Origin of the sequence: Limnospira indica PCC 8005 (assembly GCF_000973065.1) — a bacterium.
Classification (GTDB): domain Bacteria; phylum Cyanobacteriota; class Cyanobacteriia; order Cyanobacteriales; family Microcoleaceae; genus Limnospira; species Limnospira fusiformis.
The window spans coordinates 169181-226851 of sequence record NZ_FO818640.1; the positions used below are offsets into that span (position 1 = coordinate 169181).

51 protein-coding genes and 2 pseudogenes are annotated in these 57671 nt (G+C 41.9%); 27 read left to right on the forward strand and 26 right to left on the reverse strand.

Annotated features, from left to right (window positions below):
• Positions 1-170: 170 nt before the first annotated feature.
• The 14 genes and pseudogenes from XZ46_RS00740 to XZ46_RS36165 all read right to left on the reverse strand — a co-directional run bounded on the left by XZ46_RS00740 (position 171) and on the right by XZ46_RS36165 (position 9689).
• The gene (locus tag XZ46_RS00740; protein WP_006622135.1) at positions 171-500 is read right to left on the reverse strand and encodes a hypothetical protein; all 330 of its coding nucleotides are present in this window, start codon (positions 498-500) and stop codon (positions 171-173) included.
• Positions 493-765 carry a hypothetical protein gene (locus XZ46_RS00745; RefSeq protein WP_006622134.1) on the reverse strand — a complete coding sequence of 91 codons (273 nt, stop codon included), beginning with the start codon at positions 763-765 and terminating at the stop codon, positions 493-495. Before XZ46_RS00745 ends, XZ46_RS00740 begins: the two co-directional genes overlap by 8 nt.
• 62 nt (positions 766-827) lie before the next feature.
• Positions 828-1037, reverse strand: coding sequence for a hypothetical protein (locus XZ46_RS00750; protein WP_008050914.1), 210 nt, complete (start codon positions 1035-1037; stop codon positions 828-830).
• A 34-nt stretch (positions 1038-1071) separates the two neighbouring features.
• Entirely contained in the window at positions 1072-2271 is a 1200-nt protein-coding gene (locus tag XZ46_RS00755) for a P-loop NTPase family protein (protein WP_048894875.1), read from the reverse strand.
• A gap of 77 nt (positions 2272-2348) precedes the next feature.
• The gene (locus XZ46_RS00760) at positions 2349-3086 is read right to left on the reverse strand and encodes a hypothetical protein (protein WP_048894876.1); all 738 of its coding nucleotides are present in this window, start codon (positions 3084-3086) and stop codon (positions 2349-2351) included.
• 2 nt (positions 3087-3088) lie between these two features.
• Entirely contained in the window at positions 3089-3466 is a 378-nt protein-coding gene (locus XZ46_RS00765; protein ID WP_006622127.1) for a hypothetical protein, read from the reverse strand.
• Complete coding sequence (locus tag XZ46_RS00770) at positions 3463-3876, reverse strand: DUF1064 domain-containing protein (RefSeq protein ID WP_039932457.1); 414 nt, start codon at positions 3874-3876, stop codon at positions 3463-3465. Before XZ46_RS00770 ends, XZ46_RS00765 begins: the two co-directional genes overlap by 4 nt.
• A complete protein-coding gene (locus XZ46_RS00775; RefSeq protein ID WP_006668638.1) occupies positions 3866-4210 on the reverse strand; it encodes a hypothetical protein in 345 nt (114 codons plus the stop codon). Before XZ46_RS00775 ends, XZ46_RS00770 begins: the two co-directional genes overlap by 11 nt.
• Before the next feature lie 94 nt (positions 4211-4304).
• The gene (locus tag XZ46_RS00780; protein ID WP_006622124.1) at positions 4305-4790 is read right to left on the reverse strand and encodes a hypothetical protein; all 486 of its coding nucleotides are present in this window, start codon (positions 4788-4790) and stop codon (positions 4305-4307) included.
• 589 nt (positions 4791-5379) lie between these two features.
• Positions 5380-5727, reverse strand: coding sequence for a hypothetical protein (locus XZ46_RS36160; protein ID WP_006668232.1), 348 nt, complete (start codon positions 5725-5727; stop codon positions 5380-5382).
• A 77-nt stretch (positions 5728-5804) separates the two neighbouring features.
• Positions 5805-6050: a hypothetical protein gene (locus tag XZ46_RS00790; RefSeq protein WP_006622122.1), complete on the reverse strand. Its 246-nt coding sequence runs from the start codon at positions 6048-6050 to the stop codon at positions 5805-5807.
• A 261-nt stretch (positions 6051-6311) separates the two neighbouring features.
• Complete coding sequence (locus XZ46_RS00795) at positions 6312-6662, reverse strand: hypothetical protein (RefSeq protein ID WP_228116336.1); 351 nt, start codon at positions 6660-6662, stop codon at positions 6312-6314.
• 96 nt (positions 6663-6758) lie between these two features.
• The gene (locus XZ46_RS35770; RefSeq protein ID WP_228116443.1) at positions 6759-7934 is read right to left on the reverse strand and encodes a hypothetical protein; all 1176 of its coding nucleotides are present in this window, start codon (positions 7932-7934) and stop codon (positions 6759-6761) included.
• 41 nt (positions 7935-7975) lie between these two features.
• Positions 7976-9689: pseudogene (locus XZ46_RS36165) on the reverse strand (hypothetical protein).
• Positions 9690-9763: 74 nt separating this feature from the next.
• Here XZ46_RS36165 and XZ46_RS00825 point away from each other — a divergent pair.
• The 6 genes from XZ46_RS00825 (at position 9764) to XZ46_RS36175 (ending at position 15076) form a co-directional block, all read left to right on the forward strand.
• A complete protein-coding gene (locus XZ46_RS00825) occupies positions 9764-10558 on the forward strand; it encodes a hypothetical protein (protein WP_048894878.1) in 795 nt (264 codons plus the stop codon).
• A gap of 36 nt (positions 10559-10594) precedes the next feature.
• Positions 10595-10945, forward strand: coding sequence for a hypothetical protein (locus XZ46_RS00830; protein ID WP_006668643.1), 351 nt, complete (start codon positions 10595-10597; stop codon positions 10943-10945).
• A 40-nt stretch (positions 10946-10985) separates the two neighbouring features.
• Positions 10986-13592 (forward strand): tail fiber domain-containing protein, encoded by a 2607-nt coding sequence (locus tag XZ46_RS00835; protein ID WP_228116444.1) that lies wholly within the window; start codon positions 10986-10988, stop codon positions 13590-13592.
• Between the two features lie 89 nt (positions 13593-13681).
• A complete protein-coding gene (locus XZ46_RS36170; RefSeq protein WP_228116445.1) occupies positions 13682-13846 on the forward strand; it encodes a hypothetical protein in 165 nt (54 codons plus the stop codon).
• Positions 13846-14199, forward strand: a complete 354-nt coding sequence (locus XZ46_RS00840; protein ID WP_048894879.1) for a hypothetical protein — start codon at positions 13846-13848, stop codon at positions 14197-14199. The genes XZ46_RS36170 and XZ46_RS00840 overlap by 1 nt, the downstream gene beginning before the upstream one ends.
• Positions 14200-14869: 670 nt before the next feature.
• Positions 14870-15076 carry a hypothetical protein gene (locus XZ46_RS36175; RefSeq protein ID WP_008051849.1) on the forward strand — a complete coding sequence of 69 codons (207 nt, stop codon included), beginning with the start codon at positions 14870-14872 and terminating at the stop codon, positions 15074-15076.
• Positions 15077-15355: 279 nt separating this feature from the next.
• Here the strand turns inward: XZ46_RS36175 and XZ46_RS00850 are convergent, their stop codons facing one another.
• On the reverse strand, positions 15356-16021 hold the full coding sequence (locus tag XZ46_RS00850) for an acyl-CoA dehydrogenase family protein (protein WP_006622105.1): 666 nt from the start codon (positions 16019-16021) through the stop codon (positions 15356-15358).
• A gap of 72 nt (positions 16022-16093) precedes the next feature.
• Between XZ46_RS00850 and XZ46_RS27835 the strand changes: the two are divergent.
• The 3 genes and pseudogenes from XZ46_RS27835 to XZ46_RS00860 form a co-directional block, all read left to right on the forward strand.
• Positions 16094-16642 (forward strand): annotated as a pseudogene (locus XZ46_RS27835) (IS607 family transposase); the annotation flags it as partial.
• A gap of 7 nt (positions 16643-16649) precedes the next feature.
• Positions 16650-17774, forward strand: coding sequence for an RNA-guided endonuclease InsQ/TnpB family protein (locus XZ46_RS00855; RefSeq protein ID WP_150105310.1), 1125 nt, complete (start codon positions 16650-16652; stop codon positions 17772-17774).
• Positions 17775-17869: 95 nt separating this feature from the next.
• Positions 17870-18451 (forward strand): DUF3611 family protein, encoded by a 582-nt coding sequence (locus XZ46_RS00860; protein WP_006622103.1) that lies wholly within the window; start codon positions 17870-17872, stop codon positions 18449-18451.
• A gap of 81 nt (positions 18452-18532) precedes the next feature.
• Here the strand turns inward: XZ46_RS00860 and XZ46_RS00865 are convergent, their stop codons facing one another.
• Positions 18533-19072 (reverse strand): hypothetical protein, encoded by a 540-nt coding sequence (locus tag XZ46_RS00865; protein ID WP_008051858.1) that lies wholly within the window; start codon positions 19070-19072, stop codon positions 18533-18535.
• A 509-nt stretch (positions 19073-19581) separates the two neighbouring features.
• Here XZ46_RS00865 and XZ46_RS00870 point away from each other — a divergent pair.
• Together XZ46_RS00870 and XZ46_RS00875 are read left to right on the forward strand one after the other, a co-directional pair.
• Positions 19582-20922: an adenylosuccinate synthase gene (locus XZ46_RS00870; RefSeq protein ID WP_008051860.1), complete on the forward strand. Its 1341-nt coding sequence runs from the start codon at positions 19582-19584 to the stop codon at positions 20920-20922.
• 95 nt (positions 20923-21017) lie between these two features.
• Positions 21018-21623 (forward strand): 50S ribosomal protein L25/general stress protein Ctc, encoded by a 606-nt coding sequence (locus tag XZ46_RS00875; protein WP_006622100.1) that lies wholly within the window; start codon positions 21018-21020, stop codon positions 21621-21623.
• Between the two features lie 124 nt (positions 21624-21747).
• On the opposite strand, the gene XZ46_RS00880 is transcribed toward XZ46_RS00875, so the two are convergent.
• Positions 21748-22764 carry an adenosine kinase gene (locus tag XZ46_RS00880; protein ID WP_008051861.1) on the reverse strand — a complete coding sequence of 339 codons (1017 nt, stop codon included), beginning with the start codon at positions 22762-22764 and terminating at the stop codon, positions 21748-21750.
• Positions 22765-23214: 450 nt separating this feature from the next.
• Here XZ46_RS00880 and XZ46_RS00885 point away from each other — a divergent pair, with 450 nt between their 5' ends.
• Positions 23215-23658 carry a T3SS (YopN, CesT) and YbjN peptide-binding chaperone 1 gene (locus XZ46_RS00885; RefSeq protein WP_006622096.1) on the forward strand — a complete coding sequence of 148 codons (444 nt, stop codon included), beginning with the start codon at positions 23215-23217 and terminating at the stop codon, positions 23656-23658.
• 218 nt (positions 23659-23876) lie between these two features.
• On the opposite strand, the gene XZ46_RS00890 is transcribed toward XZ46_RS00885, so the two are convergent.
• Positions 23877-24683, reverse strand: a complete 807-nt coding sequence (locus XZ46_RS00890) for a COP23 domain-containing protein (protein ID WP_006622094.1) — start codon at positions 24681-24683, stop codon at positions 23877-23879.
• A 140-nt stretch (positions 24684-24823) separates the two neighbouring features.
• Here XZ46_RS00890 and crtR point away from each other — a divergent pair, with 140 nt between their 5' ends.
• The 4 genes from crtR to lepA all read left to right on the forward strand — a co-directional run bounded on the left by crtR (position 24824) and on the right by lepA (position 28830).
• Positions 24824-25729 (forward strand): beta-carotene hydroxylase, encoded by a 906-nt coding sequence (crtR, locus tag XZ46_RS00895; RefSeq protein ID WP_006618003.1) that lies wholly within the window; start codon positions 24824-24826, stop codon positions 25727-25729.
• Between the two features lie 10 nt (positions 25730-25739).
• Positions 25740-26333: a signal peptidase I gene (lepB, locus tag XZ46_RS00900; protein ID WP_008051867.1), complete on the forward strand. Its 594-nt coding sequence runs from the start codon at positions 25740-25742 to the stop codon at positions 26331-26333.
• Positions 26334-26498: 165 nt separating this feature from the next.
• Positions 26499-26822, forward strand: coding sequence for a DUF1825 family protein (locus XZ46_RS00905; RefSeq protein WP_006618001.1), 324 nt, complete (start codon positions 26499-26501; stop codon positions 26820-26822).
• Positions 26823-27015: 193 nt separating this feature from the next.
• Positions 27016-28830 (forward strand): translation elongation factor 4, encoded by a 1815-nt coding sequence (gene lepA, locus XZ46_RS00910; RefSeq protein WP_006622093.1) that lies wholly within the window; start codon positions 27016-27018, stop codon positions 28828-28830.
• A gap of 46 nt (positions 28831-28876) precedes the next feature.
• On the opposite strand, the gene XZ46_RS00915 is transcribed toward lepA, so the two are convergent.
• Both XZ46_RS00915 and XZ46_RS00920 read right to left on the reverse strand, forming a co-directional pair.
• A complete protein-coding gene (locus XZ46_RS00915; protein ID WP_006616477.1) occupies positions 28877-30352 on the reverse strand; it encodes an MBOAT family O-acyltransferase in 1476 nt (491 codons plus the stop codon).
• A 102-nt stretch (positions 30353-30454) separates the two neighbouring features.
• Positions 30455-32185, reverse strand: coding sequence for a glycoside hydrolase family 10-like protein (locus XZ46_RS00920; RefSeq protein ID WP_006622092.1), 1731 nt, complete (start codon positions 32183-32185; stop codon positions 30455-30457).
• A gap of 241 nt (positions 32186-32426) precedes the next feature.
• On the opposite strand from XZ46_RS00920, the gene XZ46_RS00925 reads away from it, so the two are divergent.
• The 5 genes from XZ46_RS00925 to XZ46_RS00945 all read left to right on the forward strand — a co-directional run bounded on the left by XZ46_RS00925 (position 32427) and on the right by XZ46_RS00945 (position 44426).
• Positions 32427-32939, forward strand: a complete 513-nt coding sequence (locus tag XZ46_RS00925) for a hypothetical protein (RefSeq protein ID WP_006622091.1) — start codon at positions 32427-32429, stop codon at positions 32937-32939.
• 287 nt (positions 32940-33226) lie between these two features.
• Positions 33227-37462, forward strand: a complete 4236-nt coding sequence (locus XZ46_RS00930; RefSeq protein ID WP_006668654.1) for a PAS domain S-box protein — start codon at positions 33227-33229, stop codon at positions 37460-37462.
• A 179-nt stretch (positions 37463-37641) separates the two neighbouring features.
• Positions 37642-43017, forward strand: coding sequence for an ATP-binding sensor histidine kinase (locus XZ46_RS00935; protein ID WP_008051881.1), 5376 nt, complete (start codon positions 37642-37644; stop codon positions 43015-43017).
• Positions 43018-43127: 110 nt separating this feature from the next.
• Positions 43128-43778, forward strand: coding sequence for a DUF305 domain-containing protein (locus XZ46_RS00940; protein WP_008051882.1), 651 nt, complete (start codon positions 43128-43130; stop codon positions 43776-43778).
• A 132-nt stretch (positions 43779-43910) separates the two neighbouring features.
• Positions 43911-44426 carry a hypothetical protein gene (locus tag XZ46_RS00945; protein WP_006622086.1) on the forward strand — a complete coding sequence of 172 codons (516 nt, stop codon included), beginning with the start codon at positions 43911-43913 and terminating at the stop codon, positions 44424-44426.
• Positions 44427-44608: 182 nt separating this feature from the next.
• On the opposite strand, the gene XZ46_RS00950 is transcribed toward XZ46_RS00945, so the two are convergent.
• The gene (locus tag XZ46_RS00950; RefSeq protein WP_006622085.1) at positions 44609-46033 is read right to left on the reverse strand and encodes a helix-turn-helix domain-containing protein; all 1425 of its coding nucleotides are present in this window, start codon (positions 46031-46033) and stop codon (positions 44609-44611) included.
• A gap of 189 nt (positions 46034-46222) precedes the next feature.
• Between XZ46_RS00950 and XZ46_RS00955 the strand changes: the two genes are divergently transcribed.
• The 3 genes from XZ46_RS00955 (at position 46223) to XZ46_RS00965 (ending at position 47956) form a co-directional block, all read left to right on the forward strand.
• Entirely contained in the window at positions 46223-47122 is a 900-nt protein-coding gene (locus XZ46_RS00955; protein WP_008051884.1) for an ATP-binding protein, read from the forward strand.
• Positions 47123-47125: 3 nt separating this feature from the next.
• Complete coding sequence (locus XZ46_RS00960; RefSeq protein ID WP_008051886.1) at positions 47126-47464, forward strand: hypothetical protein; 339 nt, start codon at positions 47126-47128, stop codon at positions 47462-47464.
• Between the two features lie 90 nt (positions 47465-47554).
• Entirely contained in the window at positions 47555-47956 is a 402-nt protein-coding gene (locus XZ46_RS00965) for a hypothetical protein (protein WP_008051888.1), read from the forward strand.
• A 129-nt stretch (positions 47957-48085) separates the two neighbouring features.
• On the opposite strand, the gene XZ46_RS00970 is transcribed toward XZ46_RS00965, so the two are convergent.
• The 3 genes from XZ46_RS00970 to XZ46_RS00980 form a co-directional block, all read right to left on the reverse strand.
• A complete protein-coding gene (locus XZ46_RS00970) occupies positions 48086-48988 on the reverse strand; it encodes a DMT family transporter (protein WP_008051890.1) in 903 nt (300 codons plus the stop codon).
• Complete coding sequence (locus XZ46_RS00975) at positions 48985-50331, reverse strand: TldD/PmbA family protein (protein ID WP_006668660.1); 1347 nt, start codon at positions 50329-50331, stop codon at positions 48985-48987. Before XZ46_RS00975 ends, XZ46_RS00970 begins: the two co-directional genes overlap by 4 nt.
• A 123-nt stretch (positions 50332-50454) precedes the next feature.
• Positions 50455-51927, reverse strand: a complete 1473-nt coding sequence (locus XZ46_RS00980; protein WP_008051892.1) for a TldD/PmbA family protein — start codon at positions 51925-51927, stop codon at positions 50455-50457.
• A 272-nt stretch (positions 51928-52199) separates the two neighbouring features.
• Between XZ46_RS00980 and clpS the strand changes: the two genes are divergently transcribed.
• Together clpS and XZ46_RS00990 are read left to right on the forward strand one after the other, a co-directional pair.
• Positions 52200-52481 (forward strand): ATP-dependent Clp protease adapter ClpS, encoded by a 282-nt coding sequence (clpS, locus tag XZ46_RS00985; protein ID WP_008054756.1) that lies wholly within the window; start codon positions 52200-52202, stop codon positions 52479-52481.
• A gap of 47 nt (positions 52482-52528) precedes the next feature.
• Positions 52529-53392 (forward strand): CPBP family intramembrane glutamic endopeptidase, encoded by an 864-nt coding sequence (locus XZ46_RS00990; RefSeq protein ID WP_006622077.1) that lies wholly within the window; start codon positions 52529-52531, stop codon positions 53390-53392.
• On the opposite strand, the gene XZ46_RS00995 is transcribed toward XZ46_RS00990, so the two are convergent.
• Together XZ46_RS00995 and XZ46_RS01000 are read right to left on the reverse strand one after the other, a co-directional pair.
• Positions 53364-53597: a 2Fe-2S iron-sulfur cluster-binding protein gene (locus XZ46_RS00995; protein WP_006622076.1), complete on the reverse strand. Its 234-nt coding sequence runs from the start codon at positions 53595-53597 to the stop codon at positions 53364-53366. The two genes, XZ46_RS00990 and XZ46_RS00995, sit on opposite strands and share 29 nt — an antisense overlap.
• A gap of 52 nt (positions 53598-53649) precedes the next feature.
• Positions 53650-54066 carry a secondary thiamine-phosphate synthase enzyme YjbQ gene (locus XZ46_RS01000; RefSeq protein ID WP_006622075.1) on the reverse strand — a complete coding sequence of 139 codons (417 nt, stop codon included), beginning with the start codon at positions 54064-54066 and terminating at the stop codon, positions 53650-53652.
• A 453-nt stretch (positions 54067-54519) separates the two neighbouring features.
• On the opposite strand from XZ46_RS01000, the gene XZ46_RS01005 reads away from it, so the two are divergent.
• Positions 54520-57420 carry a response regulator gene (locus XZ46_RS01005; RefSeq protein WP_228116446.1) on the forward strand — a complete coding sequence of 967 codons (2901 nt, stop codon included), beginning with the start codon at positions 54520-54522 and terminating at the stop codon, positions 57418-57420.
• Positions 57421-57671 lie beyond the last annotated feature (251 nt).

Below are 57671 nucleotides of genomic sequence, written 5' to 3' on the forward strand. Positions count from 1 at the left end.
ATCATTTACACTCCTGTACTGCAGGAGTGTAACGGGGTAGGCTCAATGATTTTTTAACATTCTACACTCCTGTAATACAGGAGTGTATTCAAAAAATACATAGACACCCCCTACAGTCAGAAACCATAGGGGGTCATTAAGTTATTGGGGTAGCTGTTAGGCGTTAGGGCTTACGCCAACTTGGGGTTGCACCGATAAAACATAGCTATAGCAGCCTGTTGAATCTTCTCATTGGTAGTCTGGTCAGATTTTCCGATATAGATATGGTGGTTGATTTTACCGTCCCAACCTTTCAGATTCCAGTATGCAAAGCCATTGATTGACGTTTTTTTGCAAGCTGTAAACCTTTTGCCGTTTAACTCAACCGAAAATGACTTGTTTTTTCTCAGGTAGTTAAACCACTCAGGCGTATCTAGTTCTACACAAGTTCCACCATAACCCAGCAGAAAATTGCTGAAATTTCCAGTATGTAGGCTGATTACTGGCAATAACTTAGGCATTGAAGTCACCCCCCATAAAGATATCGCTACTGTAACCATTGCCACTAAAGTCGGGCATAAATGATGCTGGCTGAATAACTGTCTCTTGAGACGATACCCACTTTTCTTGTACCGCCATAAAATCAACAGCGGCGTTATGGGCGATTTCGGCTAATTTCACCCTGGTATCTTGGTTAGCGTAGGGGATATCTCGTGACATCATTTGGGCGTAAATATCACGTGCTAATTCCGCGATAACCATCAACCTTGCTTGTTCTTCGTTCATGATATGGTTTTATCCTCTTAGTGTGTTGTTTGCCGTAGTTTACCGTCATTGCGGACGAATATTTATTGAACTTTATCCATTAAGTGTTTCGTGTAATTCAGCTCCTTAATCAGCAATTGTCTTTTGAGTTCAGTGATGGTTAATTCTGTTTCACAGTCGTCTAGTATTGACTTTAATGTTGCCAAACCCTCTTCTTTGTTGCTGTTGTAAACTAGACTATCTACCATAGTCTTAAACTTTACAAACATTTGATTATTGATATCTGTCATCATTTTTGTTCTCCTAGGTCAATGAACTAATTGGAAGTCAAATGATTTGCTTCCACAGGTTTTTACCGTTAACATTAATCATGTTATAACCTCTGTTTTTCATTAAATTGGTTAATTCATTTACAGTAACCCGTGAATCTAAATAACCATCATTTTTAGCGGTTTCTATGGCTATTTTTAGCATTTTAGGGTCAATATCTGTCACCGCTTCAATTAACTCAGGACAACCTGCCTTTATCGCTTGCTCATTTTGTTTAGTTTTATTCTCAATACTTTGAGTGATAAAGCTATCTAAAAATTGTTCTGTACCGCTAGATACTGTAAATATTTTATCTTCTGCTAACTCCCAGTAATGGTTAAATACTTTGATTGAATTATCCATTGATGATTTATATATCATTGAATGTGTAGCGATTACATCAATGGATAATCTGTAGTTAGCTATATCTTGTTTCCTTTTTTGTAGTCCTCTTTTGGTTTGAGCATAATTAGTGCAATTATTCATATCTCTCCAAAACATTTCTAAGCGAGATGATATCTTACCAAGATTTATATCCTCAATATCCGAAAGTTCTGACAATTCAAATTGATTACCTGCATATTCTTCACTTGTCATTGATTGTCGTTTTTTAAACCACATAGGAAACATACGGCGTTTTAATTCATTAAGTTCCCAAAACGTCCATAAAGGATGTATTGAATTAATTACTTTTAAAGCGAAAGCATTAAAAATCATGTTTTGACCGGGTGTTTGACTACTAATTGTTATTCGGCTATTTTTCCTGTTGAAGACTTTAAACAGTGAGAGCATATTTTCATTTTCAATTAATAAATTGGGGGTGATATCTTCCCAGACCAATAAAAAATTACGTTCAAACTCACTCCGTAATGGGTCGTAATATCTCTCTTGTTGTATCTTGTTTCTCAATGAAGCAAATGTGCTGTTAGCTAACACTGTGTCGGCGTTATATAGTGAAGCCGCAATAGTAGCTATCTGGCTTTTACCCGTTCCACTAGACCCCCAAAGAAACAGGCACCCAGCGGTTGACATTAGCGTGACAGGTGAGCAAATAAAGCTAGTAATAATTGGGAATTGAACATCCGGATAGGGTAGGATAGCACAAGCTCTACATATTGACTCTATTTGTTCACCCAATGCACCATCAACGATTATTTCCTCTAATTCATCTGCCAATGAGTCGCGTATTAGCCTATAATCTAAATAGTCCTCAGACATGGTAGTGACCTCTTAATATGTTGGCTTGCTGTATGGTAGTCATCCCCCCCAATATTGGGGGGGGATTTTTGTGGTAATTAGCTGAGTTTCATTAACTCAAGTAACGCGATTAGGGTATCAGCGTCCAATTTTTTAACCTTGCTGTATAGGCTATCAAAATCAGGCTCACAATCAAGAATTTTTGCTGTAGACTCAACCCGTTCTTCCCAGGTTTTATATTTAGCCTTACCGCCAAAGCTACCATTTTTTTTACTAGTTTTTGATTCAACAAAATCAATAGCTTCTTGTACAGTGTACCCGGCAACAGTGGACTCAAAGGTATCTAATCCTGTGCTGTATTCGAGGATAAATCGTGCTAAATCATGCTTATTCTTGGCTAATTCAAAATCATTTGAATCAGTGGTATTATCTAATTCAAGGAGTCGCTCGGCTACCCGTGTGGCTGATTGTCCTAGATTTACAGTTCCGGTAAACATCATTTTACCGTTTGTCAGCATAGCGTCACTTTCGACTAAATGCAGTAACGCTAATTCAACCGAAGTAGGCTTGTATTCCCGTTTTTTCCCTTGATATTCACTAGAGTACTCAGCAATACAAAAGCGTACTGCGATTAATTGCTCTTCAAATTTCCACGACCTATCATTGAAGTTCTGGAAATCACCACTTAATCCATAGCCAATAAGCCACAGGTGAGGCGATTGTACAACAAACATAGCGCTAGTGATTTCCAAATATATTCCAGATTCTCCCGGTTTAACCGCGCTACAGAATGCGAATTTATCGTCATCTTTTTTACCGTAATATCCAATACTCATGATTACTCTTCCTCAGTTAATTGTTGATTGTTGATTGTGTTAGGTGATTCGATTCTGGCTGCAATTTGGCGACAAGCAGCCCAAAACAGTGGATTGCCAGATAAATAGACTCGAAGTCTTGACTCCTTAACAAGTTTAACTAAGTGAGTTTGCTTGATAAGTCTAATAATTGCAGAGCCTTGATAATCACCACGTGGTCTGTAACTACCCATTACCTGATAGGTAATATTCTTTACTTCAGGTGTTTTGTGTTCCTCAATATGTGTCAGAATTTGATAAGCCACAATGATTGCAGTTTTATCAAATTCATGCGGATTGTAGTGAGTTTGCACAAGTTCACCATTGAGGCTAAATATGCCTTTATAGTGTAGATTTCTCACGGTTGATGTTCTCCTATTAACTTAAATTCTTGTGCTTTCAGATGTCGTTGGAACTCATCGATATTCATTAAATAAATACCTTGCCAGCGATAAGACCTGTTCCGAGTGACAAACCAAATATCTTCAATCATTCCGGGATTAAGGTAATGAAGCAATTGCATCTTGAGTTTAAAATCAGGTGTTAGCGTTCCCTTTACTTCGATGTATTGGTTGAAAACTGGACTATAAAAGTCAGGTTTCCAAGTAATTGGTCGCCAAGGTTTCTTACCATCAATCAAAGTTAATCGGGGGTGTATTGATAGGTTGTCATCATACTTTTTGAGTAGGTGATAAACCTTGCTCTCTAATGTTGACCCAAAGTAATACCCGTCGTAGTATTGTCCTTTGGCATGATACTTGTTAATCATCATTTATCTCCCCAAAATAAGTTTCATTATCTGGCTCTCTATCGCCGCCAGATTCAGCTTGATAAATGTTCCATTTCGCTCGATAATATTCGAGTGCCTCGTTGAGAATTTCCTCAATTTTATCTGGGTGTAATGGAATTAATTTTTTAATCATTTCTCCCAGACAATAAGCCAGAAATTCTTTATCAAACTTAACGGCTGTTAATTGCCATTGAAGTTGTCCTCTTCCTGCATAGTTAGGAACCTTTATAGCAAACGACATTCCCACATACATCAACGGGTCAAGTTTAATATTCCTGAGATTTAACCGCACTTCTTTCCAGTGCTTTGATATCATGGTGATAGTCCTCGATGTTTGGTGTATTGGCTACCTTTTTACGGGTAGCCTTTTCTATTTCCCAATTAGACTGCTGTAATTAGACTGTTAGGGATTAACCTTGAAGCCCGGCTGAAAATGGGTCAGGGTCAGGCAATGATTCGGGCATATCAGGGTCAACATGATTATCGGAGAGATTCAAAAAGTGACCCTCCAAGGCAGCGATATCGTCAGCAATAGCACCAGAAACTTTACGTGGTATCTTGACACCACCACCAAGTTTAATCAGAGTTAGAATAGCTTTAATGCTATTCTTTAACGCGATAATCTCAGAGTAGGTTAATTCCAGATTAAAGTCCTTTTCGTCCGTTACAGATGCAAACACCAACTTTTCTTTTAATGTGTAGATAGGTGATGTTTTGGGATATGGCAGATAAGGAACTACCTGGTCAAGAAATCCGGCAAAGTTGCTGAACCTTTTTAAGATTGCCAGATATTCACTAGGTGAGAGTCCATGTGTATCCTTGGTTTTTACGCTGTCTTTGTCAAGCTGGTAAATAGCGGTATTTTGGTCTACTAATGTATTTTGGTTTTTACGCATCTGTCAGTGATTTTCAACTCATGGACAAAATCATTTTTCCAAAATACGATTGAGTTATTGAGTTGGAAATCACTGTTTTTGATATTTTTTGTTGTTGATGATGATTATTTTTAATCTAATTAATACTTATAAATACATAAGAAACATATAAGCCCAAAAAAATAAAAGAATTATTGACTTGATACCATAATTGTGAAATGTTTAAATTATCGCCACATACAACTCAAACAAAAGACCACTATTTTTTTATATAGTGGTCAATTCTCTTTGTCTACTTTTTGATGCTGATTTATTTTTTCACACTCTTATTGCCTTCGCTGCTAACAGGAGCATCAGCGAAAAGTTCACCCTGTACTTGGTTTGGTGCTTCACTTCTCTCAACAGTTAATTCACCCAGGTTAGCTAGGGCAAGCCCATCGCTGCTAGGAATTCTGAACATACTGTTATAGGTTCTTAATGATGCTGGCTTGATAGTAAAATAGTGAGCAAATACATATAACAAGCCACTAACAGAAACGATAGGAGGTGCTTTAATACTGATAAATCTCAGTATTTTTTCGCCTACCCGTGTTTGGGTGTATTTACGCCACTAGCCAGGATTAACCGGAGCCTCAACAAAGAAGCGGGTGTATTCAGACTTCTTGTATGCTCTTACTCGAGTTCCTCTTAGGATATTACGTCTGTTAGCATTAGGCGTGGAAGTATTGCTAACAGGTGGTCTCCAAATGGTTAATTCCCTAACATTGGCTGGCTCATTAGTTACTGAACTTCCACTTAAAATGTGGAGTAAAAGCATAGGCATAGGTACGCCTATTTTTGAAGTTGCATCCACTGGAACTTCAACTACTAAACTTCTGCCTAGGTGTGGACCCTTGGCTGTTGCTAAGTTTGCTATCCAATCATCTTTGTATTTGTTCCATGCGTCAGCTAAAGGCATGATATCAGTTTCCTTTTTTCTAAATTGTCTAAATCAGGGTAGGTAAAACGATGATATTAGCGCCTACCCGATATCCATTAATCAACAAATAGCTCTGTAGCTATTACATCAATACTGCCGTCAGTAGGGTCTAAAACATCGTCTGTTGGAATTGACAATGAAACAGTTACGAGACCTGTAGCCATATTTCGGGTATAAGCAGTGACTACGGTTGCACCATCAGGATTATTACTTGCAGTAGATTGCATTCGTTGGGTTGGCTCAATAATTTCAAGTAATTGGTTTTCCAGTGTCGCAGCGCCTAGCGTTTTCTTAGTAGCCATAATCTCACCTTGATTTTATTCAATACCTAGACTATAGCAGTGTATTTGCTGATTGTGGCTGCTATGGTTCTTTCAACAGAAGCTACATATATGTAGCAGCTTTTGAGTTAAACGCGACGGTACGCTACCAATACCAACATTACGCTAACTACCAGTTTAACCATGTCTAAGTATGTTGGTAATCTCTTTCATCGTGGATGATAGTTAGTGACTGATATGACTCAATGATTAGGTTGTAGTTGGGGGTTGATTTCCAGTTTTTCACTCTAACGATGTCCTCGTAGCTTTCCGTATGACATTATCAACCCAACTAGGTTTTCTCTGGAAATGTAGAGGAATTTTGACTTTGGTTTTTCTAGGGTCCTGATACATCGCCAAGACACTACCTTCACCTAAGTCGATTTTAGCTTGTTCAAATTTATCAATTAATTCCCAGTTAAGTATTTTCACTTCACTGATATACATTTTGCTCTCTTTAATTCTTTTCGCATTTTCCCTACCGCCAAAACCTTTTCTTTCCTCGAAGGTAATAGGATACACGATTTTAGCGTCAGTTAAATCAACTAATTGTTTACAGATATTTTCTGCCTCATTTTGACTAGATTCATTCATAAAAAACGCAAATCTTCTGCCATTACTCATAGTACAAGTAACCTTAATATTCCCTTTAGTAAAGGCTGATTTACTGGGTTGAGTAAATATCCTTTGTCACCTATCCCATGTAATTTTATCCCTACTAACCGACGGTAACTCTATTTGAGTTTTTGGCAGTGTTGACCGCCTATCTTTAGTCCAGTACGGTGGTTTTTCGTAGTTGTACAAAACAAAGGTTAACTGTATTTTAAGATTAGCTGATGTACTGATTTCCTGAAAATCACCTGACCCTACAAATTGACCTATATCCCTATTCCCTAGTATTTCAGTTTGAGCTAATGTACTCGCAACATTTTCCTGTAAATTTCTCAAAGATGACACAAGTCTGAATCTTTCTCCACCAGTCTCTACCACAGCGTTAACTAATTGTTGTTGTCTATTTTGTTCTATTCTTTGTAGTGCAATATACTCATCCAAACCTTGAGCGACTAACACAATAGCCTCTTTACAGTTATCGCTAAACTCATCCCAGAACTCCTCGGAACTGTCTTGGTTCCAAATAGTGTTTATATTACCATCATATTTTTCTGGTAATTTCTCTCTAGCTTCCCTTCTTTGTTTCCCAAAACTCCATTCTTCACCTTTCTCATCACCCCATTTTTCGATTGTTGATTGACCACCGGGAATCATTCCAGTAATAGACCTTGCTAGTGTTGTTGGGCTTTTTGTTAAAAACATTTTAACAACCCGTCTACCGTGTTTAAATAACGTCCATGCTATTGCTTTCATAGCCATATTAAATGACTGTTTAACGTATGAGCCGAATGCTGTAGATACCTCCATAAGCATTTCAGGTCCCTTGCTTAATGCTACGTGCATAGCAGCCGCTTTATTGATAAAAGCGAGACCTGCTACTGGTAAAACACCGCATACTAATTTCCCAGCCATATTACCTAAGAACCCAGCCGTGGTGGTTATAAATTGTCCGGCAATATTTTGGATGTTTTTATCAATATCGCTATCGCTAATATTCCAATTAAAATTCCAGAAAGAATCCCAATTAGAGGTAATAAATCTCGCTACTTTCTCAAAGCTAAAGTTAGATAAAAACTTAGTAATTCCTTCCCACAGCCAACCTCCAAAACTTTTGCCCCATTCAACAACTTTACCAGTAACTTTAGCCCATAATTTGCCAAACCAACCTACTTCTTGGGTAGATGTTCTTTGGGCTAAATTAACTTGTCTAACGCCATTTCTACCTATACTGCTACGGGTTTGACGACTAGACAAGCTACGAGTACTCCTTAGCATTCTTGCACTTCTGGCAACCATTACAAAGTCCCTCTTAGTGGGTTATCGCCATCAATCAATTCGGTTTCTATCTTGATATCAGGAAAGTCTTTTTTCAACAATTCCTGTACTTTATTTGTTTCCTGTTCCCTGATATCATCTTGTTTTTTCATTGAATCATATAACCGCGTTAAGTCAGCTAATATGTCCTTTGCAGGGTCATTACTGTTCACCTGTAAAGTGCCTTGAGCGCGTACAATAGCAAATATTTCTTTGATTTGATTTAATGTTGTTTGTAATGTTTCCTTAGCGTCCTTTTGATTTGTAATCTTAACTTTACTCTCGTTAGGTTCCAGTAGCTCCTCAAAATTATCAGCCTCCGGGGTAAATGCTGTTTTAATTGTTTCATATTTTTCCTCGGTAGCAAAGCCCAAATAGTCGATTATCTCCGACACTTCCCTACCTGCTTTAAACGCCGCCGCGTGAGCTAAACCTGCTTCGTGTAATGCTGTTAAAACAGCATTTTGGGTAACTTGGTGACTAATAGCAATTTCCATCACCATCCCAAATATTTCGGCGATAGCTTCGGCTAGATTAGGTAACTTGATTTCGGCTTTTTCTTCGGCTTTGGTCATGAGATTGACATCATCAATCTCTACTTTAACTTCAAATTCACCCCATCTTTCGTCATCGATGTCAAACCTGTACATCAGCCATTCTGGTAATGTGTTTATTCGTTTAATTCCATTTTCTGGATTCTCGGCATTAACTGGTTATTTTTTCTGGCATTTCAGCCGGGAAAGATTCAGGGTCTAAAAACTCATAAATCCTTCTAATCATTCCGCAACATTCTTCGTTCATGTCTGGTATTGTTATCGTTTCTGGTATTGTTATCGTTTGTATATTTTCAGATTCTCCCCCTCCGGTGCATTGCGGGATATCTTTCGTGTCCGCAGAAAAATTGGGAATTACATAATCAATTTCTGTGCATTCCATCCACCACGCACAAAATGCACCTACACTTCCAAACATTAAATCAGGGTCGCCGTATGCCCACTCAGACTCCCACCGTCCTTGCCTATAAAAAAACCTCTCACTTCCTGTTGGCTGAGGAGTTTCCCCCCATCTCCAATCCATGTGACTGAAAAAAGTGATTCTAGATCCACTTGGTGGAGGATTACAGCACCCCCCACTTCCCATTTGTCTGTCGAACTCTTCAACGCTGTACTTTTCACCAGCTTTTATGGTACAACCATTTCCGCCATTTCCATTGCCTGAATCATCATCCGACTCATCATCTGAACTATCGCCTGGTCGCCTTCCTTTATCATCATCTATTTTATCGCCTGAATTAGGACCCCCAAAGCTGCGACCACTACCGCCTCCACCACTACTACCTCCCTTAGGTTTTTTGCCTCCCTTTGGTTCATCTCTATTTGGCGGTTCCTTAACGGTTGCCTCTTTTTTGACATCACGCCGCCGATATTCCTCATCTATTCGCTGTTCGTCATCCTCTCGTTTCCACCTGCCATGGTCTTCTGGATTAATTCCACGCGGTAGCCTAGTAATTGGGTCCCAAGGATTTACCAATCCTGGAATACCCGCTCTATCTCTTTCTCTTGCATACGGCAAACCCCTACCAAAGTCCATTGCTGAAGATGTCTGGTCGCCTAAATCTCCCGCTAAACCTGAACTTACGCCGCCAGACCTACCAACATTTTTAGACGTACTTGACCTGATACTATCTTTCACCATACCGAGTAACTACATGAGACTAATTAATAACTTAGAAATATTATATAATATTACAAGATAATTGAGGACTATTCATGAGAGGAATTAAAAATATTGCTACGGAAATTAATGCTAGTAACTGGAATAACGCTGTAGAGTTATTTAATGGCGCAATCTTAGAAGGCTTGATAACTGATAGATTTCGTTATGATATTACTGCTTATGCCTATGTTTCTAGTTTGAACGCTAGGTGTTATATCCCTAGTATCAATCAATCACAAATACCTAAAATTTACCCAGAAGATAGTTATTACCAAAGATGGGAAAAGAAACAAGATGTGTTACAAGGTTCTATAGACTTACAGATATTTTATTGGAACCTAGCCACAGAAAGCGGGTTAAATCTAGGTGTTATAAAACTCCCTTATTACGGGGGAATTCATACCGAAAATTTATTAATCGAATTGATTACCAATCAAACAGAAGGGTTAGCCATAGATTCACATTCTGTATTAAAAGCTAGGTGTCTGACTCAATTACACAACAATGATTCAATTAATATTTTTGGTATGGCAGAATACCAACTAGACACATTGCCAAAAACCCCATCACTGACCCAACCCGAAAATTTTGGGATTTCCGTAGGTAACACACCCACCCTAATTCGTGCTGCTAATACTCACAGATATCGCTTACACCTACAGAACACGGGTAGCGTTGGGGTTTGGTTTAGTCATGGACACATCAGCAATTGCATACCAGGTCAATGTTTATGGCTACCGCCTAACACTGCATGGGATGACGAGTTAAAATCTACTGCTAGTATCTACGGGATAACAGAGGATAGTGTTTCGCAGATTGTCGGGTTAGAGCAGACAATCACTTACTAACCGGCTACAATGGAATTATTTAGGAGGTAGGTGATTATGAGTTTTTCGGTTTATAGTAGCGCTCTAAATTTAGACACTCTCAATATTACTGCTAAGATACCGGGTACTCCCGTTACAACCGCTATTAGTTTAACGGCTAATACAGTTGCCGAATTAGTGGCAGTAAAAGCTAACACAAACGGGCGTAATGTATTTATCAAAAATCGGTCTAATGTACCCGTTCATTTAATCTTAGACCCCACAAAAAATACCGTAGCTAATGCCGCATTTTCTGTGAAGCCGGGTGATACTGTTATGCTCACTATTGGCGCTAGTAAACTACAAGCTATTGCCGAGTCTGTTGCAGATATTTCGGTAACTGTAGTTGAGTTTGTAACTGTTGATTAAATAGTTGGGGGATTATCCCCCTTTTTGAGGAATCTTTATTATGACTAATTTTAAGATTTACTCTAGTAGATTTGGGCAGTCAACCGATGACTTGCCAGAAGGTGAAGTCAATCTGTATTTAACCAATGAAAGGGTACAGGCAGTTATTGACTCAAATACTAATTTATTCAAATTAACTGATTTATCCTGGAATAATATTACTAATAAACCTAGCGCTTTCCCCCCATCTACTCATTCCCATAGCTGGACTGAAATAACGAACAAACCGACTATCTTTGCAAGTGACTGGGCAAACGTGGCGGATAAACCAGCTACGGCAACCCGTTGGCCTACGTGGTCTGAAGTTACAAGCAAACCGACAACGTTCACGCCTTCAGCGCATACTCATGCTTGGGCTGACATTACGTCAGGTGTTCCAGCTACCGCTTCACGCTGGCCGTCTTGGGCTGAAGTGACTTCTAAACCTACTACGTTTACTCCTAGTGCTCACAACCATGCTTGGAGTGAGATAACATCTATCCCAGCGACTGCCACTAGGTGGCCTACGTGGAATGAGGTGACAGGCTCACCAACTACGTTCCCCCCAACACCGCATAATCATGATGCTTCTAATATTACATCTGGTATTATCGATGTTGCTAGACTCCCTGCTGCTGCGTTGATAGGGGATACCACATACTCAGCGGGTAGTGGTTTAACTCTTAGTGGTACTACTTTCAGTTTACCAGTAGCTACCTCTGGTAGCGGTACATTTGTAACCAGTATCACCCAAACCGCTAATGGTATCACCGCTAATCTGGGGACTCCCCCGAATACAACATATAGCGCAGGTACAGGTATATCGTTATCAGGTACAACCATTATTAACTCTGCGCCTCATCAATCCACTAACCTTTCTATTTCTGGTACAGGTGACACTCGAACAATTACAAGTTCTACTGGTACTGACGTAACTATACCTGTTGCTACAACTTCCACCGCTGGTTTAATGTCTTTGGGAGACAAGACTAAGTTAAATGGAATTGCTGCAAGCGCAAATAATTACGTTCACCCAACTACAGATGGTAATTTACACGTACCTGCCACTGGTACCACAAACAACGGTAAAGTACTAACTGCGGGTGCAACTGCTGGTAGTTTGAATTGGACAACATTGCCTACTGCTCCAGTCACTTCAGTTGCTGGTAAGACAGGCGCTGTAACTTTAATTAAGGGAGATGTTGGTCTAGGTAACGTAGATAATACTGCTGACTCAGTTAAAAGTGTATCAAGTTCAGCTACATTAACTACAGCTAGAACAATTGCATTATCTGGTGCGGCTACAGGTACAGCAACCAGTTTTAATGGCAGTGCTAATATTACTATTCCTGTTACCAGTTTAAATGCAGCTAATCTATCTGGTACTGTACCAAATGCCAGTATATCTGGTAGCTATAGTGGTATGACTAATTTAACTGGGTCAGGTACAGTAGACTTTGCTAAATTTTTAGGTAATGCTTCAGATACTGTTAATTTACCTAGCTTTAGTTGGACTGGCGATTTAGATACAGGTATTTATCGACCTGTTGCTGACCAGTTAGCAATCACAACTGGTGGTGTACAACGAGCTTTATTTAGTAGCGCTGGTATAACTGGTAATTTAGTGGGTAACGCTTCAACTTCAACTACACTTCAAACAGCTAGAACTATTAATGGAACTTCATTTAATGGAAGCGCTAATATAACGATAACTGCAAATACTCCAAATACATTAACAAATGGTACAGGATTAACTGGAAATAATTTTAATGGTAGTGCTGCTACTACATGGGCTGTAGCGTATGGGACTACAGCGGGAACAGCTTGTCAAGGTAATGATAGTAGATTATCTAATGCTAGAACACCTACAACTCATACTCATTCAAACATTGCATTAACCGCAGGAGATGGTTTAAGTGGTGGTGGAACATTAGCAGCTAATAGAACTTTTGATGTAGATTCAACTGTCTTAAGAACCTCTGGAAATCAAACAATAACCGGAATTAAAACATTTAACATAACAAATAATCCAGTAACTTTTACGACTAATGAAAGTTTCCCCGATGGAAATATGCTTATTGATTTTAATGTTTGGAGGGGGTTTGACATACGCCGGATAGGGTCTAGTGCTGGTTCGGCAAGTTTAGTACTAAATAGTAGAGTTGGAGGAAATAGCTGGGCGTTTTCTTATCAGGGAAATTATTCTATGCTACTTGAAGCAGAGCCTAATCCTAGAGTATTTATATATCATGGTATTAATTTTCTTGAAAGTAGTGTTTGGAGAGGTGCTTCTCCCAATAGATATTCAATGCAAGTATATAACAATCAAATATATTTCATAAAAGACTATGGTCTAGGTTCTTCAAACATACATACTAGATTTCGACTAGGTGGCACAAATATTGCGTACATTAATGACAGCGGGGATTATGTCAAAGGGTCTTCAGATATCAGGTTTAAAACTGTTTTAAATGAGAATGTTAATAGCTTAGATTTAATCAAAAAATTGAATGTAATTAAATTCAAATACAATAAATTAGCAGAGTTGCATGGCTTTTGTGACAAAGAAGCCAAAATAGGTTTAATCGCACAAGAAGTCAAGAGCACTACCCAGAAGCGGTTGAAGTAGTTAAAAATGACCACACAGATAGCCCTGAAGTTGACGACAAAAAAATAGATTATCTGACGATTCTTTATGAAAAATTAGTTCCTTTATTAGTGGCAGGGATTCAAGAATTATCTCAAAAATTAGACGCACTAGGTAAACCCACAGCATCTACAAATGGTAATATCAGTAATTTACCGACAAGCCCTATCGGTTTAAGTGTAGGTGATTTATGGTGTGACACGGATAACGATAATGTAATCAAGCAGGTGAGATAATGTCTAACAAATATGATATATCTGAAACTAATTGGTTTTTAGCTTACAATCAATATTTTATCCAAGAAGATGATACCCCACACGGGAGTAAGCGATTGCCAGATATATCAGGCAGTAAATTTGTTAGGATATTATTTGATGCTGACCAGGTTTCCACTTATTGGAAAATGGCGGGTTGGTTAAAATTTTACGCATACAATGATGTCAAACAGAATATGATGGTTAAACGTGAGATTGTCTGGCTTAATGAATATCAAATAATTGAATCACCACCATATAGCAGCTTTTATGCGGTATTTGACCCGTTAGAACGGATTAAATGGTTTACCCTTTATTTTTGGAGATTAATGTAATGAATACAGTATCAATCTGTCAAAGATTCATAATTATTGAATTAGCTTTGATAATAATTGTGGTCTTGTGTTCAACGTATGCGATAGTCAAGGAGAATAAAATTATCGAATCAAAACTAGATTTAAATAATCATAAGTTAGGTATATTATTTGAGTTTTTACAAAAATCGTTAGAACAAATAGCCTGTAAACAACAGTTAGGGGGCAAAAAGCAATCACCCCATCTCCCAATCAACAGAGATGATATTGATGATGATGGTTAGCGTAAGCCCTAACAGCCTAACAGCTAACAGATAACCCCAATAACTTAATGACCCCCTATGGTTTCTGACTGTAGGGGGTGTCTATGTATTTTCCCAACACAGGCCTGTGTTCTCAGGCCTGAGAACGGTTTATATGAATGCTCACCCTATCATGTCCAGATAATACCCAGAACTAAGTTACCCCTAACAGATAGCTTTACCTACAACCTACGACTAAGATTTTGGGGGTGAACTGATTATGTTGGTATCGGCTTCCGCACGAGATGATTACCATCAAAGATTGGAGACTTGCTGAGGATTATGACACCACCATTTTGTTGACGCTACCAAAGTGGTATCTGTTTAATGGGTATCGATTCCCATCCCGGTAATTACCTCCAGTTGAAAAGCTGTTTAGGGGTATCGGGTTGGTTCTGGTAGGAGATGATTTAGATTTTGCGATCGCACATAGTTTCCCCTATAGGTCTAGTCCACGGAAAGGCGGTCTGATATCTTTGTACGTTGATTCCCTAGCGGGTTCCCCCCTACGGCTACCTACGGCTATCGTGGTTGATTTTGAAACATATCCTCCCCTCAACCGGAACAAACACTCTTTGGGGAAACGACCGACGTGATAGCAGTCAATGGTGAGGTACGAACCGATAGGCTTGCCATTGACGGGTATCACAAGGGAGTTAACCTATCGGTGTCTGGTTGAGGGGAGGTGTGGGTATTTGACAGATTGATTAAGTTGTGCTTATTGATTAACCCGTCAATAATTAAGTTTTGTTGCTAAGGGATATGCACTAATCGTCCCGTGTGCTAAGACTGAATGGAGTGCATATTAAGTGTAACGGTACGACTATCGGGTTAAGTAAATTCCGGTAATTGCAGTTAGGGTAGGGGTTTAGGGTTCATGACCCTAACCGGATAGACACCACCAGGTTAGCTGATAAAAACCAATCAGTCAGCCTCACAGTAACCGTATTAGTCGCAGTCATAGCACAAAGAGACCTATGTACACCCAGGCTAATTTCCCCCTGAGTTCCCTGAGTATCCCGAAAAGGAACCATCCCAAACACCGCCCGCCCATCTGGTAAACTCGCCGCCAGGATAAACTGATCAAAAATGCCAGATCCTGTCACCCAGGGAACTGTTCCGTTAAGCTGAAACCCTCCCTCAACCTCTAATGCTGTCACCATTCGCTTTCCAGAATGTCTCAAATGAGAAAAACCAATTCCTACCCCAACGGTTCCGTATTTCATCTCAGGTAAATATTGCTCTCGGAGGGTAGAATTATCACTTAGGGATAGCATCCCCGCCGCGCTTTGATGTTGGGTCTGCAAAAATGCTAAAGCCCCAGAATAGCGGGCTATTTGTTCCGTGAATAGGGCGAAGGTTTCTGCTGTTACTGGGGCGGGTCCGACCCGTAAAGTCAGAACTCCTAGTTTCCCTAACCCCCGCCAAGCCGGCTTTAATGCTTCTGGTTGGCGATCTATTTCAGCCGCCACAGGGGCGACGGCAGTTTGTAAATAGGTGTTGGTGGTTTCCAGCAGGTCTGACGTGCTTGCTAGTAACAAAAAACTTCCTCAAACCTACACACAAACCAAAAACCTGTTACAATAGCAACCACCACAATAACCGGAGTTAAAGTGCCAAAATATGTTACACCCAGCGTTGCCACCTGGCGAAGATGGGAAAAACTCGGCGCAATTAAAGCCGTTCGTACCGTTGGCAACCAACGCAGATACATCATCGAAGAAGCCGAGAAACAAAAGCCCATTGTCTGTTATACAAGAGTCAGCACCCATTCCCAAAAGGATGACCTCATTAGACAGGCTGAATTTCTACGCAGCGCATACCCAACAGCATAAATTCTTACAGAAGTTGGCAGTGGACTCAATTTTAAACGGCGAAAATTCCTCGCTATATTGGAACGAATATACGAAGGAAATATCGGCACACTTGTCATCGCTCACGCCGATAGGCTTGTCCGTTTCGGATTTCCACTCATTGAATGGTTATGTGCAGAAAGTGGATGTTAATTCGTGGTTCTCAGGAAAAAGAGTCTCTCTCCAGAACAAGAACTCGTTAGCGATATCTTGTCCATCCTCCACTGTTTCTCTGCTCGGATTTACGGACTACGAAAGTACGAAAAACCAGCCCGTAAAGAACTTCAAAAAGAAACCCCGTCATCAGACAAGCAAGATGACTCCGAACAGATTGAGGAAGGTGAGATTGTATCCTGGTCAAGAATTACAGGCTGTTTGGAAACGTTGGTTAGCTGCTTATCGGTGGATTTATAACTATACCATTGCCACTTTTAAACATGGCTATAAAGGGAGCTGTTTTGACTGCCAAAAGTTAGTCAGAGATAGTGACAAACCGGAATGGGTGAAATCTTTACCAGGACATCAATTACAGGAAGCAGTAGCCGATGCTTTCGATGCTTTTAAACAAGCTAATGCAGCCGGTGGTCAAGTCAAATTCAAGTCCTGTAGAGCACCATCTCAAATCATTAAATTCAAGGTGAATAACTTTAAAAATGGGGCTTGGTATCCCCGTTTAACTAAAGGTTTAACCTTTACTTCACCTCAAGCTATACCTAAGAATTGCCTTTATGGAACACAACTAAAATACGCAAGGGGTAAATGGTATGGTTGTTTTCCAGAGTATCAAGAGCGGGAAACAACAGAGCAAAAGCGAGTTATGGCTTTAGACCCTGGTGTGCGCTCCTTTTTGGTGGGTTATGATGGTGAATCCATTACTGATTTTGCCACTAATGATATTGGCAAAATCAATCGCCTTTGCTACCATTTAGACCTTTTAATGAGCCGGATTAGCCAATGTAAAATTAAACGAAAACGAGATCAAATGCGTAAAGCTTCTCATCGAATGCGGGAGCGGATTCGTAACCTAGTGGATGATTTACATAAGAAAGTCGCTCATTTCTTGGTTAATCACTATAAACTTATCTTTCTTCCTACTTTTAATTCTAGTCAAATGGTTTTAAAATCTCGTAGAAAGCTCAACTCTAAGTCAGTGAAAAACTTGTTAACTTGGAGTCACTACAGATTTGCTAAACATCTGATGCAACAGGCAGAAAGAAAAGGTGTTTTAGTGGTTCGTTGTAACGAAAGTTATACCTCTAAAACCTGCCCCCATTGTGGTAAAATCCATGAGAAACTAGGGGGAAGTAAGGTTTTTAAATGTCCTAATTGCGGCTATACAGCACCCCGTGATTGGGTAGGCGCACGAAACATTATGCTTCGTGCTTTGCAGGCTACTGCCGTTGTCTTCCAAGACAATGCGATACTTTTTCAATCTGTGTAAAGCTTTCATAATTTTTGTACAGGTTTGAACAGGTTAAATGTAGCACACCGAACTGATTATCTACCATTGGTCAAGTCAAAATATAGCCTCAAACAATGTCTAATCCATCTGAACGCCCAGCTTTACCTGCGTCCGCCCAGCGAGTTGCTGTTGCCCTCCGTAGGGCGGGATGGATCTGTTTTTGGGCGCAGCTTGTCCTAGCTGTAATTTCTGCCATTATCCTATTTTTTGCGGCTGTAGCCGCCCAAACTACCGGCGGCGGGAGTACATCCGCCGTGACTAGCGGCGGTTTCTTTTTTGCCGTGGCTGGCTTGTTGGTGTTGGGGTTCAGTACCTATCAAGCCTATGCTTATACTCGCCTATCTAAACGCTTACGAGAGGGTAGACCGCAGCGACCTTCCCGCGCTGACACTATTAAGCAAATTCGCATTACCCTAATTAGTAATTTGGTGGGAATGACTCTCACCCTCATTGCGGCAGAGGCGATCGGTGGGATATTATTTGCTAAAGCCCTCTCTCAACCTACTTCCCAGTTAGTATTCGGAACCGGTACTGTTCGCGACTTTATCCAACCTCTAGATCTGATTGTCGTTCTCGCCAGCAATCACACCATTCTAGCCCACTTTGTCGGTATTGTTGCCTCAATTTGGTTAATTGACCAGATTTATAAGCAATAAGGGCGGGTGATATGATCGGGTGATTCCTTCGTCTCTACGGGTGGGGGAACATTTGCCAGAAACCACCCCTAGAGCATGATTTTAAATTTCTTCCATGTCAATATATAAAATTTCTTCTGGTTCAATTACTTTCGGTAAATGAGTTAAGCGATATTGGGTTCCTTTGGGAATTATGATTTCATTTTCGCTGTAAATTAAAAACTCTTTAATTGAAATGCCAGAAATATTATTTTTAATCCTGATGATTACTGGATAGGCAGAATAAGCATAATCTTCCGCTACTAACTCATCGGAGGTAAAGCTGGTCATATAGTCAATAGTATATCCGCAATTGCGTTGAATAAGTGTCAGAAAAGATTGCAGTTTTTCTAATTTACTAAAAGGGATACCACGATAAATAGTGCCTTGGTAGGGAGGCATACGGTTCACAAAATTATTAACCAGTTGAATGTCGGGGGTAGTTTTGCCTTCTCGCTCAAGGTTTTTGATGTTCATGAAGCCAGAGGGGGTTGATTTGGTGATTTTGTCGATCGCAACTTCTGCCTCAAATTGGCTCATTCCAGTAAGTTGCTGCACTTTTTGTAATAAGTTTATATTGGCTTCATTTAGAGTATTAATCATGGTAATGCTATCCTGATTTGTAATTTTAAATCAACGGAATTCCGGATTTTGTAGATAAAAAAAATCCCCCCTAATCATTGAGGATTAGTAAATGTCGCTGACTGGCAACAATTACGGAGTTGATTGAGAAGTTGATTGATAAAAAGTCAAAAGCAATCAGTCTAATTAATAAAAGAGAAGCAGACGAACTTTAAAGGGTTTTTTTTAAATTTATCAAAATCCCTAATCGGGTATTTGATGGGAAAAAGAGAGTTTGGGCTGATTACTTATACTCCTCTTTTACTAAGATACAACAATTTCTGTAGCTTATTTTACAAAAACACATTTTTTTACAAAACTTTACATGATCTCGGGGAGCCGAATTAGGGTGGTGAGATTTCTGGTGAAGCCGAGGAGAAGCAGGTTCTAAGGCTATTGGGGGAGATTTGGCGATCGAAGTATTTGACATGACACCAATGGACATTAGATAATAGGAGTTTGTGTAAACCGTAGCTTGGCGTAAGAGTCCCTTGGCTAACGTAATCGTAATAGGTGCCCAGTGGGGCGACGAAGGAAAAGGAAAAGTTACCGATCTCCTCAGCAAATCGGCTGATGTTGTGGTTCGCTACCAAGGAGGAGTGAATGCGGGTCATACCGTTGTAGTCAACGGCCAGACCTTTAAACTGCATCTGATTCCATCGGGAATTTTGTATCCTGATACCGAGTGCATTATCGGTTCGGGGACGGTGATTGATCCCAAAATATTGATTGGAGAACTAGACCAACTAGAAGAACTTGGCATTTCTACCGCCAAACTGATGATCGCTCAAACGGCTCATGTGACGATGCCTTATCACCGTTTGATTGATCAGGCATCGGAAGAACGCCGAGGAACTCGTAAAATTGGGACAACGGGCCGAGGTATTGGTCCGACCTATGCTGATAAATCAGAACGCACGGGTATTCGAGTCATTGATTTGATGGACTCGGAAAGTCTGCGATCGCAACTCGAATGGACAATTAAATATAAAAACGTCCTCCTCGAAAAACTCTATGATCTGCCCCCGGTAGACCCGGAAGCAGTGATCACAGAATATCTGGGATATGCAGAACGCCTGCGTCCCCATGTGGTTGATGCCTCCTTGAAAATTGATAATGCCGTGCGGAAACGGTACAATATTTTATTTGAAGGAGCCCAGGGAACCCTACTAGACCTAGATCATGGCACTTATCCCTATGTCACCTCATCTAATCCGGTGGCGGGTGGCGCTTGTGTGGGCGCTGGTGTGGGACCAACCATGATTGATCGGGTGATTGGTGTGGCGAAAGCCTATACTACCAGGGTGGGAGAGGGACCTTTTCCTACGGAAATGGTTGATGGCATTGGTCAGGTATTATGCGATCGCGGCGCGGAATTTGGAACCACCACCGGACGACAACGGCGGTGTGGTTGGTTTGATGGGGTGATTGGTCGCTATGCAGTGCGTATTAATGGCTTAGACTGTCTGGCTATTACCAAACTTGATGTTTTGGATGAGTTGGAAGAGATCAAAGTTTGCGTCGCCTATAATCTTGATGGTGAACGCTGCGAAGATTTCCCTAGTGATGGTCGCAAGTTTGCTCGCTGTCAGCCGATTTATGAAACCTTACCGGGATGGAAAAAATCTACGGCTGAATGTCGCGATTTGGAAGACTTACCGAAACAAGCTCTTGATTATCTCAAGTTTTTGGCGGAATTAATGGAGGTTCCGATCGCCATTGTTTCTCTAGGAGCCAGTCGCGATCAAACCATTATTGTCGAAGACCCCATTCACGGCCCGAAAAGAGCTTTATTAGATGCCAAAGGTCAGCCCGTAGAGCATCAATCTTAACCCGAGTGATCAAATTTTATGGGGTGGCGATCGCTCGGCATTTTTGGGTTAAAATATCCCTAAATTCATCACAGTTTAGTTAGTAGGAAATAATCATGGAAATCACTGTACAATGTCAGAAGCGACCATCAGGTTCTAAACCGAGAGCTTTACGCCGTGAGGGTCTAATTCCCGCCGTTCTTTATGGTCATAAAGGGGCTGAATCTGAAGAACTGACCATTGATGCCAAAAGCGCTGAAAATCTCATGAAAAAGGGAGCCGTGAATCATACCTTGATTCAACTGAATATTCCCGATTTATCCTGGGCTGGTAAGGCTCTGTTGCGGGAAGTACAAACCCACCCATGGAAAGGCTTTCCTTATCATCTGAGTTTTTTCTCAGTAGGAACTCTCGAGAGTGTGGAAGTCACTATTCCCCTAAACTTTATCGGCGAACCCATCGGAGTTAAAAATAGTGGGGGAATGCTTGATCTAGTAATTACTGAAGTGCAAGTAAACTGCAAGCCAGGGAATATTCCCGAAGCTATTGATGTAGAAGTTTCTTCACTAGAAGTTGGCGATGCGCTGCATATTAGTGAACTGCAACTCCCAGAGGGTGTAGAAGTTATTGCTGAGGCTGATCAAGTAGTGGCTTCAATTCTGTATCGTGGTGGCGGACAAGCTGAAGACGGGGAAGGAGAAACTGAGGCAGCTACAGCTTAATCAGAATTAGGGGCGGTTTGGACCGGGTACAAACAAGATAGATATTCCTATTTCTGTAGTCCGGGGTTAAGGAGAGAGTAGGAAACCGCCCCTACAGGATAATGATCGATAATCGATGATCAAATTAGCGGCTGATGATTTTTTCTAGCTGTGACCGATAGGATTCTGATAAACGAGGGCCCCGGACTTGTACAATTTGAGAACCTAGATAATTCCCCCAGCGAGCAGCTTTCTCAGTAGTTAATCCGTTAGTGAGTCCATAGAGAACGCCACCAGCAAAAGCATCCCCCGCACCTACAGTATCAATAGGCTTCACCGGAAAACCAGAAACCGGGGTAATGGTTTGATTTTGGACAACTAAACAGCCTTGACCGCCATTAGTAATGAAAATTAGATCCGCTAAGGAAGACATTTGACGCGCACAGGCTTCTAGGTCTGTTTCTTGACAAAACGCCTTGACTTCATCTGCATTACAGAAAATCACATCAGCATATTCTGCTGATAATTGTCGCAGTTCCTCGCCGTGTCGTTCCACCAGGAATAGGTCAGAAAAGGTGAGAGCCACCTTAATATTATGGGTTTGAGCTTGTTGGAGGATATCTAAACAGGCTAGGCGGGGTTCAGGAGCATCCCAGAGATAACCTTCAATATATACATATTGGCTGCGGCGAAATGCTTCCCAATCGATATCGGCTGGAGACAGAGCAATAGATACCCCTAAATTAGTACATAAGGTGCGTTCTGCGTCTGGGGTGGTCAGGACTAAACAGGTTCCTGTGGGTCCTTGTTCTTCAGTAGCCGATTTAACCCCAAACTCAATTCCGGCGGCGGTCATGTCTTGTCTGTAAAACTCGCCGTTGGTGTCGGAACCTACTTTGGCTGCAAAATAACCAGTTCCACCACTTTGAGCGATCGCTATCATGGTATTAGCAGCAGAACCGCCACAGCTTAATTTAAGTGGGCTATTCTCCAACTCTTGCAATAAAGTACCCTGTTGGTGAGCATCCATCAGAGTCATACCGCCGCGACCCAGTTGATGAGTTTCCAGAAAATCATCTTCGACAAAGGCCAGAATATCTAATAGGGCATTTCCTACCCCAAACACATCTAAAGATTTTCCGTCCTGTGCATTTATAACCATTGTATTGCTTTAGTATTGATCAAAGTATAGGAGTTTGAGGAAGGGATTTCACCCGGCCACCTACTACGGTGGAGTCATTTTTCTAGTTGGCGATAGGCTTGAATGGCAAAAAAGAAAAACCCTACGGAACCTAAGAGGAGTAACACGGGTTCAATAAGACTGCCTGTAAAAATTTCGCTCATAGCCTTAACCTTAACTTTTTCATCGCACGATTCTGTTTAATATACCACAACCAGATTGCCGAAATCCCCGATTTTCCATAATCCACAAGCATTTGGGCTGAGTGGCAGTCCAAGTGGCCACATGGCAGATAGAGATCATGGTTGCCTTGTCGGGATATGATTTGTTGGTTGCCATTAATACCCACTAACACTAAAAAAGTTGTAGTGAGGACATTCTGGCACAAGTGTTTGGTAAAACTATGATCAATATACTGAAAGGGGGAAGCCGATGAAATTCGAGAGTGCAATACAGGAAGCCTGTTATGAGAAAATTACTACTTGGATGAGGGAACTTTACGGTAAATTTCCTTGTGCCAGACAGGATGTGCCGGGACTGGCCCTGTTTATGGGGTCAGCACTGGTGGAGGTGTTTGTTTTTCCGTGGGGAAAAGATGAGGCAATTATTAACACTCGTTCCTATGTGGTGACGGGAACAGAACTTACCCCAGACCTGATGCGGTTTCTGTTGCGGGAAAACAGCAATATGCGCTTTGGAGCCTTTGGCATTGATGATAATGGTGATGTTCTGTTCGAGCATACCATTGTGGGTTCGACCTGCGACAAAATTGAACTGGAATCTTCGGTAAATGCGGTGCTAGAAATTGCTGATGATTATGATGACAAAATTGTGGAGCGTTGGGGAGGAATGCGGGCTTTAGATCGGATTCGCTAGTATTATACTGTGGCCGATCGCTCTACCACCACCAAATTTTATCGAAAATGTCGGGCAGAATACCCCATCCTTTTTGCCAGGTGCGGATGAATGCCCGACCAATATACTCAATCTTCTCGCCGCTATCTACAGACGGCGCGTGACCTCGCTCCGGTTTTTTGGTGTTGACAAATCCTGACCCACCACCAAACCCCCGGATTTGGGGGTTTAAGGGGAGATTAGCGGAAGAAACGGCGATCCATGCGATTTCCAGTGCCGCCGTCTGCTGGGTCTAGGAAAGGTTTTAACAGAATCCCTTGGGAACGATTAGACGAACTCCTGGGAATGATGCCTTCCAGTGTACCAAGGGTTGAGCGTTCATTGACCAAAGTCAAAACTCCCTGGGTACTCTGTCCGCTGTCAGCAATTAACAAATTCTGAAAAATGCGATCGCGCACGACTTCGGCACTTTCGCCAGCCGGAACCGTCAGGACAATCCGACATTGAGGGATATCTTCCGTAGTAGCACAAACAGTGTTGTGGCCATTTTCTACAGCGGTCTGTAAAGCCACCAACCCATCAGGGCGATAGGACTCCAGACGGCTACTAATTTCCTGACAGCGACGTTGGGGAGTCCAACCACCTCCCATTTCACCAGGAACCGCCCAGGGGAAGCCTTGAGTTGGTTGGCTGACGGGATAATACATAACTGTATATTGACCGTTGACCACTTCACAGCGGAACCGGGGAATATTGGCGGTTTCTGTTTCTACTTCTACCTGGGGAATGGGAACTGTCTCCTCTTGCTGGGGAGGAATAGAGGTTTGTGTAGGGATTGGTTGTGGGTTTTGGGGAAAATTAATCCTAGGAAGACCGAGTTGATCAGTAATCTGGGACCAGGAGGGACTAAAATGGCGATCGCCTATGGACAGGGGCCTAGCTGTGGCCGCACCCTGATTGATTACCAGAGGCATGGCTAAGGATAAGCTGATCACCCCGAAAATAGGGGAAAATTTACGCCAACCAAACTTGAATTGTGTAAACATGGAATTTTTTTCCTCCTTCAGGTAAAGTAGTGATATTTTCTTAGGCAAGGTGGCAACTCATTTTGTTTACAAATATTTACAGTTGCTCAGGACTCGCGTAAAATACTCAGGTGTCAAACTTCTAAGGAGTGCAAACAATAATGTCGGAGGGCCAGAAGCTGCTGACGGTTCCCAAGGATTTCCTAGTCCCGGAAGGGGGTTTAAATATAACCCTCCTTATGTTCTTAGGGGCTATTGCGATCGTCATTAGTTCTACTCTAGGTTACTGGTGCTGGCACTGGCCTAATTGGTTCTGTTTTTTGTGTAATGTACTAGCCCTACATCTAGCAGGGACAGTCATTCATGACGCATCCCATAATTCTGCACACCGCGATCGCACCCTGAATGCGATTCTGGGACATGGTAGTGCTTTAATGTTGGGTTTTGCCTTTCCAGTTTTTACCCGGGTCCATATCCAACATCATGCCCATGTTAATGACCCAGACAATGATCCTGATCATTTTGTTTCCACAGGGGGGCCGTTGTGGTTAATTGCAGCCAGATTTTTTTATCACGAGATTTTCTTCTTCCGGCGGCGACTGTGGCGCAAGTATGAGTTACTGGAGTGGTTTTTAAGCCGTATGGTGGTCGTGGTAATTGTCGCCCTAGGGGTTCACTATGATTTTTTGGGCTATATTCTCAACTTCTGGTTTACTCCGGCTTTAGTGGTAGGACTGGCTTTGGGCTTATTCTTTGACTATTTGCCCCATCGTCCTTTTCAAGAACGCAATCGCTGGAAAAATGCCAGGGTTTATCCTAGTGCGCTCCTCAATATTTTGATTTTGGGACAAAACTACCACTTGATCCATCATCTGTGGCCGTCAATTCCCTGGTATAAATATAAACCTGCCTACGAAGCGACTAAACCTCTGTTAGATGCCAAAGGCTCTCCCCAAACCTTGGGATTGCTTAATGGCAAGGACTTCTGGGGTTTCATGTATGATATTTTCCTAGGGATTCGTTTTCACCATCACAAATCGCCTAAGTTGTCTAACTCAGAGGATTGAATCAACCAAAATGAGATCCCAGGAACAAAAACAGGAACCACAAGGGGAAACCAAGCCCAAAGACCCGGCTCCAACCGCTAAAGGGGGGAAATTTCGGGAAAATTTGGTGATTCTGGCGGTGGCTTTGAGTCTATCGTTACTAATCCGCATTTTTGTGGCTGAACCCCGTTATATTCCCTCGGATTCAATGTTCCCGACTTTGGAAATTGGCGATCGCTTAGTGGTAGAAAAGGTTTTATATAGATTCAGTCCTCCCAAGTTTGGGGATATTATTGTTTTTACGCCACCTGGACAGTTAAGGGTTCAAGGCTACACCAAAGACCAAGCATTTATCAAGCGTATTATTGGTGAACCAGGTCAACTGGTGGAAATTCGCGGCGGTAAGGTTTATTTAGATAATGATCCGATCGCAGAAGAGTATATCGCGGAACCTCCTGAGTATGATTGGGGACCGAATTTGGTACCTGACCAACAGTATTTTGTCATGGGAGATAACCGCAACGATAGCAATGATTCCCACATCTGGGGATTTTTACCCCAACAGAACATTATTGGTAGGGCGGCTTGGCGTTTTTGGCCTTGGGAACGATTAGGGCCGATCTAAGAGAAAATTTGTCTATAAGGATTATAGCCCGAAGTGGTACGGCAATTGCGACCCTTGGGGGGTACAGTAGCCGAGATTTCGGTGTTACAATCGTAGACAAAATATAGGAGCAATTCCTGGGTTAAGGAATCGCGATCGCCTGTTGTATAAAAGATTTAACCAATTATGAGTTTCTTTGAATCTGAGATTGTACAGCAAGAAGCCAAACAGTTATTTGAGGACTATCAGTCTTTAATCCAACTGGGAAGCGATTATGGGAAATTTGACCGAGAGGGCAAAAAACTGTTTATTGAGAATATGGAATCGATGATGGATCGTTACCGTATCTTTATGAAGCGGTTTGAACTGTCTGAGGATTTCATGGCCCAGATGACTATGGAACAGTTAAAAACTCAACTAGGCCAGTTTGGGATTACCCCTGACCAGATGTTCCAACAAATGCACATGACCCTAGAAAAGATGAAATCGGAACTGGAAAAACAACCTTAGATGGTTTATCCAAAAACTTGAGCCTCAGAAAATGCTGTATATGGCATTTTGGGGGCTTATTTTGTCCGCTACAAGGCTATAACCGGATTTTGGTTTGATCAGTTGTGGGTGCGATCGCTACGGTCGCCAATTTTTTGTTAAAATACGTTAAGCACCCATCCTCCCACTGACTGGTTTTAAAAAGTTACCCCTTATGACTAACGTTCCTGTAACTCGGATTCGTAATTTTTCGATTATTGCTCATATTGATCATGGTAAGTCTACCTTAGCCGATCGCCTACTTCAGCAGACCGGGACTGTCGCTGATCGCCAGATGAAGGAACAGTTCCTAGATTCCATGGATATTGAACGGGAACGGGGGATTACCATCAAACTCCAGGCCGCTCGGATGAATTATACAGCCAAAGATGGTCAGGAATATGTTTTGAATCTGATCGATACTCCTGGCCATGTGGACTTTTCCTATGAGGTATCCCGTTCTTTGGCTGCTTGTGAGGGAGCGCTGTTAGTTGTGGATGCTTCCCAAGGGGTGGAAGCGCAAACCTTGGCTAATGTCTATTTAGCTTTGGAGAATGATTTAGAAATTATCCCAGTCCTCAATAAAATTGATTTACCTGGAGCTGAACCTGAACGGGTCGCTGGGGAAATTGAGGAAATTATTGGTTTAGACTGTTCCGATGCGATCCGCGCTTCTGCTAAGGAAGGTATTGGTATTGGGGAGATTTTGGAGTCTATTGTCAAATTAGTTCCGCCTCCCAAGGATACCGTATCCGAGAAACTGCGGGCGTTGATTTTTGATAGCTATTATGACAGTTATCGTGGGGTGATTGTCTATTTTCGGGTCATGGACGGGACGGTTAAAAAAGGCGATCGCATTCGTTTAATGGCATCTGGTAAAGAATACGAAATTGATGAGTTAGGAGTATTAGCCCCCACTCAAACCCCTGTTGATGAATTGCACGCCGGGGAAGTCGGCTATCTGGGTGCGGCGATTAAGGCTGTGGAAGATGCCCGGGTTGGTGATACCATTACTATGGCTAAAAATCAGGCGGATAACCCTCTCCCTGGATACACAGAGGCTAAACCCATGGTATTTTGTGGGTTATTTCCTATTGATGCTGACCAGTTTCCCGACTTACGAGAAGCCCTCGATCGCCTCAAGTTAAATGATGCTTCTTTGTCATACGAACCTGAAACGTCTAGTGCTATGGGGTTTGGTTTCCGGTGTGGTTTCTTGGGGTTACTACACATGGAAATTGTCCAAGAGAGATTGGAACGAGAATATGACCTAAATTTGATTGTCACTTCTCCTTCTGTGGTCTATAGGGTGACCACTAATACTGGGGAAGTGCTGATGATTGATAACCCGAGTAAATTACCCGAACCTAATCACCGCGAGAAAATAGAGGAACCTTATGTGCGGGTAGAAATGATTACCCCAGAGACTTTTGTGGGTACTTTGATGGAATTAGCCCAAGGTCGGCGGGGTGATTTTCTGGATATGAAATATCTGACTATGGGGCGGACAACTTTGGTTTATGAGGTTCCTTTGGCTGAGGTGGTGACGGACTTTTTTGATCAAATGAAATCGCGATCGCGGGGATATGCCAGTATGGAATATCATTTTGTCGGCTACCGTGAGAATCCTTTGGTTAAGCTGGATATTATGATTAATAAGGATACTGTAGACTCCCTGGCGATGATTGTTCATCGGGATAAAGCCTATAATGTCGGACGGGGAATGGCGGAAAAACTCAAAGAGTTGATTCCTCGCCATCAGTTTAAGGTCCCTATTCAAGCGGCGATCGGTTCTAAGGTGATCGCTAGTGAACATATACCAGCTTTGCGTAAGGACGTTTTAGCTAAGTGTTATGGCGGTGATATTAGCCGTAAAAAGAAATTACTCCAGAAGCAGGCTAAGGGTAAAAAACGGATGAAGGCTTTGGGGTCGGTGGATGTTCCCCAAGAGGCTTTTATGGCGGTTTTAAAACTTAATCAAGATTCCTAATTTCTGGCGATGTGGTTGGGGTATCACTGGGGGGGATTTTGGGGGCTTAAAAGTCAAAATAAATGTAGGGTAAACCACCTTCTGGGGCTAATAATAAGACCGCGAAAAAGCACAGGGGAACTAAAATTAACTTAATCGGCCAGTTGAGTTGTACTTTTAAACCCCGTCGAAATGCGGTGGCGATCGCCATGGCTATGATTACCCCAACTAGAATCCTGGCTAAATCAATTCTTTCAACTCCTAAAGCCTCCACATAAACTAGGTGGGCAAATTGAATGTCGGCGCGGGTGCCCCAAAGGTTTTGCACTACCCAAAATGAATCCTTTAAGTCAGGAAGTCTGAAGAAAATCCAAGTCCAAAAAACCATTAATTGGGTGATAAACCAACTGATAATTATACCTGGAAAAGTTAGCCAAATCCACTCTATTGATAACTGTTTAGATAGGGTGTCTGTCAGTCGGTGAATGACTAAAGCTACCCCGTGTAATACCCCCCATAAAATAAACCCCCAGGCTGCGCCGTGCCAAATTCCCGCAATTAACATGACAATTAGTAAGTTGAGACAGGTGCGCGTGAGTCCCACCCTTGACCCTCCTAGGGGAAAATATAGATAATTTCGCAGCCAGTCCCCTAGGGTGATATGCCATCGTCGCCAAAAATCGGCGATACTGGTGGTAAAATAGGGAGCATCAAAATTTTCTGGTAAGTTTAATCCTAGTAGTAATGCTGTACCTCTGGCTAGGTCTACATAGCCGGTAAAATCTAAATAAAGCTGTAAACCATAAGCCACTGTAGCCAGCCATAAGTCGCCACTTCCAGCCCGTTGTAAGTTTTCAAAACTTAGGTCTACGAAAATACCAATGCGATCGGCAAAAATTCCTTTTTTGACTGCGCCCATAGCCAGCAACCATAAACCATCTGTGATTTTTTCTGGTGTGGGAAATTGCAGGGTTTGGAATTGATTTTTGAGATGATGATAGCGGGTAATTGGGCCGGCAATGAATTTGGGGAATAAGAATTTATAGCTGGTAAATTCTAGTAAAGAATTGGTGGGGGGTGCGCCTCTATATACATCTATTAAATAGGCGATTATTTCAAAGCAGAAAAAACTCAATCCTAAAGGTGGTACAATATAGGAACTTACCCAAACCGCTGCATCTTGAATCTGATTATTATTGAAGATGCCGCCAATGATATTGAGCAGAAAAGGAATATATTTAAAGCCTAGTAATAGTAGGAGGTTGATGGTAATTCCAATCCACAATAAAATCAGGCGGCGACGGTTGAAGGAACTATTGGCAATTTGCCAGTCTTCTAAAGGCTCACCGATAGAGAGGGCTAAACCAAAGTTAAAGAAAATGCACAGTAACAGCAGGGGGATATATTGAATTTGTAGGGAGGCATAAAATATTAAACTGGCTGCTAATAGTATGATTAATCTGCCTTTGCGCCAGGGTGTTAGCCAATAAATCAGGAAGACACAAAACAGGAAGATAGCGTAATCGGTGGAGATAAAAGTCATAAATAGGGAAGTGGGAAGTTGCCATAATAAAGGCGGGTTATCTGCTCAGGGTCAATGGTGACCAATTAAGTGAATTAACCCGCCTCTTGATGAAGTTAGAAATTAACTGACATTAACGATCGCCTCTGAACTTTCGTTAGCCATGCGATCGACCGCTCGGACGGCGTAGGTTCCTGGTGAGACCCTGACCGCTGTGGTATTGCGATCGAGGACTCTCACCAACTGCCAACCATTGGTAAACTGCTGGTATAAAGCCCAAGATCGGATATCATGATCAGGAGATGGATTCCAGGAAATCATCCCGGAACTAGCTTGTAAACCCGTTGGGGGTTGTGGTGGTTCATTGTCTAGCCAAGGCATAGACGGCGGCAGAGCCGGAGTTGGGTAAACAGATGATTTAAATACCTCATTCACACCACTTTGATTATCCCGAAACATCTTCATGCTAAAAAAGATATTTCCCAGGGAAAGCTGATTAGCTTTTTGGCGAGAAATCTGGACTTGTCGCTGAAACTCAGACACCGGCCAACCATTAGCCAATTGACTCAGAAAGTTTCCCGCATAAATATGGCGCTGGAAGGGGTTATTCCGTACCCACCAATCCAATAACACCGGATAGCTCTGTTGTGGGGGGTCAATGCGCCAATAAAGTTGGGGAGAGAGATAATCTAACCATCCCCTATCCATCCATAATTTGACATCAGCAAAGATAGCCTCATATTGATCCATACCCACAATTCCCGGAGCCTTTCCAGGGCGATAAATACCAAAGGGACTAATGCCAAATTTGACATAGGGCTTAATTTCCTTAATCCCCTGATATAGGCGGAATATCATCTGATTGACATTATTTCGCCGCCAGTCAGCCAGGGAGAGATTACCCCCAGCCGCTCGATAGGCGTTGTAGGTTTGTCCGTCCGGGAAAGCAATTCCGGGTTTGGGATAGGGGTAAAAATAATCATCCAGGTGAACCGCATCTATGTCGTAGCGCCGGACAACATCCATAATCACGTTATAGGTGCGGTCTTGTACTTCTTTCGCACCAGGGTCCATCCAAATTAGGTCGCCGTAGCGGTAGGCGTATTGGGGATAAACCGCGGCCATGTGATTGGGTGCAAAAGGACCCCTTTCTGAACCCATGCGGGCGCGATAGGGATTAAACCAGGCGTGGAGTTCAATATTGCGCTTGTGGGATTCTTCAACGGCAAATTGTAGGGGGTCATAGAAGGGATTAGGGGCTTGCCCTTGTCTTCCCGTCAGCCAGGTACTCCAGGGTTCAATTTGGGACTGATAGAAAGCATCGCCAGTGGGGCGAATTTGCAAGACTAGGGCGTTAAGGTTTAATTCCTGCATCCGGTTAAGGATAGCTAGGAGTTCAGATTTTTGTTGGGCTACCGATAGATTGGAAGCTGAGGGCCAGTCAATATTAACTACCGAGGCGACCCATACTCCCCTAAATTCCCGTTGATGGCTGGGTTGATTGGCTTGGGGGCTGTTGCTGGCGGTTTCAAAAGGGTTTGGTAGGGGAATTTGGCTGAGTTCAAAATCCGGCCCTACCTGGGTTGGGGTGGGTGGCGGTTGTGGGGGGTTGGTAATGGCGGAAATTATGCGATCGCCTGCTGCGGCACAATAGGCGTGGGTTTGGCTAAGGACGAATCCGAGAATCAGCCCACATACCCAAATGCCGATTTTTCTCTGGAGGCTAGTGATGGGTTTAACCGTGATAGATTCCCGGTAGCCCCTAAATTTGGCGAGGCGGCGCGAGTCGTTGTTGGATGTCATAGATGGATCTTGAGCAGATAATTTGGTGATGATTTTGGTTAGGATAAACAATTTATCAGATTTGGCCTTATAGTGGCTACTGGCTATGGTAATGCGATCGTCACCAATCCTGAGTAAATAGATATCCGGGACAATAGTTTGGTTCCGGTAATAATATCAGTTGATATCTGAGGTAAAATTTGCTAGAGTTCCGAGATACCTCTGGCAAAAGTCTCAGGAACTTAGAATCCTAGGGCAATAGCCTGTAGGATGGATCGGCAAACCACTAGGTGATTTTGAGGAGATGAGTTTAATGAAGTCTAAACTGTTAGGTGGGTTGTGTGTGCTGATTACAGCATTCATGCCTGTCAAAGCCTTCGCTCAAATTGGAGTTCCCACAACTCCATCAGATTTTGATATCAGATACCAGCGACCAGATCCGCAAACTGGCAGAGTGACTCCCCCCAGGTACTACAGCTTGCCCGATTTGGCTAATCCTTTTCGGACTCTCCCTTCTGCTTTCCGCTATCCGATTATCTATGAATTAGGAGTTAACCGCAACATCAGAAGTGACGCAGTAATCACCGATGAAGTATTTATTCCTAATCTGCCACCAATTCCGGCCGGCATTACCCTAGATAATATTCCCCGCGTCCGCGCTGAATATACCCGCCGGGTTGAGGAGTGGGGCGAACGGGTTCAGGAATGCAAGAGACTTGATCCCCTGATCATTAAAACTGATACCGGAAACCCCGTGTTAATTAATCAACGTTCTGCTGGAAGAATTGTTCTGAACGCTAACAATATTTCTGTTTGTCCCAGATAACAGAATCATAGATTATCCGTTGTTGCCCAGGTGTTGTTGCTAATCCCCTCTTGGTATCAAGACGGGGATTATTTCTATTTAGCACCGAAAATAGACTAAAATTATGCCACCTATGGCGACTGGAAATATTTTGAGCCATAATTAATCATAATCGCATCCGTCTTGGTTTTCTAAGGGTCCGAAAATTTTATGACTGCTCAAGTGATGACTCATCCCTAGGTAGTCCCTAAAGGTGGCACAGGAAACGAGGGAGTCTGCCCACAAGTTCTCTGTTATCTTAATTGATTATGATATTCTCCAATCAAATCCAGGTTTTATCTGCTCATTCCCGTCATAGGGTTAAACCGAAGAAATTAGTCAGACCCGTGATCACCCCAGATAGTCCCCTATCGGCTTTGTTTGAAGCTGGGACAGATGGGATGGTTATAGCAGATGACTTGGGATATTACCTTGATGCTAACCAGGCCGCTTGCCAATTATTTGGGTTGCCACATCAAGATTTGATGGGATGTCGGATTAGTGATTTTGCTGAACCCGGCTTTAATTTTGAGGAAACTTGGCAAGATTTCCTCCACCAAGGGGAGATGCGTGGCTCATTTCGTCTGATACGACCTGATGGTGGTGTGGTGATGGTCGAGTATATGGCTAGGGCTAATTTTTTGCCTAATTGTCATCTGGTAACTTTACGAGATGTTACCGAAATCAAAAGCCTACAAGAACAGGTAGAATCGTTGCAATCTGCCTTAGCCGCCTCTGTCTGTACTCCTGAAAAACTGGGACAGATTACCGCACAAATGGACGCAGAGTATTGTCTGCAACAAATTGGTCGCCACATTCCTGGGATAATTTATAAGTTTTGTCAAAATCTCGATGGTGGGTTTGCTTTTCCCTACAGTAGCGAAGGGTTACGAGAGATTTATGGTATTGAACCAGAAGCCGTGCGGTCTGATGCTAGTGCCCTTTTTAATGCGCTGCATCCTGATGATATACAGTTGGTAGAAGAGTCGATTTTGGCATCGGCGAAAAATTTGACTCCCTGGCTTTGCGAGTATCGTATAACTCACCCTGATGGTCGATTGTTATGGTTGCTTGGTCATGCTACACCCCAACGAGAGCAGGATGGTAGCACGACTTGGTATGGTTATGTGCGAGATATTACTGAGCAAAAAGAAAGTGAAATTGCCCTACGAAGAAGCGAGAGTCAGTTTCGGAATTTGACTGAAAATCTCAATGATATGGTGTTTATTGCTGATGTGGATGGCACTTTTAGTTATGTGAGCCCAAATTTTGAAGAAATTACGGGATATCCCATTGATGAGTTGTTGGGTATTTCTTTTGCCGAGTTTGTACATAGTGAAGATCTGCCAATTTGTGTAGATGCTTTTCATCGAGCTTTATTAGGGGAAAAAGTGCGAGGTGCTGAATATAGGGTGTTACATAAAGATAATCGCTATTACTGGCATTCTACTAATGTGTCGGCGATGAGAAATGATGAAGGTGAGGTGATAGGATGTTTGGGAATTGCCCGATATATTCATGACCGTAAACAGGCGGAAATGGCGGTGCGGGAAAGTCATATTCGTTTAGAAATTGCCCTAGAATCAGCTGATATTGGCACTTGGGATTGGAAGATGCAAACTAATGAGTTGGTTTTATCGGAGGAACATTGGCGGAATTTTATCGGTGCGACGGAAGGGGTGGTTCATCATAATGTTAATGAGTGGATCAGTCGAATTCACCCAGAGGATATGGAATTAGTTTCTGAGAATATGAATCGACATATCCGGGGAGAAATTGATATTTATGAGACTGAACATCGTTTACGATGCGAGGATGGTTCCTATAAATGGGGTTTAGGTATTGGTAAAATTGTGGAGAGGAATCGTTTGGGTGAACCGCTGCGATTTATGGGAATTTATCAGGATATTTCGCAGCGTAAAGCTAATGAACTGGCGCTACAAGAACTGACTAATCAACTGCAAAAAGCTCAAAAAGTGGCGCATCTTGGGAACTGGTCTTTTGAGACTCAAACCCAAAAGGTTACTTGGTCGGAAGAGGTATTTAATCTGTTTGGTATGAGTCCGGAACAAGGTGAGCCGACTTTTGCAGAACATCTGACCAGAATTCACCCTGACGATCGCTCTTTCTTTCAAAATAGGGTTGCGGAAGCTAATAAGGGGATTCCCCAAAACTTCGATTTTCGGGTTGTGCGTGCTGGTGATGAGGTGGCTTATCTGAATGCTCGGATTGAAATAGAACAGCGGGACGAGCAGGTGGTGCGGATGTTTGGGACGGTGATGGATATTACGGAAAGAGTGAAGGCGCAAGAGGAAGTTTATCAATCGCGGGAGTTGTTGCAAACTATTCTTGATGCTCTGCCACAGTCGATATTTTGGAAGGATTCTCATAGTGTGGTTATGGGGTGTAACCAGGCTTTTGCTACGGCTTTCGGTCGTGAAAATACGAGCTTTTTTATAGGAAAAACGGATTATGATTATTGTGTGAGCCGAAAAGAAGCTGAACATTATCGCACTTGCGATCGCCAGGTGATGAATAGCGATCGACCCCAAATCAAATTAATTGAAAATAAAAGCAATGCTGATGGTAGCATTAATTGGGTAGAAACCACTAAAATACCTCTCCATGATGCCGACGGAAAGGTAATTGGTTTGGTGGGAATTTTTGAAGATATTACAGACCGGATACAGGCGGAAAATGCCTTAAAAGAAAGCGAGGCTCAGACCCGCGCTTTGCTGGATGCTATTCCTGATATGATGTTCCGCTATAGATCCGATTATGTTTTGGTTGATTATAAGCCATCTCCACAGGTGACACCGTTAATAGAACCCTCGCAATTTTTGGGTCGAAATATCCATGAAGTCTTGCCTGATTTTCTGGCTATACCAACCAGTCAAGCTATTGCAGAAACCCTAAAAACTCAACAAATTCAGGTGTTGGAATATGAACTAGAAATGCCTGAAGGGGTCCGAAATTATGAGGCGCGGTTTGCTCCCTGTGGTAATGATGTTTTGTCTATTGTTCGAGATATTAGTGAACAGCAAGCGGCTTTAAGGGAACGCCAAAAAGCGGAACAAAAGTTGCAATCTTTGCTGAGTCGCACCCAAACTTTAAATCGGATCAGCACCGAAATTCGCAATTCTCTTAATTTAGATACGATTTTGCAAAATGCTGTCAATGCGATTTTTCAGGAAATTCAAGTTGATATTTGTGCATTTGTATGGTATAGAGCCGATACCAATCCACCCTGCTTAGAAAATGTTAAGGAGCAGAAAAATTCAGGAATACCTAGTTGGATAGGGAGTTATAATATTGATGATTTACCGAAATTATTTTATCATTTATTTCATGGCAAAATATATCGGGTAGATGTAGTTAAGGATAGCCAAGATGAACCCTTAAAAGAATTTTGTCAACAGTCAGGAATTGACAGTTATTTGGTGTTACCTGTGCATACTGCTGGCGGGACAATTGGAGGTTTTGAAATCGGGAGAGTTCAGAGTGATTGTATTAAGGGTTGCGAATGCGATCGCTCTTGGTTAGATGATGAAATAGAACTCCTACAAAATCTGGCAACTCAGGTAGCGATCGCCATTTATCAAGCTCAACTTTATCAGGAGTCCAAAGCCAAAGGTAAGGAATTACAAAAAGCATATCGGGAATTACAAGAAACACAAGTGCAGTTAATTCAAGCTGAAAAAATGTCTAGTTTAGGTCAATTAGTCGCCGGTGTGGCTCATGAAATCAATAACCCAGTTAGTTTTATTTACGGCAATTTAACCCACACTTCTACCTATACGGAATCTTTGTTAGAATTGATTGATACTTATCAAGAATTGTATCCTGACCCTCCCCCAGAAATTAGCGATTTAATTGAGGATATGGATTTAGATTTTATTAAGGATGATTTCCCAAAAATCATTAGTTCAATGACTAATGGAGCCTCCCGGATTCGGGATATTGTTAAATCCCTGCGTACCTTCTCCCGTTTAGATGAAGCCAAGTTAAAATCGGTGGATATTCACGAAAATATTGATAGCACCTTAGTGATTCTCCAAAATCGCGTCAATGGTAGCAATGGAAGTCCGGTAATTCAGGTAATTAAAGACTATGGAGATTTGCCGTCATTTGAATGTTATAGCAGCCTATTAAATCAGGTATTTATGAATTTACTCATTAATGCTATTCAGGCGATCGAGGAAAGACGAAATCTATTAAATACTGCGGCAAACTCTGATTATAGAGGATGTATAAACATCAAAACACGCCTCGCCCAGAAAAAGCAAATATTGATTGCCATAAAAGATAATGGTATTGGCATCAGTCCCGAACATCAAAACAAAGTGTTTAACCCATTCTTTACGACCAAAGCCGTAGGTCAAGGTACAGGGATGGGATTACCAACTAGCTACCAAATTATCACCCAAAATCACCACGGAGAGTTGAGTTTTTCATCAGCCCCAGGGGTGGGGACAGAATTTGTGATCAAGTTACCCTTGGCATAACTGCGAAGTTTGTATTACTCTATAGCACAATTTACAGAAAATTTTGGTTTTATGGGTTAAGCTATCAAAAGTTTAATCACAGACCGCCCACAATTAACTAGACCGAGGCTAGGAAAGCCTGGAAGCGCCTATCTATCCAAGTTCTGATTGAGTCAACCCTATTAACTACAGACTACGCCATGATTATGACTCTTCCCTTGTACAACTTTGGCGAAATTATCTATCAAGGAACCCGCACCATAGTTTATCAGGGTACTAAAACCAGTGATAACCAAGCGGTAATCATTAAGGTTTTACGAAATCCCCATCCGAATTTTAATGAACTGGCTCAGTTTCGCAATCAATATACACTGGCGAAAAATCTGGAACTGGCGGGAATTGTCAAACCTTTATCTTTAGAAAGTTATGGGAATAGTTATGCCTTAGTGATGCCCTATGAGGGACATATTTCTCTGAATCAGTGGGCTCATGAAAAATTATCAATTCCTGATTTTTTATCCATAGGGTTGCAACTGGCAGAAATTCTACACGGCTTATCTCAACAGAAGGTAATTCACAAAGATATTAAACCCGCCAATATCCTGATTCATCCGGAAACCAAAGAAGTTAAACTGATTGATTTTAGCCTAGCTTCATTATTGCCCAAAGAAAATCAGACTATCCAAAATCCTAATATTTTAGAAGGGACTTTAGCTTATTTATCCCCAGAACAAACTGGCAGAATGAATCGTGGCATCGACTACCGCAGTGATTTATATTCTCTGGGAATAACTTTCTATCAATTACTGGCGGGAGAGTTGCCTTTTAATGTTGATGATCCTATGGAATTAGTCTATTGTCATTTGGCTAAAATGGCAACTCCATTACATGAGGTTAACCCTGATGTGCCGAAGGTTTTATCTGATATAGTTGCCAAATTAATGGCAAAAAATGCTGAGGATCGTTATCAGAGTGCTTTGGGACTCAAACATGATTTAGAAAAGTGTTGGCAACAGTGGCAAGAAACTGGTAATATTGGCGAGTTTGCGATCGCCTCTGGTGACTTGAGCGATCGCTTTTTAATTCCCGAAAAACTCTATGGTCGAGAAAACGAAATTGACGAATTATTAGCAGCCTTTGATAGGATAGCTAATGGCGCATCAGAAATTATGTTAGTTGCCGGGTTTTCCGGTATTGGGAAAACCGCCGTAGTCCATGAAGTTCACAAACCGATTACTCGTCAGCAAGGCTATTTTATTCAGGGTAAATTTGACCAATTAAATCATCATATCCCTTTATCTGCTTTTGTGCAAGCACTCAGGGATTTAATGGGGCAATTTTTATCAGAATCTGACCTAGAAATAGCCCAATGGAAAGCCACAATTTTAGCAGCTTTAGGGGATAGCGGACAAGTTTTAATTGAGGTAATTCCCGAACTGGAACAAATCATCGGCCCTCAACCTCCCGTCCCCGAATTATCAGGAACTGCCGCCCAAAATCGGTTTAATTTACTCTTCCAAAAATTTATAGCAGTCTTGACAACTTCTGAGCATCCACTGGTGATATTTTTGGATGATTTACAGTGGGCAGATTTAGCCTCTCTGGAGTTAATGAAGCTATTAATGGAAGAAAAGACCTATCTACTGTTATTGGGGGCTTATCGGGATAATGAAGTGTCTCCCGTGCATCCTTTGATGTTCACAGTAGAAGAACTGAAAAAAATGGGTAAAACGGTTCATACTATTACTTTAAGTCCTCTGGAGTTTGAGGATAGTAATCAGTTAGTGGCGGATACCTTAGCTTGTACATTTGAACTAGCCGATCCTATCACCGAATTAATTAATCGTAAAACCAAAGGAAATCCGTTTTTTATCACTCAGTTTTTGAAAGCATTATATAACGATAAATGTATTAACTTTAATCTAAAAAAACGCTCCTGGGAATGTGATCTAGCCCAAGTTAATTCCCTATCTATCACGGATGATGTAGTTGAGTTTATGGCGACTCAGTTGCAAAAATTACCGGAAGAAACTCAGCAGATATTACAGTTAGCGGCTTGTCTGGGAAATCAGTTTAATTTGGATACATTAGCAATTGTTTGTGAAAAATCACCAACCCAAGTAGCGATCGCTTTATGGAAAGCCCTATTATACGGTTTAATCATCCCGGAAACTCAGCTTTATAAATTATATCTAGCTGAGTATAAAACGGAGTTAAACAGTATCCATACTGAAAAAGTAGAATACAAATTTTTGCATGACCGGGTACAACAGGCTGCTTATTCACTAATTCCTGAACAGCAAAAACAGGCTACTCATTACCGCATAGGACAACTATTGCTGAAACAAATTCCTCTTGAGTCTAGGGAAGATTACATTTTTGATATCATCAGTAAACTTAACTATGGTATAGCCTTAATTCCCACCCAAAAAGAACGGGATGAATTAGCCAAACTAAACCTGATAGCTTGTCGGAAAGCCAAAGCAGCTACCGCCTATCAAGCGGGTTTAGATTATACCCAGACGGGGTTATATTCACTTGGGGAAAAATCCTGGGAACGACAATATCAAATCACCCTAGAATTTTATAATTTGGGGGCGGAATTAGCTGCCTTGTCCGGTGATTTTGAGACTATGAACACTTTTATTGATGAGGTGATGTCTCATGGTAAAAAGTGGGTAGAAAAAGTGGATGTTTACCGGATTAAAATTCAAGCAAATGTGGCTCAAAATCAGCTAAGTCAGGCTATTGATATTGGTCAAGAGTTTCTGCAAAATATGGGTGTAAATTACCCAGCAAATCCCACCCCAAACGATATTAACCAAGTAGTTGCAGAAGTTATCGAACTCATTGGCGATCGCGATATTGACGACTTAGTTAACCTACCCTTAATGACAGATCTAGAAAAAATCGCGATTTTGCAGATAGCCAATAGTATGATTCCCGTCGCTTATATCTGCAAACCTCCCTTATTTCCCGTGTTTATTTCTTTAGGAGTTAAGCTATCAATTGAATATGGCAATACATCAGCTTCCGCCTTTAGTTATGCCTGTTATGGAGTAATTTGTTGTAATCTCTTACAAGATATAGATAGAGGTTTGAAGTTTGGTCAATTGGCGCTAACATTAGTGAAAAAATTAGACATCAAAACCGCAAAACCAGAAGTTACTCATGTAGTATGTTTATTTATTTTACACAGAAAAAACCATCTTAAAACCGTAGTTTATCTTCTACAAGACAGCTATAAAGAAGCCTTAGAAATTGGCAATCATGAACAAGCTGGATATTGCGCTCAAACCTTTTGCCTCAACTCATTTTGGGGTGGTGAAACTCTAGTCACCTTGGAAAAGCAGTCATCTGGATACTATAACGCTTTACAACGATTGAATCAAATAACCACTGCCAATTACTGTGGAATTTATTGGCAGTCTACTTTAAATTTATTGGGGTTAGCAGTCAACCCTCACATTTTATCAGGTGAAGCGATGGAAGAAACAGAAATTTTGCCTCGCATTACTGATAGTCATGATGTGCTGGGATTGTATATATTTTATCTATATAAAATGATGCTTTCCTATTTATTTGCAGAACTCAAATTAGCTGAAACTTATGCAATTGAGGCTAAAAAATATTTAATTGGTGGTGCTGGTATGATTAGCATTCCCGGATTTTATTTCTATGATTCCCTCACGGCTTTAGGCATTTATGCTCCCGAACATGAACAGAAATCAGAATTGTGGCAGCGTGTAGAAGAGAATCAACAGCATTTAGGTCACTGGGCATATTATGCACCAATGAATCATCAGCATAAGCTGGATTTAATCGAGGCGGAAAAATGTCGAGTTTTAGATCAAAAAGTTGAGGCTATAAATTTATATGACCAGGCAATTTTAGGAGCCAAAAAACACGAATTTATCCAAGAGGAGGCTTTAGCTAATGAACTAGCGGCTAAGTTTTATCTGAATTGGGGTAAAGAAAAGTTGGCAATGGTTTATATGCAGGAAGCCTATTATTGTTATGCGAGGTGGGGCGCAAAAGCTAAAACTGAGCAGTTGGAAAATACCTATCCTAACTTACTAAAACCTATTTTAGAAGCGACGGGATCTAATTTAACTCCTATGGCGACTTTAGCAACTGTGGTTACTCCGAGTATTTCAACTCACACATCTACATCGAGTAATCGTTCGTCGGGTTCGAGTATTAATAATTTGCTGGATTTTTCAGCGATTTTAAAAGCAGCCCAGGCCATCTCTAGTACGATTCAATTAGAGGAACTTTTGCAGCAACTCACTAAGATTATTTTGCAAAATTCTGGGGCTTCACGCTGTGCTTTAATTTTGCCTAACCCTGATGGAAATTGGCTAGTGCGATCGCTTGCTACTCCCCGAAATACGGAACTTTGTGGGGAACTTTTGAGCGAAACTACTAAGGTCCCAGTCAAACTGATTAATTATGTGAAAAATACTAAGAAAGTAGTAGTTATTGATGATATGCAAACGGATTTACCTGTAATTGATAAGTATTTACAGGGACGAAAACCTAAGAGTATGTTATGTTTACCGATTTTAAATCAGGGTAATTTGGTGGGAGTTTTGAGCCTAGAAAATCGTCGGATCAGTGGTGTATTTACGAGCGATCGCCTAGTGGTTGTGAACTTGCTTTGCACTCAGGCGGCTATTTCCCTAGAAAATGCTCGTTTATATCAACAGTCCCAAGATTATGTGGAACAAATTAAACAGTCGCAACTGCAATTAATTCAAGGGGAAAAAATGTCAGCCTTGGGGAATTTAATTGCTGGCGTAGCTCACGAAATTAATAATCCGGTCGGCTTTATTCATGGTAATATTAACGAGGCGATTAAATCCGTGCAGTCTCTGAGTGAATATCTGCAACTATATCAGGAAAAGTTTGTTGATCCTGGGGAAGACATGGTGGCTAAATATGAGGAATTAGAGATTGAGTATCATTTAGAAGATTTGCCAAAAATGTTAGAATCGATGAAACTGGGGTGCGATCGCATTAAAGATATTAGCACCAGTTTAAGGATTTTTTCCAGAGCGGATCTAGATCATCAAGTTTCCTGCGATATTCACCAAGGTATTGATAGCACTTTGTTAATTCTCAAACATCGCCTCAAGGCTAATCAACATCGACCCGCTATTGATATCGTCAAAAACTATGGCAATTTACCTCAAATCAAGTGTTTTCCCGGTCAAATCAACCAAGTTTTTATGAATATTTTGGCTAATGCGATCGATGTTTTAGATGAAGTCGCCATGACTTCAACCTTTGAGAGTCTCAAAATCAATCATCAAATTATTACCATTTCTACCCAGGTTTTGCCTGAGAAAAATTCCGTAGAGATTCGGATTGGAGATAATGGTTCCGGAATGCCAGAGGCACTAAAGTCCCAAATTTTTGATTATTTATTTACCACTAAAGGAGTAGGAAAAGGTACGGGTTTGGGATTAGCGATCGCTCGTCAAATTGTGGTTGATAAGCATCAAGGAAGTTTAGAGGTAGAGTCCGAAATCGGTCAAGGTTCCGAATTCCGCATCTGTCTACCGATTGATTAATCCCAGATGTTAGGTAAACATTTGCTATGATATCTATTCCTTGACTCTCCTGTTGACTAGAGAGTTTATAATTGGGGGGTAGTTTAAGATAGTTATCGGTGAGAAAGTTAATGAATGCGAATTTCCGAAAATCAACCTGGAGTTTGATAGCCATATTGGGATTAATTGCGGGTTGTGATTCCGTACCTCCGTCCATAGAGGAACCCATAGAGATCACTGGTGAAACCGTACCAACCATGGATCATGGAGGTATGGATCATGCTGATATGGATTTAGGGCCAGCAGATGAAAACTACGACCTACGCTTTATTGATGCGATGATTCCTCATCATGAAGGTGCAATTATTATGGCACAGGAAGTTTTAGGGAAATCATACAGACCGGAATTGCAAAATTTAGCAGTAGAAATAATTCAAGCTCAAGCCACAGAAATTGCCCAAATGAGGGAGTGGCGACAAGCCTGGTATCCAGACGCACCAGATACACCAATGGCTTGGAATAATCAAATGAATCACATGATGGAAATGTCTCCGCAACAAATCAGTGCTATGCGGATGGATATGGATTTAGGCGAAGCAGATGATGAGTTTGATCGGCGTTTTCTCAAAGCGATGATTCCTCATCATGAAGGTGCTTTAGTGATGGCTAAAGACTTACAAGAAAAATCAGATCGCCCAGAAATGCAATCCTTAGCGGAAGACATTTTGACCTCACAGGAGGCAGAAATTGCACAAATGAAAGCATGGCTGGAGGAATGGTAACTTAAATTGAATCTAATTTAGAGCTAGGGGTAACGGACAGATAAACTATCTATAGGCGATCGCGCTAAAATGTGATATTCTCCAATTATTTCTGAAATTCCCTTAATCACCATCCCTTCCCAGAGGATATCAATGAAACGGAAACACTATTATCTACCGGGAATTATTATGTTGCTCGGTACTGCACTCCTAGGGACAGCCCTAGCCAGGGATCTGACAGACCAACAAAGAACAGTTGTCTGCAAACTGAGAGATGTGGTTGAGGAGGCGGGAAGAGACGGTTTCGAGTTAGCATTCTGGCCCGTAATTGGCAAAGGGCCCGCGAGAGTTAGCGCACCGTTAACCCTCAGACTTGATCCTTCTATCGAGTATCTTTTTGTCGGCTATTGCGATGAAAATTGCGCCGATGTGGAGTTACGAGTCAAAACCATGAGTGGGGAAGTGCTGGAATTTGACGAAGATTTAGTCTCAGTTGTTTCCTTTGAGCCGCCATTTGAGGATGACTACGAACTATCCCTAAGAATGACTGATTGTAGTGCTGAAGATGGTTGTGTTTTTGGTATGGGTATCCTAGCGCCTCGCGGTGTGAAGGTTCCCCATTCTTCCAACCTACCTAGAGAATTAGCTCAATTTCAATTGTGTGATTGATTTACTTCGTGCCTAACTCCCGCCCGGAGAGTTGATCCGGGCTTTGGCAGTATTTGACATCAGAAACCGAGTTTTTATGAGGATGTTTGTTGATGAAGTAGTTTTGTCGGGTAAAAAATGAACCGTCAGCTTCCCATAACAAGCATCCGTGTCTCCTTGGTAAAATACAGAACAACTATCTATTATGGATATTGCCTGGTTTGAACATATTTCGCCACGACGGAATTTAAACTAAAAAGTGTCATATCTCCTTCATCTTGGGTTTCCAATATAAATCGCCTCACTAGAGATTTTAGTCCATTAATTAAATCGGAAATAGGTAATTTGACTCGATTGGCGATCTCCGATAACGCGATCGCCTCTGGTTCGTTTGCTAGTTGACTGACGATGACCATTTCACAATCACTTAATCGCTGCAACTGTTGTTCTAAGTGCCAAGATAATGATTCGTCCAACATCGGCATATCATATTGTAAAAAATTGCCAACTTTACCACCAAAAATTTCTCGAATTAGGGTAGCGATTATATTTAACCATAGTGGGTTGCCTTGATAAATATTGATCAACCTTTCCCATAGTTGTTGATCGGATAAATGATGGGAAATTAAAATATCTTTCGCTGCCATTCCCAAACCATCTAACACCAAAGTAAAAATTGGCAAATTTAATTTTTCTAGTTCTGCAATTTCTCTCGGTTTCTCCGAACTAATTAAGACGAAACAGCTATGATGGTAAACTTCGGCAACTTTTTGAAAAAATAGATGATAATCTTGACAAGCTGATTTATATTGACCCGCCCATTTACCTGGACTAAAAATTTCCTGTACGTCATCCAAGATGATCAGGCAACGATGGTGGCGCAGTTGGCTAAAAATTAGACTAATTTTTGTTTCGATTTCTATGGCTTCATCTATCTTCCATGACAGTGAAAATATTTCCAATAATTTATTTAAGATAGTTTCTAAAGTCGGCGAAAAGCGCAAACTACGATAGATGATAAAATTAAAGTTACTTTTGATTGATTCGGCAAGACTTATAGCCAGGTGAGTCTTGCCAATACCACTAACACCTAAAATAGCAACTATTTTTGCACAATTATTATGGCAATTTTGAGGATCATACTTTTCGTCAGTGACGATCCATTTTTTAAGTATAGATAATTCTTCATCACGTCCATAAAATGTAAAAATTTCCGCCGCATCACCTAAGTCGAGCTCAGGTGAATCTTGGGGTTCTGGTTTTTGCCCATAAGAAACCGGCGATCGCATTTGATCTGGAAAACAACTTACATTGTTATGAACCGTGACATGATCTCTCCCAATAACTGGTGAAATATTAGCGTTATTAGCAATGATCGCTCTGTCTAGTATCGACCTAACATTAACTTTACTAACATCTTCGCCTAATGCGTCTGCAAGTATTTTCCATAGTTCTGATGCCACGACCCTCACATAACCTTCGCTACAATCCCGTTCTTGAGCGATTTTAGCATATTTCTTTCCTTGCAGAGCTTCTTTGAGGATCGCCTCCTGCAAATCATCTAGATGTTTTCCCGTCTTGGAAAAGACTCTGTCATCAGCAAATCTTAAAATTTCATTAAGCTCCATAGCTGCTTTTATGAGTAACTTTTACTAATTTTAAGTAACATCTTATCATGCTTTGGATAACATAATATAATGTTTCATAACTAATTATCATCCCTTACCAAGTACATGAGACCATAAAATTATCAATCTTCTTATGGTATTATACTGTGGCAGTGGGGATAGGAAAGTAAGCCATATCAAATTCAAAGAATGAAATATGAAATAGTTAAAGGCAAAACCGACCCGATCAGCAACGAGCAAACCAGTAGTCTGAGCGAGACACCGCAGTGGACATTGGATGAAATTGCGTTATCAAAAAGTACCCGTGAGCAAATTAAGGAAATGATTGCTTATGTAAAAAATCGGGATAAGTTATTTGTAGAATGGGAGTTTAATCGGTTTCTCAAGACTGGTAAAGGTTTGAGCATAAATTTTTTTGGACCATCTGGTACGGGTAAAAGCATTACTGCTGAAGCCATTGCTCACCAATTGGATATGAACATTATTAAAGTGAACTATGGCGAGCTAGAATCAGAATTAGTGGGAGGAACATCCAAAAATATATCCCAGGTCTTCCAAGAATCGGAAAAAAGCCATAGTTTATTATTCTTTGATGAAGCTGATGCTGTATTGAGCAAAAGAATTTCAAATTTATCTCAAGCCGCTGATTATGGAGTCAATTCAGCCAAAAGCACATTATTGACACTAATGGATAAATTTAATGGTGTGATTGTTTTTGCTACCAACCTGTTTGAAAATTATGACAATGCTTTTTTAAGGCGGATCATATTTAATGTAGAATTTCTCGTACCTGATTTAGAAATGCGGACTCAACTCTGGCAATTTCATTTATCTAAAAATGTTCCCAAAACCATTAGTTACGAGAGGGCGGCGGAAATCAGCGAAGGTTTATGCGGGGGTGATATTAGAAATATCACAATTAAACTTGGTCTAAAATTGTTAGTTGGTAAAGCTCAGGCTATTGACGAGTCTATCCTCATAGAGGAAATCAACAAATATACAACTATCAAGCTGCATCACCAAAAAATCAGTTCTGATAATTTAGCTAGGATAGAAACCAGATCGACTTCAAATTTAAGAGAGGAATAAATCATGGCTATCGATCCAATCAGTTGGACTATTATTGCTGTCACTATCCTTGGAGCAGTCAGTCCTTATTGGAATGAAATTAAAGATTGGGCTAACCGTGCAGTGGCTCAAATACTAGATACCATCAACCAAGCTGTTGAAGTAGTTTCAGATGTAGCAATTTATTTGTTAAAGGAAAAAAATAGGTATTATAAACAGGCTGAAACTTATATTATGAACATTAACAATAAGGAGTATCGGTTTGAAATTGTCAAAGAAAGCATAGAATTGTCTGACATTCCCGAAGAGTTTCGACAACAGCTTGAAGAGAGAGCTAAAATAAAATTGATAGCAAAAACTTAATAAAAACATCTATGTACAGCCACCAAAAACATATCTGAATAATTTTGATTGCTTTAACTTACCGATTGAAAATCATAGGTCAATTAATCAATGCCAGAACCTCAAGAAACAGTCGCATATCAATGGCAGCGACTCGTCAATAATGTCAGAAATTTACCCAAGCGAATATCTCAAGCCATTCAAGGTACTCCAGAGACCGAAATATGGTCAAGTCTTGAAAATCAAACTTTAGATTTCGATTTGCTGGAGGATCACCTCAAAGAGATACACAGAATCGTTAAAAAGGATGGATCTGATATATTAGGAACCCGTTTAATTTTAGATGAACGGCAAAACTTAATGGAGATCAAAATATATAGTCGAAAAGGAGAAAAAAATTCTCTTTTGACTAACCATGTGAAAATCAACAGTATGAAAAATATTCCGCCGGATATTATGGAGGAAATACAAAGTAAAGGTCGCGTTGAATTAACTATTCATCTAATGATATAAGAGTGCCAGTTTATCTTTTTTTCTGCACCATCATAGCCAAAGTTTTGTCGCGTTTTTGCTGTCCTATTTACCGTATTTTCATCGATGTAAACTCTCCAATTAATTTTTGAAAATCAGAACATTTATCAATTAAGCTAAAAATAACATCGCCACGCCGAAAATGGCGACTAATGCCCCTAAAAAGGCGCGGAAACTGATAGTTTCTCCCATGGCTATGGCGATCGGTAACACAAACAGCGGACTGGTAGAAGTGAGAGTTTGGGCAATTCCGGCGGCGGTAAATTTGAGGGCGGTTTGCTGTAACCAAATCCCCAAATAAGTGCCGAAAAATGTCGCCACAATAATGATTCCCAACACCCGGCGCGATCGCAAAGGTTTGACTAAGGCGAGGGGAGATAACCGCTGAATTGGTAGGGCTAAAAGCAGGACCGCCACACCGCCTAAAATTCTTAATAAGGTACTCCACAGGGGACTGATGCCGCTTTGGGTGAGTGCCAAATGGGATAAAATGGCTCCGGTGGACTGGGATAAGGCGGCAATGCTGCCAAACACTAAGCCGCGATTTAATCTTAGGGGTATTCCGAGGGTTTCGGGCGCTTGTTCGGTAATTACCCAGGCGATACCTAACACGGTGATAAAGATGCCTCCCCAGGCGGTGAGAGAGAGTCTTTCCCCCAAAAATATGAAGGCAATTAATGCGGTTAGGGGAGGGGCGAGGGTTTCTAGCAGCAAGGCGCGCCGAGGACCTAAACAATTGAGGGTGGTAAAAAAGGCGGTGTCTCCGATACCTATACCGATGATGCCGCTGAGGGGAAGCAAGCCGAATACCCAGGGGGAAAATTCGGGTAATTCACCCCCTGACTGGAAGGTGATGGTGAGCAATAATAGACCGATCGCAATTCCGCCTTTAATGAGGTTCAAACCCAGGGGCGGGATTTTGGTGCCGACATTAGCATAAATCACTGATGCGATCGCCCAAAATAACGCCGCCACTAGAGCCGAAATTTCCCCGGGAAATTGGGTCAATATCATCCTTCCCCGGTAATCGATAATCCTTCCACCCAAACCCGAGGAGAAACGCCGCCATCTGTGAGTTTAACTTCTGATTCCACACAGACAATAGACTTGAGTAGTTGTTTAATATCTCCAGCCACGGTAGCGGACTCAATACTAATGCGATCGCCTCCTTTAATCATCCAACCATCAAAGGGTAAAGAAAACGAGCCTTGTATAGATTGTACTCCCGAATGGAGGGCGTGCAACTCATCAATCCAGATCACATTATCAGCAGTATTAATGTTGTAGGATTCGCTATTTTCACCTGTCCCCGGAGCCACACAAAAGAAATTCGGACTCACCGACACTTTCGCCCCCATATTACCATTACCGGTAGGTTGAGCATTCAGGCGGCGGGCGGTAATGGAACTATGGAGAAAATGAGTTAATATACCCTCCTTAATTAGTGCCACTTCTCCCCTCGGTGTTCCCTCACTATCAAAGGTAGTCGCTGCGATATTTGTCGGGTGCAATTCGTAATCACTAACCGATAACATCGGAGAAGCGATCGCCGTCCCAATTGATTCCACCGTAGACAAACTCTGGCGATCCAAGACATTTTGGGCATTAAAAATATTAGAAAACCCCGCCAATATACTCAAAAAAGCCTCTGGGGAAAACATCACCAAATAGCGCCCAGATTTAATCTTTTCATAGTTCAAATGGCTGATAGTTTTCTGGGAAGTTTCCTGTAAGCATCCCTCAATATCCAACCCTTCCAAGCTACGACCCAAACGGTAAGCACCCGCACTGCGAGGCTTTTTACCATCTTCTTCAGTCTTGCTATATAGATAAATCGAGGCATAAGAAAGATGTTCTTGTCGTAAAGCCCCCTCGCTGTTCACATAAAACCGGACTAAATCCCGTTGTGACAACCCATTATAGGGAACCCCCACAATAGCAGGATGGCTATTTAATAACTTATTTTCCGCCTCCAGTAAAGTTTCTAACAGCGTATCCATAGGGGCTGCTTCCGCAGTGCGATCGCCCATGTCTTCTACCGGAGAAGTAGCCAAAGGACTAAAATCCGGGATATGTTCTTTCGCGCCAAAGCTACTAGCTTCCGATGCCGTTTGTAAAGCCAACTCCAAACCCTTGGGGGTCGTGTCATTAGTAGAAGTCACCCCCAGAGTGCCATCCTCATTCCACACCCTCACCATAATACTAGAACGATTCGACGCTTTCACCTGTTTAGGAACCCCTTGATTAACCTGAGCGCTACTCGATTCTACCGTCGCACCAAACACATCAAACTTGCCGATTCCCAATTTACTCGCCGAATCTTTAACTTCACTAATCAAACTGTCAGTATTCATCATCTAATTAATCGCTGTTTTTTCTAATTACTGTTTCACCAAAGCAACTCAAATTCCCAGAACATTGTCGAACCGGGTTAAGGGAAGATCGAAAAATTGATCACACCCGCCACCCGACCCAGCAATTTATCTTCCTCCCACAGTAATACCATCAACCTTAATATGAGGTTGTCCGACCGTCACATAGATGCTACCGCTGACCGAACCGCAGAACCCCGCCGCCAGTCCGATATCCTGGGAAGACATAGAAATATTGTTCATAATTTCCGTAGCGTAACCGATTAAAGTTGCACCCTTGAGAGGCTTAGTAAGTTTACCATTTTCGATGAGATAAGCCTCTTCCACCGCAAAGTTAAACTTTCCGGTATCGCCGACACTACCGCCACCCATTTTTTTACAGTACAAACCGCGATCGACTGATGCAAATAGGTCATCAACAGAATACTCACCAGGCGCAATATAAGTATTACGCATCCGGCTGGCTGGTGAATAGGTGTAGTTTTGGCGGCGACCGCTTCCGGTTCTGGGATTTCCCGTGCGTCTTTCCCCAGCGCGATCGCACAGAAAATTTTTCAGGATACCATTTTCAATTAAGAGAGTACGCTGGGCAGGCATTCCCTCATCATCCATATCGATAGTGCCAAATGCCTGCTCCGACAGACCCTCATCCCAAGCCGTCAGATTTTCGTGGGCAATTTTCTCACCCTTCTTATCAGCAAAAGGAGTTGTTTTCGTTTCAATAGCGGTAGTTTCCAGTAAATGCCCACAGGCTTCGTGGAAAATCACCCCACCGAAGCGGTTAGCCATCACCACAGGATAATAGCCAGACTCGACATAATCCGCATAAAGCATTTTACCCGCAGATTCTGCCATATCTTCCGCATCAGTTTCATAGTCCCAAGTCCGCAACCAATCCGGGCAACTGGTACTACCGCCACGTTTACTGATAGAACAGCGATGTTCGCCATCTGCACTAATTATCGACGAAACCTGAGATTGAGTCAATCGCACATCCCGCGCAAAAGTACCATCACTACAGGCTACCAGAACCTCTTGCCAATCTCGGAAATAGGACGAACGCCGAGATTGAACGTGGTTAGCCTTTTTGAGTAGTTGAGCGTTAGCTGCCAACAGGATATCGCCCATCTCTTGCATCGAACTACATTGAGCCAGCCAGCTTTCTTTGCCCTTAGAGGTCGCGTAATCCCGCAATAGTTCCAAATTGACCGAAGGCACAAATCCCACTGCTCCAGGAAGCTGTAAACCCATGATGGATAAGGCTTTTTCCAGGGCTGCACGCAAGCCGCTAAAGGATAAATCATTGGTACTCACATAACAATCTGCATTTCCCTTAAATACGCGAATACCCGCCCCTAAAGACAGACTTGGGGAAACCCCGGTAATGCCGTCATCTTCAGCCAAGCAACTGATCACATTATTGCGCTCTAGGAAAAATTCTACCAGGTCAGCCCCAGCAGCGCGTCCTAAGCCTAGGAGGGTAGACAGGGGCGCTTCCCAACTGTCATCAAAGCGGTCCAATAGGGGGGAGTAGGTCAGGTTAGGGAGTTCTTTGGTTAGGAGTAATGTACTATTCTGCATAAATGATGGTTTCGGCTGATCACTGTATCCATCTTATTATTAACCATTCTAGTTGTGACTGGTGAGTTCGGACTTCTGGGTTGCACTCAATGGGAGACGCTTGTTAAGCTATTAGTTAGCAGCGCCTCGCCAAGTTATTGTCAATTTGAGCAGGAATTGGGCTGAGTCTAGCCAGCCTTCAATAGCCTGATGGTCTGATTATGGCTTTGGTCTGCTTTGGTATCGATAAATTCCCCGATCACTGTAACTTTGTAAACGGAGGAGATGGTTCTGTGTCAACCCAAACCGTAGAAAAGACTTCCACAAATCGGAAGTTAGCACCACGCTATCGGGTTCTGCTCCATAATGATGACTATAACCCCATGGAGTATGTGGTACAAGTGCTGATGAGTACCGTTCCCGGCCTGACTCAACCCCAAGCTGTTAGTATTATGATGGAGGCTCACACTAATGGCTTGGCTTTGGTGATTACCTGCGCCCTCGAACACGCTGAGTTTTATTGTGAAACTTTAAAAAATCATGGCTTGACCAGTACCATAGAACCTGACGAGTAGTGGTAGACTGCTCTGATGGAAGATAATTTCAGCTATATTGCGATCGCTTGTTTAATCTCTCTCACCTAGTCCGCCGCCCTGTCCCGGTTCGGTTGGGGCTGTTTGTGGTTCTATTGCTGCTAATTTGGCTTCCCCTGGCTATTCCCATTTATTGGCTAGGGGGCGACCCCAATTTGGTGAGTATCATTACCCTAGTTTTGCTATATTGTCAGTTTTTGATTTTACTGCAATGGTGGGGAAAATCGGTTTATGGTCAGCCTCGTTATTTGCGGGTCTGTGGTCTGGAAATTAGTCGCCGCAGCGGTGAGGGTTTGTTAATTGGTTTAGGCTTGGGTTGGGTTGGGGTTCTGGGAATATTTGCGATCGCTACTGGGTTCGGCTGGCTCAAGTGGCAACCTTTCCCCGCCAATTTCCCTATAATTATCATTGAGAGTTTATTGGTATCTTTGGGGGTAGGATTTGCTGAGGAGTTGTTATTTAGAGGTTGGCTACTAGAAGAATTACGGCGGGACTATTCCCCCGTCAAATCTCTCTGGGTGAGTAGTGTTATATTCGCCCTACTCCACTTTATCAAACCTTGGGAAGAAATTGTGCGAACCTGGTTACAATTTCCGGGTTTATTGCTATTAGGGATAATTTTAGTTTGGGCAAAAGATGCCACCCGCACCCCTAATCATCCTCATGGTTCTTTGGCGTTAGCCATAGGCTTACACGGCGGTTTAGTTGGTGCTTATTATATCATAAATGTGGGAGAATTAACCATGAATTTAGGAAAAGTTCCCCCCTGGGTGACTGGCATTGATAGAAACCCCTTAGCCGGGTTATTGGGGTTACTGGGTTTAGGGGCGATCGCCATCATTATCCGACAGCTTAACCCCAGTGCTACCAAGCCGGATCAGAATACAGATTAATAGTCATTTTTTCCCTTCCGGCTGGTACAGAACTAATACAAGAGCAGATAATTTCTCCATCATCTAATTCCACCTCGCAGGCGTGACAGGAACCCATTAAACAGCCCGTCGGAATCGAAACTCCCGCGCGGTTAGCCACTTCTAATATAGGTTCTCCTGGTTCAGCTTCCACAGTCACATTATCCGGCAAAAATTCGATTTTCATAGTTAGTTAGTCTCCATGAGAATTTGCAAGTTGTTAATCAATCAAATTTGGACTAATTCCCCATAATATGAATTACCAGTTCTCGATAGGAGCCACGGCGGCGATGTTCCCAGAGATATAGTCCTTGCCAAGTTCCCAATACTAGCCGTCCTTGGGAGATGGGAATTTGCTCAGATGTATTAGTTAAAACACTACGAATATGGGCAGGCATATCGTCCGGTCCTTCCGCGCTGTGGATGTAGTAATCTCCTTCTGGCACTAATTTAGACAGGAAATTTTCCAGGTCTTCTAACACATCAGGATCAGCATTTTCTTGGATAATGAGACTAGCAGAAGTATGGCGGATAAATACCGTACAAATACCCGTTTGGATCTGAGATGTTTCTACAGCTTCCTGAATATAACGGGTAATTTTAGCCAAAGATTTCCCCTGGGTCTTAATTTTCAGAAAGTGTTGATACTGATTCATACAACCATCTCCATATTGACATCATCTCCGGTTTAAAGGCGCGGCGATTCCTAATAGGGGCGGGTTTATACGCGCGACTATTTCCAGCAGGTTATTGGTGAACCCCTCCCGTACAATTCAGGGACGGACAAATCGAGCTTTCCACCTCCGAAGCCGCAGCACGAAAGCAAGTTTAGCTAAAGGTCCCCCGGTGGAAAACTGGAATTTCCGCGTTAATTTCCGCCGGGAGGCTGGGGAGACGATCTAGTGTGTCCCACTTTACCCCCGATTATGTTAATCTTGAACTTATGTTACAGCCTATACCTAGATTATATTGTGGCATCACTATCAATCAGCCTAAAAGGTGGGTCAGAAGGGAATTATCGGGTTATTATCGGCATTTACCGCCTCTGAGCCACCCTAAAGAGCCACCTATTATGGATCAACCCTAACCGCTAAAGAGTGCGTCAGTCAATGTTTCTCCCAACTCCACCCAACTCCGATCCGTTAGTCCTTACCCTTGGTATTAGCGCCATGATTAGTATGGTCGCCAGTTTGACCTTAGTTAGATGGCGAAAACCCGCCAGCGCGGAAATAATAGACACTATCAAGCGATCGCAGTCTTTCCTACAGCAGATGGGTTGTATTGTGATTGTACTATCTTTAGAAGGCAAGATTGTCGAGTGGAATCATGCCGCCGAGGAAATTTCCGGCTATCGACGGGAGGAAGTGATAGATCGCAATTATTGGATGCTATGTCTACCAGAATCAGTCCGTGATGGGGTGAAATTCCGTTATCTGCAAGCGATCGCCACTCAACAGCAAGTTCATGTACATCATATCCTATTGGGTAGTGACGGACGACAACAGCAAGTTAATTTCCAAATAGTTCCTTGGCGTAATTATTGCGGAGAAATTCTAGGTGCGATCGTCACCGGGGAACCCGTAGCTTGTAGTCCCGACGGTTCATGTGAACAAGAATTAGAATGTGAACGACTACAACAACTGATATCCTACCTTCCCCTACCCATCGCCATGTTTGATACAGAAATGCGATACCTGGCTTATTCAGAGGGATGGATTCAGCATTTAAAGCCGCAGATATACTCATTAATCGGTTTAAATCATTATGATGTATTTCCTAACGTAAAAAATGACTGGAAGTTAGCCCATAAAAAAGCCTTGCGCGGCGAAAAAGTGTCGGCTTTAGAGGATTCCTGGATTCGTGAGGATGGTTCTCTGATGTATGATGGTTGGACTGTGGGACCTTGGTATCGTAATTCTGGAGAAGTTGGGGGAATAATTCTAGTAATTATCCCCTTAAATAATCTCATCGAAACTCGCAACGCTGCTTTAAATGCCGTTCAATTCAAGTCTCGATTTTTAGCGCAAATGAGTCATGAAATTCGCACCCCCATGAGTGGAGTTTTGGGGATGGTTGAATTGTTAATGCAAACTCATCTGACACTCCAACAAAAAGATTACACCCAAACCATTTATCGCAGCGCCAAACATCTATTAACCGTAATTAACGAAATTCTGGATTTATCCAAACTAGAAGCCGGAGAAACTCACCTAGAATCCCATGACTTTGATTTACAAGATTGCCTAGAAACCGTAGTGGATCTGTTGGCGGTTAAAGCTGAGGATAAACAACTAGAACTAATTATTTTGTTAGAACCGAATCTTCCCCGATATTTAAAGGGTGATGGGATGCGTTTACAGCAGGTTCTAATTAACTTAGTCAATAATGCTATTAAATTTACCAAATCCGGTCATATTATTATCAGAGTGACTCCCAGAGTAATTAGTCAAGATCACATTAATATTTACTTTGCCATAGAAGATACAGGAATGGGGATTTCTGATGAACTTCAACCCCAATTATTTCAGCCTTTTTCCCCTGCTAGTTCCGCCACTAATCGTCAATATGGTGGCACGGGATTAGGTTTATCAATCTGTCAGCACTTAGTGAATTTAATGGGGGGTGAAATTGGGGTTAAGAGCCAAGAAGAAGAAGGCTCTATTTTCTGGTTTAACGCCACTTTTTTACCATCGGAATTATCGGAAACTTCTGCCCCCAAAGAATTGAAAAATATGAGTTTATTGGTAGTTGAAAATAGTAGTTTAGTCAGGCATTCAGTTAGCTGCATAACTCAGCCATGGGGAATACAAGTAGAGACAGCAGATACCTCTAAAATTGCCTTAGATAAATGGCATCATCAACAGGCTAAAGGTTCCCCGTATAATCTGATTCTCATGGATTTAGAGTTACTAGACCGCCATGGTGCTAAATTACTAGGACAGCTTTATAAAACCTCTAGTGATTCGCCAACTCAGCTAATTTTAATGAGTAGTATTAGTCAGCGAAATCGCGCCGAACAGGTGTTAAATTTAGGGGATTTTGTATATTTAGTCAAGCCGATCGCCCCCCTGCGATTACTGCGAAGTTTTGCCAAAGCCCTGGAACTTGATATCCCTAATTTAGACCATCACCTTGATAAGTCTTGGGATGATGTATTGATGGGATCGTCCTTTCCCGAAACTCCCAAACCACCATGTTGTCATCTCTCCCAAACTAACGATAAACTCAGGGCTTCTATACCTCTAAAAATTCTCCTAGCTGAGGATGACTTAGTTAATCAGGAAGTGGTTTTAACTCAACTGCAACAATTGGGTTATGTCGCTGATGCTGTGTCGGACGGAGAAGCGGTTTTACAACATTTAGAAACACAGCATTATGATTTAATCTTAATGGATTGTCAGATGCCTATTTTAGATGGTTATGAAACTACAGCCAGAATTCGCGGTAGCCAAAACTCCCAACGACCTCCTATCATTATCGCTTTAACTGCTAGTGTAATGCCTTCCGATCGCGATCGCTGTCTACAAGTGGGAATGGATGACTACATCACTAAACCTATTGATTTACAGGCTTTAGTCAACGTGATTAATCGTTGGGTTCCGGTTTGTCTGGAAACCCAAAATCCAACACCCACCACAGCCAATCATCAGCCACCTTTAGATAGTCCGGTTGATTGTCCGGTTGATAGCGATCGCCTCAATAAGTTATTTAAGGGAAAAACCGAGTATAAGTATCGTCTGTTAACCACCTTTATCCATCAAGCACAACAACGAATTGAGACTCTCAATAAAGCGATTAATACCTCGAATTTTGCCGAAATCAAACAGCAAGCACACGCCTTGAAAGGGTCTAGCGCCAATGCTGGTATCTTCCACATTCCCGCCATCTCTCAGGAGTTAGAAAACCTCGCCACCCAACAAAACCTGGAAGCTATCCCACCCCTAGTCAAACAGCTTCAGCATCACCTGGACTTGGTGAAAGACTTTGTGGAAATGATGAAAAATCCATAAGCGATCGTCTTCTGCGTCCCACCTGATAATTAACAATTGTAGGGGCGGGTTCTGCTGTCAATTCAATTCCCCACCCGGCTCTAAATAAACCCGCCCCACCCGGTCATTAATTATTAATTGTAGGGGCGGGTTCTGCTGTCAATTCAATTCCCCACCCGGCTCTAAATAAACCCGCCCCACCCGGTCATTAATTATTAATTATTAATTATTAATTATTAATTGTAGGGGCGGGTTCTGCTGTCAATTCAATT

Coding starts and splice junctions, on each gene's coding strand:
- XZ46_RS00740 (WP_006622135.1), bottom strand. CDS start 500: ATGCCTAAGTTATTGCCAGTAATCAGCCTACATACTGGAAATTTCAGC.
- XZ46_RS00745 (WP_006622134.1), bottom strand. CDS start 765: ATGAACGAAGAACAAGCAAGGTTGATGGTTATCGCGGAATTAGCACGT.
- XZ46_RS00750 (WP_008050914.1), bottom strand. CDS start 1,037: ATGATGACAGATATCAATAATCAAATGTTTGTAAAGTTTAAGACTATG.
- XZ46_RS00755 (WP_048894875.1), bottom strand. CDS start 2,271: ATGTCTGAGGACTATTTAGATTATAGGCTAATACGCGACTCATTGGCA.
- XZ46_RS00760 (WP_048894876.1), bottom strand. CDS start 3,086: ATGAGTATTGGATATTACGGTAAAAAAGATGACGATAAATTCGCATTC.
- XZ46_RS00770 (WP_039932457.1), bottom strand. CDS start 3,876: ATGATGATTAACAAGTATCATGCCAAAGGACAATACTACGACGGGTAT.
- XZ46_RS00775 (WP_006668638.1), bottom strand. CDS start 4,210: ATGATATCAAAGCACTGGAAAGAAGTGCGGTTAAATCTCAGGAATATT.
- XZ46_RS00780 (WP_006622124.1), bottom strand. CDS start 4,790: ATGCGTAAAAACCAAAATACATTAGTAGACCAAAATACCGCTATTTAC.
- XZ46_RS36160 (WP_006668232.1), bottom strand. CDS start 5,727: ATGCCTTTAGCTGACGCATGGAACAAATACAAAGATGATTGGATAGCA.
- XZ46_RS00790 (WP_006622122.1), bottom strand. CDS start 6,050: ATGGCTACTAAGAAAACGCTAGGCGCTGCGACACTGGAAAACCAATTA.
- XZ46_RS00795 (WP_228116336.1), bottom strand. CDS start 6,662: ATGAATGAATCTAGTCAAAATGAGGCAGAAAATATCTGTAAACAATTA.
- XZ46_RS00825 (WP_048894878.1), top strand. CDS start 9,764: ATGAGAGGAATTAAAAATATTGCTACGGAAATTAATGCTAGTAACTGG.
- XZ46_RS00830 (WP_006668643.1), top strand. CDS start 10,595: ATGAGTTTTTCGGTTTATAGTAGCGCTCTAAATTTAGACACTCTCAAT.
- XZ46_RS00835 (WP_228116444.1), top strand. CDS start 10,986: ATGACTAATTTTAAGATTTACTCTAGTAGATTTGGGCAGTCAACCGAT.
- XZ46_RS00840 (WP_048894879.1), top strand. CDS start 13,846: ATGTCTAACAAATATGATATATCTGAAACTAATTGGTTTTTAGCTTAC.
- XZ46_RS00855 (WP_150105310.1), top strand. CDS start 16,650: ATGACTCCGAACAGATTGAGGAAGGTGAGATTGTATCCTGGTCAAGAA.
- XZ46_RS00860 (WP_006622103.1), top strand. CDS start 17,870: ATGTCTAATCCATCTGAACGCCCAGCTTTACCTGCGTCCGCCCAGCGA.
- XZ46_RS00865 (WP_008051858.1), bottom strand. CDS start 19,072: ATGATTAATACTCTAAATGAAGCCAATATAAACTTATTACAAAAAGTG.
- XZ46_RS00875 (WP_006622100.1), top strand. CDS start 21,018: ATGGAAATCACTGTACAATGTCAGAAGCGACCATCAGGTTCTAAACCG.
- XZ46_RS00880 (WP_008051861.1), bottom strand. CDS start 22,764: ATGGTTATAAATGCACAGGACGGAAAATCTTTAGATGTGTTTGGGGTA.
- XZ46_RS00885 (WP_006622096.1), top strand. CDS start 23,215: ATGAAATTCGAGAGTGCAATACAGGAAGCCTGTTATGAGAAAATTACT.
- XZ46_RS00890 (WP_006622094.1), bottom strand. CDS start 24,683: ATGTTTACACAATTCAAGTTTGGTTGGCGTAAATTTTCCCCTATTTTC.
- crtR (WP_006618003.1), top strand. CDS start 24,824: ATGTCGGAGGGCCAGAAGCTGCTGACGGTTCCCAAGGATTTCCTAGTC.
- lepB (WP_008051867.1), top strand. CDS start 25,740: ATGAGATCCCAGGAACAAAAACAGGAACCACAAGGGGAAACCAAGCCC.
- XZ46_RS00905 (WP_006618001.1), top strand. CDS start 26,499: ATGAGTTTCTTTGAATCTGAGATTGTACAGCAAGAAGCCAAACAGTTA.
- lepA (WP_006622093.1), top strand. CDS start 27,016: ATGACTAACGTTCCTGTAACTCGGATTCGTAATTTTTCGATTATTGCT.
- XZ46_RS00915 (WP_006616477.1), bottom strand. CDS start 30,352: ATGACTTTTATCTCCACCGATTACGCTATCTTCCTGTTTTGTGTCTTC.
- XZ46_RS00925 (WP_006622091.1), top strand. CDS start 32,427: ATGAAGTCTAAACTGTTAGGTGGGTTGTGTGTGCTGATTACAGCATTC.
- XZ46_RS00930 (WP_006668654.1), top strand. CDS start 33,227: ATGATATTCTCCAATCAAATCCAGGTTTTATCTGCTCATTCCCGTCAT.
- XZ46_RS00935 (WP_008051881.1), top strand. CDS start 37,642: ATGATTATGACTCTTCCCTTGTACAACTTTGGCGAAATTATCTATCAA.
- XZ46_RS00940 (WP_008051882.1), top strand. CDS start 43,128: ATGAATGCGAATTTCCGAAAATCAACCTGGAGTTTGATAGCCATATTG.
- XZ46_RS00945 (WP_006622086.1), top strand. CDS start 43,911: ATGAAACGGAAACACTATTATCTACCGGGAATTATTATGTTGCTCGGT.
- XZ46_RS00950 (WP_006622085.1), bottom strand. CDS start 46,033: ATGGAGCTTAATGAAATTTTAAGATTTGCTGATGACAGAGTCTTTTCC.
- XZ46_RS00955 (WP_008051884.1), top strand. CDS start 46,223: ATGAAATATGAAATAGTTAAAGGCAAAACCGACCCGATCAGCAACGAG.
- XZ46_RS00960 (WP_008051886.1), top strand. CDS start 47,126: ATGGCTATCGATCCAATCAGTTGGACTATTATTGCTGTCACTATCCTT.
- XZ46_RS00965 (WP_008051888.1), top strand. CDS start 47,555: ATGCCAGAACCTCAAGAAACAGTCGCATATCAATGGCAGCGACTCGTC.
- XZ46_RS00970 (WP_008051890.1), bottom strand. CDS start 48,988: ATGATATTGACCCAATTTCCCGGGGAAATTTCGGCTCTAGTGGCGGCG.
- XZ46_RS00975 (WP_006668660.1), bottom strand. CDS start 50,331: ATGATGAATACTGACAGTTTGATTAGTGAAGTTAAAGATTCGGCGAGT.
- XZ46_RS00980 (WP_008051892.1), bottom strand. CDS start 51,927: ATGCAGAATAGTACATTACTCCTAACCAAAGAACTCCCTAACCTGACC.
- XZ46_RS00995 (WP_006622076.1), bottom strand. CDS start 53,597: ATGAAAATCGAATTTTTGCCGGATAATGTGACTGTGGAAGCTGAACCA.
- XZ46_RS01000 (WP_006622075.1), bottom strand. CDS start 54,066: ATGAATCAGTATCAACACTTTCTGAAAATTAAGACCCAGGGGAAATCT.
- XZ46_RS01005 (WP_228116446.1), top strand. CDS start 54,520: ATGTTTCTCCCAACTCCACCCAACTCCGATCCGTTAGTCCTTACCCTT.